This window comes from Kitasatospora sp. NPDC048545, from assembly GCF_040651155.1.
GTDB lineage: Bacteria > Actinomycetota > Actinomycetes > Streptomycetales > Streptomycetaceae > Kitasatospora.
In genome coordinates this window covers 1-57,381 of sequence record NZ_JBEZIQ010000060.1, presented here as the reverse complement: position 1 = coordinate 57,381, position 57,381 = coordinate 1, and the positions used below count along the sequence as shown (strand labels likewise).

Here is a 57,381-nt window from a genome sequence, read left to right as displayed (position 1 = left end):
CAGCGCGGCAGCCTCCAGGCGCACGGCCTCACGGCGCTGACGTGCCTTCGCTGTCAGCCCGCCCCCATCCGCATATCGCATGCCAGACGGTCTACGCCGACAGGTGACCGTCCGTCAGTAAAACGGCAGATCCATCACCCCAAAGAGCAGATGTCAGTAAAGGGCTCTTACCTGCGCTTTTGCGGTCAGGCTTGCATTTGATGCATGATCGCGCGCCCAGTGAACCAGGGAGGGCGGGTCGCGTGAGAGGTCTGAGCGAGGGGTCCGCGCGGCTCGTGCTGCTCGACGGCGTCGCGCTGCTGCACCCCGAGGACGCCGTGTTCGACGGCATGCTGGACGGCTGGGCACATCAGCAGCTCGGCGGTCGGCGGTCGGCGCCTGCAGCCGGACACGGTCCGGGGCCGCCAGCAGCTCGTGCGCCGGTTCAGCAAGTTCACCAACGCCTACCCCTGGCAGTGGTCCGCCGCCGACGTTGACGAGTGGATGACCTATCTGATCAGCGAGCTGAGGCGGGCCGAGTCGACGATCCGCGGCTACCAGACCACGCTGCGGCTGTTCTGCGACTACATCACCTCGCCGCACTACCAGCGGCCGCAGGAGTGCGAGACCCGCTTCGGCACCCACCCCGTTCAGATCTGCCACGAGTGGAACACCGCGGCCCACCTCGTCGACTACGAGGGCGACCCGGAGCGCCGGCCGATGACGCGCGAGGAGATCCAGCTCTTCCTCTACTACGCCGACGACCAGGTCGACCGTGCAATCCGGCTCGGCCGCAAGGGCGCCCTGGCGGCCTACCGAGTTCAGGCCCCGCCGGGCCCGCATCGTCTCCGAGTAGGCGGATTCCGTGGCCGACCACCTGCCGCGGTTCGCGGCCGAGCCCGAGCGCGTCATCGTCGAAGCCGTCCTGACGGCCGATCCCCGACTGCCGGCCGCCGACGTCGAGGCCGTCCTGGTCGCCGCCGTGCGGCGCCGACCCGACCGGCGCCAGCTCGCCGAGGCACTGGACGCCGACCCCGAGCTGCTGACCGGCTGGCAGGCCGTCCCGAAGACGCTCGTCTGGGACAACGAGCCGGGTGTCGGCCGGGGCAGGCCGACCAGCGAGTTCGCCGCCCTGGCCGGCCTGCTCGCCACCCGGCTGCTGTTCTGCCGGCCCCGCGATCCGGAGGCGAAAGGCCTGGTGGAGCGGGCCAACGGCTACCTGGAGACCAGCTTCCTGCCCGGGCGCACGTTCACCGGGCCCGGCGACTTCAACGCCCAGCTGGCCGCCTGGCTGCAGATCGCCAACCGGCGCCGGCACCGCACCATCGACGCCAGACCCGTCGACCGGTGGGAGACGGACCGGGCAGCCATGCTTGCGATCCCGCCCGTTGACCCGCCGGCCGCTTCGCACACGTCTGGGCCGTGACCACGACATCCGCGTAGACACCAACGACTACTCCGTCCACCCCCGTGCGATCGGCCATCTCGTCACGGTCCGGGCGGACACCGAGCAGATCACCGTAACCTGCGGCGAGAACGTGGTCGCCCGCCATGCCCGTTGCTGGGCCCGCCACCAGTCGATCACCGACCCGAGCACGCTGCCGCGGCCGGGCACCTGCGCCAGGAGGTCCACCGGCACCACGCCGCCCGCGCACGCACCGCGGCCCAGGCTCAGCTTCTGGTGCCCGCCGGCATCGAGGTCGAGCAGCGCGAGCTGGCCACCTACGACCGCATCTTCACCCTCATCGAGGGCGGAGCCGGAAAAGAGGACCCCTGATGACCCCGACCCCTGCCCCCGCCGACCAGAGCACCACCACCGCCACGAGCGACCGTCCGAGGGCCGGAAGGCCCGCACCGGGCGGCAGACCGCCGCCGACCTGGCCTTCCTTGCCCGAGCGATGAAGGCCCCCGCCCTGCTGGACGCCGCCGAGCGCCTGGCCGAACGCGCCCTGGCCGAGTCCTGGACCCACCTCGAATACCTCGTCGCCTGTCTGCAGCGCGAGGTCGCCGCCCGCGACAGCCATGGCGGCGAGGGCCGCATCCGCGCCGCCCGCTTCCCCGCGATCAAGACCCTCGAGGAACTCGATCTCGCCCACCTGCGCGGCCTGACGCGCCAACAACTCGCCCATCTGGGCACACTGGACTTCATAGCCGCCCGCGAGAACGCGATCTTCCTCGGGCCTCCGGGCACGGGCAAGACCCACCTGGCCACCGGGCCACGACTGGCCCAAAACTGAACCGCTGGAACCGGCCCGTTTTGAGCCGTCGCCGACAGTCCCACACCCCGCGTCCGCAGAGCAAGTAGTCGGCGCTGTCGGTGAGGGCCCGGGAGCAGGTGGAGAGCTCCGGGGTTCCCCGGACGTCTTCTGAGGAGAGCGCCCACTCCCGATCGGTGACGGCGCGGTGGGCTCGCGCTGCTCGGAGAGGCGGTGTCCGGCCGGTGCCCTGAACCCGCGCCGGTGCCCGGTTGACGTACGACCAGCCGGCTTCCCGCCGAATGGCGAGGTTCTGCCGCCTGTGCGGCATGGGACGGCGGTCAGTTCGCCGGAAATCTCGGGAGTGGCGGCAGGCTCTTGGTGAGTCCGGCCCCGCCACCGAACGTGTGGGCGGGGCCGGCTCGCCGCTGGGTGGGTCAGCAACCGCTAGAGCAGCCAGCCGAGGAAGGCCACGATGTTACCGAGCAGAGTGAGGAGCATGAGTGTCGTTCCTTTCGATTCCGTCGGAGCATGGTTACCGGCCATACGAGTTCAGCGCCGGGGCGTGGCTACGGTCTGCAGCCCTTAGCACGCACTCCGTAGCTACCCGCGCCCAAACGTGAGATCACCCGAAAGGGGGAAGATTCACCCTATTGGGCCAACCTGATGTGACCCGCCTCGTCACACCAGGTTGGCTGCCGTTACCCAGGGGCAGCCACGTGGGCGGGGTGGAGAGCGCAGCGATCGCCACCGACCCGTGAGTCCCGCGTGGGAATCGGATCGGCGGCAGCTTGATGCGAGAACCCACTCGGTGGGCCTGGGGTGTGAAGCGTGGTCGCTGTCGGGCCGAGAATCGGGAACGGCACAGCCGCCGCAGTGCTCGGCCCGAAGCCACAGTCGGACGCCGCCCCACCGACCCGCGTGTCGACGCGGAGCAGTGCGGCGGCGCATGGCTTCCTGGCAGAGAAGGGGCGTGTCAGCGCGCATCAATCCCCTGCGGTCGGACTACCGGTCAAAACGGGGATGCCGACGGTCCCGGACCGGTCATGGTTGCCGCACCAGAGCCATCGGCCTCGGTGTCGCGCTCGGCATCAAGGTCTACGCTTTCCGGCACGGAAATGGCGATGCACGGGACGCTACTCCTGTGGCAATGGCTCCGACGGGCGGCGTATTTCACCGGTCATCGCCATGCGCGCGATGATCACCTCGAGCGCAGATCTCGGGCTCTCGTGCGGGCGGGCGGGCGGGCGGAGAATTTCAGTACATTGTGACGACGTTCGCAGGCCTGCGCACTGCGCACCGTCATCCCAGGCTTATCATCCTGGGAATCAAATGTCGAATTGGCCGGGCCTCGCAGCGATTGGGAATTTGCCAATCCACCACCCCTGAGGCGATGGCAGGACGCCCTCAGTCGAATGTCGGAGACATCGGACAACCCCTCCCGGTGATTCCCCCGTGTTGTTCACGTGCTACCGAGATGCCCGATGCGAAGGTTTCTGCCGGCGCTCCTCCTGGGGCAATTGCCGGGTTGCGATCAGCTGGCGCACCATCTGCTGCAAGGACACCACAGCCGTCACCGGCGGAAGGCCCGCGACCACGGCCTCAGGCATGGTGCAGGGCGTGTTGACGATGCACAGGAGACTGGCGATCCCAGCGAATACCAGGATTACCGTCCAGGAATTCCCCACCTTACGTCCTCCCAGAGCGGCGCGCAGTACGGAGAGGGATGCAACCATCCACGGTCCGTAGACGACGACCGGCCAATACTGGGACAGACCCCTCGGCAGCTGGGAGAGAGCCACGTCCTGCAGAGGATGATAGGAGATCATCCAGCCGAGGATGCACACCACAGTGACGATCGTTGCCGTCAGGAATCCGATGACGGATCCCACGATGTCGGGCTGGCGGCGTGCCGGGCGGGGGCGATGCTCCCGGCGGTCGGCGATTAGATGGGGCCGGAACCCCATGGCCGACGGGCCGACTTCTTCTTTGACCGCTTCCGCAATCGAAGGATGCGGCTGCAGCCCTGGATCGACCCAGCCATTGACGACCGGATAAGACAGGTCGGCGGACAGCTGTTCCGAGTGCGGCCAATGGGGCTGGTTGTGTATGACCCCGTCATCGGGGATGAATCCAGTTGCGTAGTAGGAGTTGTAATCGATGTCTGTTGACTCGTACACAGCAGAGCTCCTGTTCGCGTGGTCGTGAGGGTCGCGGTCAACAGTCTCAATTAGTCCTCCCATTCCTCTGATCGGCAAAGTCGCGTCGAGAATTCAAACTCAAGTCGACGCAGGATGCGGAAGAGTTCGGCCAGCTGGCGTGAGCAATGCGCCAGGACCACGCGTTCGCCATTCTTCACGAGGTAGCCGATTTCCATATCTCCAGCGGCATTCCTCCGGTCCGGAACGAATAGCCAGTTGTCGCCGGCACTGCAGATCCTGTCCCGCTCCAGCAGCAATGGAAGAGGAGGCTTGACTGTTGGACTCATGCCCCGACAACGATGGGCTAATCAGCGAGAAATGTACGGCATCCGGGTGTCCTGAAATATGCTCAGGCTGTCGGCGCTCAAAGATTTTACCCAGGTCGCCGAGCTCCTCGTTCGAGCGTGCAGCGGTCCTGTGGCTGGCCTCGGATGGGAGCGGTAGAGGCAAGCGCGACCACCGCCGCTCGCTCAGCTTCCCCTCTTTCCCGGCGGGATGGCCTCGAGCGGCGCCAGATACTCTGCAATTCTCCCCAGCGAGGCGCGGCTGCGCGCGGAGGCCGTCGGCGGGTCGGCCCTCGGGCGGACGCAGGGCCACCGTTGCACCCCTTCCGGTTCGGTTATCTGATTGATGGAAGCTCAGATTGCTTGAGATGATGGCTGGTTGCGTGTTTCCCGTGTGGGTGCGCTGGTGACAGGACTGCTTGATGCCGCATCATGGCCGTCGGCACGAGCTTTGGTGGCGACCGACGCGGCTGCGTCCCGCAACGTGATCAACCGGCGGTCTGCCAGGCCGACTCGTGGCTGGCCGGCGGTGACGTCCTGTCGCAGCCGCGGCATCTTCGGTTGACCGTGGGGTCTGATCGTGGCCCCCGAAGCCTTCCGCGCGACGGCTGGGAAACGGGCGTGTTTGAGCTGTCCGTGGTGCCGACTCGAACGAACTGCTGCCCTCGTGGACAGATGTAGGGGGCTCCGACGATGAGTCGTGCACGAGAGGTATTCACACTCTGTGACGAAGGGGGTACTCTTGGTCAAGGCTTGGCTCAGTCATGGATCAGCCGTCCGGACTCTGGTGAGTCCGGACGGCCGTGGGGCGCAGTCGGTGCGACATCGCTGTTCCAGATCACCCCTCAGGCGCCTGGACCCGAAACCGCGTCAGGCAGAAGCGACCAGTCGTGATCACTTCTCTTCTGTTCGTTCGACCCTCTTCAATCACGTCGCCCCCCTGTGGGGAGGTTTTGACATGACCTAGCAGCATCGAGACGGTTTGGTCCGCACCACCGGACCTTCACCGTCTGTGCACCAGGCACATGCTTCGGTGTCTGAACGCCCTGCATCCGTCGTCGCTGACCACATGCCTAGGCCGACGACGGAATCCACCGCTGCCTCGGCCCGTCTGCACACTCGGGACACGGCGAGAACCTGTGTCCTGACGGGCCGTTGCCTCCTCACACGTCCGTAAGTAGGCACTGCCATTTTGCATCACCGAATCAAAAACTACCAGGCAGCCCGCGCCCACGTCGCGAGTCGTCGCTCCGTCCGTCCAAGGGGAGGGCACAGAGTCCTGAATGAGAGAACCCTCCAAGGACCTCCCCGAGCGGGCTGTCGCGCGCCAGTGACCACCGCTCAAATGGAGGCGACCGGGGAAAGAATCGCCTCGGCCACTTTGGGACCGTCGTCGATCAATCCGGGTGTCGATGGGCGGTCGGACCGGCCGGGCCGGGAAGTGAGCGAGCGTCGGGCTTTCGGCGGTGCTCCGTGATTCCGCGATACTCGGGCACCGTGTGCACGGAACCGGCCGGCAGCCCCGCGCCTGCTCGCGGAAAGGCGCGTGCGCCCGGGCAGAGCGGCCTGCCCGCCACCCGGTTCCCAGCGGCGTGGCTCAGTGACAGGGACTTGACCGGCGACCTGATCCGGGTCGTGACGCTGGTGCAGGACTACGGCTGGAAGTCAGGACTCTGCTTCGCCGCCGACGAGACCATCGGGCGACAGCTAGGGTTGTCACGGGGTGGTGTTAACCGCCTAATCGCCAAGGCAAAGGCCAAGAGCCTGGTTCGGGCGTCTCGAAATCCTGTCACCGGAACCATGAACCGACGTGTTCGTCCACTGGCCGACGACGAGCTGGCCGTGTGCGTGAGTTCATATGCCCGGGCGTATCTGGCCGGCACTCGGTTCAAGGTCTATGCCCTGCTTGCCCTGCGGCAGCACTTCCCCGAATCGACTCCTGTCGTGCGAATCGCACGCGAGTGCCGGATAAAGGAGGCTACGGCCCGCGAAGCGGTGGCCGAACTCCTGGCCCAGGGCTGGGTGAGCAGAGGAGCCGGCGAGAAGAGGGCGTACAGATACGTCGTCCATCCCATGCCCGTCCGCGTACCGAACGGGCAGCCCGAGTCTCGCCCGAGCGGATCCGTCCCCACGCTGCGATCCGTGAACGGGTCGGCAGGCCATGGTGTCGAGGTCGTCGACTCCGGACCGTATGCCCATCAGGGCGCCTCGCTCGACATGTGCCGGGAGAGCGCCGGTTCGGTGACAGCCGATTCCCCCGGTCCGGTGACACCGACCACCCCCGATCCGGTGGCAGAAACACGATCCTTCCAACATGACTTGCTGAACATGTCGGCGGTGGTGGGCGGTTGCCTGTCCCCAGAACCGGAAACTGTGCGCGCCCGCACGCGAGGGCACGCGGCGGGTGCCGGGGAAGACGGAGCAGGCCCGGAGGGACGCGACAGGTGGCAAACCGACCGGAAGATGATCCAGTCGATGACCGACGACCAGAGGCGATGGGGACGGCAAGCCGCGTCGTCGGCTCTGAGCCGCCTGCCGGGGCAACTGGCTGACCGGCTGACCGAGCGACAGCTCAACCTCTTCGCTCAGCACATTGTCGCAACATTCGCCGACTACGGCACATGCCCCGATGTCCACGGCGCGGTGATTCTCAAAGCTCTCGAGTCGGCCTGGGAGTTCGCGCGGCGCAGGGAGCCAGTCGGCGCTGTGCCGTGGTCTTCGGTGGTCTCCCCGCTTCTCTGGCTGACCGGGGTCGTCGACCGGGCAAGCGAGACGGTCACGGCGACCAAACCGGTCCGAAGCCCCGAGTGCGTACTGTGCCGCGGGCCCCTGATCGTCCGCGACGCGGACGATCCGAAAGCCTGCCGTTCCTGTGGTCCCGCCGCCGCCGCTGAAGCCTGCCGCCGGCTTCGGGAGCAGTGGGAGCTGTCCGGTCACCAGCCGGACGCGCAACCCCCGAGCGACCCGCTCACGGTGCGGATCGCGCCCGCTCCGAGCGAACTGTCCGGTCGGTCGGCGGCAGAGGGCGACGACTCGGAGGGAACCATCCTTCGTCGGCGGCTTGCCGCTCGCCGGCTCGAGCGGGAACGAACCTGCGCCAGGTTCGGCGAGGCTTTGCCGGCGGCCCACACCGCCGCTGCCGGTCAGCGGCGCCAGGGCGCCACCGAAGCCGACCATCAGGCGGGCACCGATCGAGGAAGCGCCGACGGGGCGCGTGAGCACGGGACCGGGCTCCGTGACGTGCCCCCGGAAGCCGTAGCGGCGTCTGATCCTGCTGTGCGGGGGGACGGCCGACCCGATGCGGGGAAGACCGGCATGGCCGCCACGACACGACCGGGGCCCGCGAGACGCCACCGTGGAACGTCCCGCCATGTCTACCCTTCCGATGGCCGGCCAGTTGCTCCCCGGCGCTCGAGGCCGACTGGGGCGTGGGGACCTGCTCGTGCGTCCCCGCGGCCGGACCGGAGGTCGGAGACTGCCTGCGGAGTCCGCCGTGGTCATCGCCGATTGCAGGCGTTGTGTGGACTGTGTCCGGGTGTGCCACCGGCGGTAGAGCGCCTACGTTTTGTCCGGACGTCAGTACGTGCACTTTGGACACGAGGGAGGCCAATCGTTTCGTGATCTTGGGATCCTGAAGAGCTGCATGCAGGTCGGCTGATCCCGGGACGCAACCCCACAGAAGCACGCGGCAGCAGCCTCGTCACGGCATCCGGAGTCGCCAGGCCCGCGACCGCACTCCAGCCGTCAATCTGCCTGACACGCGGCCATGGCCCGACGTGGATGTTTCCAGCGTCAGCGATGCCGGGAACCAGCCCGTCGAGATCCTCACCCCGAATCCGGCAATTGCTATGCCGTACGTCAGAAGTCGGCTCGGGGACCGTGGGCGGTGGTGTGGACAGGACCTGCGAGGCTGATCGGGGTCGTGCGAGCCATCGGACCACGGTGCCGATCAGCGCCCATCGGCAACATTCGTCTCGCTGCGAGGTCGCGATCAGTGCGTCCGGATCACTGTCGCGGATCCCGATCGGCTCCCGCATACGGTATTCCGTGATCATCGGGCACTCGCCTTCAGATATGCTGTCCAGTTTCCCGAGCAAACAGTACTGAATGTGAAAATTTCCTGACCGAACGGCTTCCGGTCCGTTCACACAGGCGATTTGCATTTTCGGCACACTCGGCCATACGGGTGAATCGACCGGTCGGGGGATTGCGATTATTTCGGCTCGATGAGTAACTGGTTACATCCGAACCGGGTGGGTCACCCATCCTCTTCGGGGGAAGTCGCTGCCGTGTCCGCCAGCGCTTCCGGCTTGCGCCTGATCGTTGAGGAGGCGCGTCGCCGTACCCCCGGTGGAGGAATTTGGATCCGCGGGCCGGTGCGAATTTCGTCGCACCGGTCCGCGTCGGCTCACAGGGGCTTCTCCGCAAGGGCCGACAAATGCAGTCTCTCCAGACGGGCATACAGGTGTGCGCAGTCCGCCGGCCGGTCTTCTGCCCTCGGCGGTCGCTCTACTTCCGGCCTGTCAGGCACCCGGCCGGCGCGAGCGCGGCGCCGCGCAAGTCGTCGGGATCAGACTGACGATCAGCGACCGGACAGCGGAGGCGTGTCGGCCGTCCGGCCGAGGTCGGATGGGCCTGGCCGTATTCCCACCGGGGTGCTGTGCTGGCAGCGGCTCCTGCCGGGACTGACTGCCGGCCCGACGGAACGGCTGATTTCGGCCAGGTCGGTGTGGAATTTCGTGAGCGAGTCGGCCGCTGGTGTGCGCCCGAAGGGAAACCTGCCCAAAAGGTCCGCCGAAGACCAGGACCAATGGCCCTGACTGTCCGCCATTCGCCGTGAAGCCTGGACTTGACGGGGCGAAACGAGCCAAGTTCATTCCGCCCGGTCATCGGTAGCAAGAACTCTTCTTACCGTCACACTAGGCGCTGCATCGCGCAAAACACGCCCCCCTTTTCTTGCGGCGGAACACTTCCCCGCGGATAATCTATTTCTGATTGATTTCCACCAGTCCGGCGCCCGCTCGGTTGACTGTTCCGGCCTTCCGATGGGGGGAGGTGCCCTGGACGGACCGAGTCGCGCCGGCAGCCGCTCTCGGCTCGTGAGCCGGGAAGCGACCACGCCGTTCACCGAGGAGGAGATTTCACTGACCACCGCAGAGATCAATGGACGACCGAGAAGAGCTCGTGCCGAGGGCGTCCTGAGTCACTGGGCCAGGGGCCGGCCGCTGTCCTTCAGGCTGTCTCCCTCGGTCGCGCAGTACCGATCTCGCGGCGGTTGGCAGGGCTGTGGCTGGACGCCGAGGACGTTCGGGCCGACCGTGCCCGGGCCCCCTTACTGGTGATTTCCGAACTCGTCGCCGATGCCCTCGAGCACTCCGACAGCACGCACCCCCACCGTTTGGTTGCGCGTCGGACCGCAGACTGGATCCTGCTGGAGGTCCGTGATCGGGGGAAGACCTCCGCCGTGCCGCGGCTGCACCGCGGAACGCCGGACGATGACCACGGCAGAGGCCTGGCACTCGTTGCGGATTGCGCGCAGCAGTGGGGACGCGGCTCGGCACGGACAGCCACCGCTCGGTGTGAGCCGCCGTCCCGCTGTCCGGTGGGAGCACCGCCGCGTGCTGACCGTTCAGGGCCAGTCGCGATCCGACGGGGTCGGGCGGCGCACTGAGCTCAAGCCCCGATCCTCCATTGCGCACATCGTTAGTAGGAGAACCCATGCCCAACAGCATCGAGAGCCGTGAGATCGTCAACAGCGTGATCAACTCGGTGGCCCGGCTCGACCGCGACGCCCTGCGTCGCCTCGATCCCGAAAGGCTCAGCGCGCAGTTCAACGCACGTCTGGAGCTCGAGGACTACTTCCACGCACTGTGGGAGCATCTGAAGGACTGTGGTGAGCGCCCAGCCGTCCGCACGGAATACCAGCCGCTTGCCGCTGTCCTCGACCTGCTCGCGGGCTTGAGCGAGAACGCCATGTTGGCCGACGGCGTCATGCAGCAGGACCTGTTCCGTCAGCCCCAGCAGTGACAGGCTCCTCCGGAGGCAGGTGCCGGGGGCTGGCCGGAGGATGCTGCCGTCGATCGCTTGTCGTCTACCAGTATCCGGTACCTGCCGGTCCCGGCCACCAGCCTGCCGGGCAAGCCGAGGTCGGGTTGAAGGCCATCGGGCTGCACGAGGTCGGGTTGAAGGCCATCGGACTGCAGGATCGTACGCCCGCACTTCGATGGCGTTGAGCCTGTACGAGCCAGCCGTCCAAGGTGCCCCAGGCACGCCGATGAGGGCAGATAGCGGCGGTCAAGGGTACGGGGAGGATTCCCGTGTTCGGAATGCCGAAGCCACGGCGGCTCGGCGGACCCGGGGATCTGGGAGGACACCGTGCGGGTCAGCGCGGTCTTGCCGCGTAGGCCGGTTCCCGGGTGTATGACGCTCTCCCCGATGCGCTCCATGCCTGACAGGGATCGGGGAGGAGCACCTCACCCTCGACCAGGACGTGACAACGCTGGTCCGGGCCCGGGTCGAGCACGTCCTCTCACGGATAAGGAACTGGATCATCCCGCGAGACCGCTGCCTGCGCGGAGCTGGCACGCACCAGGCCATGCCCGAAGGTGCGCGGCTTGACAACCTCGCACCCAGTGGATGAAGCCGGCCCCGCTTCACCGTGAACTCCTCACGCCCGCACAGTGTGATGAGGCTGCACGGCGAGGTGGAGACGGCAACCACCTCGCCGGTCGTCGGCAGCCTTCGCGGACGACGTAGACAACGGTGACCTCCACCGGGCAGGCCGAGCTCGTCCGTCGCCTCAAAGACAGGGGCTTTGTCGACCAGCGACCAGCGACCAGCGTGGTCGTGCCTCGTCCGCGAACTTGAACCCCCACCCGGGGAAGGGCTCATCGTCCACCTGACGGACGGCTTCACCACGCAGCTCGGTCACCAAGGCCCCCACACCCGGGCGGGTCAACAACGGCTACCCGTATGCCGCGAGACCTCACACTTCGGAATACGAGACGATCTCCAAGGCGTCCGTCAACGCGGCCGCCACGGCGTCCTCGCTGGTCAGCGCAGCGACGGAATCGCCGATCGAGTTGGACACCGCCGCGCGGATGCTGTCGGTCCTCGCGGCGATGATGTCCGTGTGGACCTGGTCCGGCTGGCAGATGCAGTCGTGCCTCGCTCGGGCAAGGATGACGAGGGTGCGGATGTTGTAGGCGCGGGCGTCGGCAGTGTTGCCGGCGATGTCGGCGTCGATGGCGGCCGCGTTGCTGTCGAGAGCGGCCGTGAGGTCGGCGGCGCACGCCGACACCTGGAGCGCGGTGGCTTCCGCGGCCTGGGCTGCGGGGGCGATGGCGAGGGCGGTGCCGAATGCGATGGCGACGGCAACGACACTGGCGGAAAGACGAGAACGGATCATACGAATCCCCTCCGAAAAGAAGCGTTCAGGCCGACGCGGCGTCGGCCTGAACGGAACGTAATGCACCGCCAAGGGCGAGCGGCAGGGCGTGCAGACCGGCAGGATGGTGCGAAGAATTGACCTTCCGGCAATCGGAGACGAATTCGGTAGTCTTCGTACAAATTGGCGCTACTCCATCCGAGTTACTACAGGGAAGAGTGCCCGGCGCCGGAAAGGATGGGATGGGGAATTCGGTCAGCAATTCCCGAAGTCTCACTTGCCGCCGGTCTGTGAAATTACCCGGCTCCGGTCGGCCGCTGCCGACCACACGCAGGACGGGGGCGCGACCCGAACGCCTTCGGGACCGACCGGCCGGCCCTGTTCTGGACGTGCTCATGTCCAGTGCTGGGGCGCAGATCGCCCGTCAAGCGCGCTGTCTCCCTCGGAGGGGTCTTGTTGGTTCCGTGCTGTCCGGTTCGAGTGCCTCGCCGGGTTGGTGTGGCTTCGCCGATGCGGCGTCGGGTCGTGTTGCCGATGCGTGGCGAGGCGGATCACTGCCTCGGAACGGGCGAACTCATCGCCCTCGGTCGGCTCCTTCCGGATCCGACCGAGAACGCCCGTCCACCGCCAGGATCGGCTGGGCCACCCCGGCGAACCGCCGGCCTGTCGACCAGGCTCTAATCCGTCCTCCTGACGGGCGTCCTGTCGAAGTGCTTCGGCCGCCGCGATCGCTTCGGCGGACGGCGGACTGTACATCTTGCTGTGGCAGGCCGGCCTCGCTGCCGGGAGGGGGCGTTCGAGGCCGATCCCGTGCCGGTGACCGATGACCGACAGGCCGGCACCGTCGGGTGCCAGTGAATGTTGAGCGATCACCCTTCCGCGAGGAGTCGCAATCGCCAGAAGGGCATCACCGAGCCTTCGGCGCACTTCCACGGCGTGGCCTTGTAGATGCCGTGGAACCGCGTAGAGGTTGCCCCGGTAGGACACCATGCTGTTGGCCGAGACCGTTCGAGCCACGCTGATCCTGGCAGGGTAAGGGTTGTGGGGAATGTCGAGCAGGACCGGCGCAGGGGGCACGGGGTACCCGTCGTGGCCGCCCCTTGTCGAAGCCCGGCGAGTGTCCATGAGCCTGGCCAGCCTGTCGAGGCTCTCCTGCGCCTCCAGCGGGCCGGTGTCCATACCACTGGTCTGCCACCACCGGACGAGCGCTTGCCTGATCGCCTCGTCGTCGGCGCCGTGCCGTGCCAGACCGAGATCCGCGACAGCGCCGTAGTGCCTCGCGACCTTGCCCAGCGCTGTGGTCAATTCGCCACCTCCCGGGCAGTGGATCGGCTGTGTCCGGTCGAAGCGCCAGCGCCAGCCGGTACAGCCGAACTGACGCAGGATCCGGTCGACGGAGCCGACCAGGTGACCGAGATCGATCTGCTCTGCGAGCGCCGCGCTCCACCGCTGGGAGTGGGTCAGGCGTCCCACCAGGATGCAGGCATGGGTGCTGCCCCAGTCAGCAGGGGGGTCGGAGAAGACGTACCAGCGGAAGTGCACTTCCTCCACGTTGTCCTGCAGACCGGGCCGGGAACGGGGGGGACGCTGGCACAGCGGGCACCTGGGACGCAGCTGATGGGTCCTCAGGGCTCGGGTGAAGGTCGAGTATCCGCCGTTGTAGCCGAGATCGACGAGTTCGGCGAACAGCGCCGATGCCTCGAAGTGGGCATCGTCGTGCAACCGCTGGCGACAGTAGGGGATGAACCGCTCGAACTCGTCCCTACCGGAGCTGCGGACTCCGACTGTTCGCTTCCCGCTGAGATAGGAACTCACCGTCTTGCGGTCGCGGCCGAGGAGGCGAGCGATTGCGGCGATCGACAATCCTCGGGATCGCAGGGCACAGATGTTGATGTATTCCTCTCTGGTCAACATTTTGCTCCTATCAGGCTCCGATGCGACTTACGGCCCCTCATGGGGATCCATGGGAAGCCAGGAAATATACACGAAACCCAGGGGTGGGAGCAGAAAGGTTTCTGCGAGGTTTCACCGATTGCTGCACAATTTTAGTGAGCAAATTGCCTGGCGATCAATTAGAAAAAGCCCCGTGTGTGCCGTGTCAAGTCGTGCACGGAGACCGGCCAAAGAGTGGCCGGATCTCGCCTGTTGGGCGCTGCAAATTTTCACAAGTGCACAATAGGAGTCGACTGGAATAGACCTCTGCGGGTGCCAAGGTGCTCGCGTTTCTCCCCGGATTCCAGGCCATCCACGCACCCGGCCGCCCGTCGCACGACTGTGCTCAGCGTGCGAGCACGCATGGGTACGGTCTCCGGGCGGTCGCCCTGCCGGCACCGCTGCTCAGTGAAGCGGTCACTGGCATATGCCGGTGTAGATGCTCACCCGCGCGCCCCCCGTTCGCTCCCATGCCCGCGCGTCGACCGGGTTCAGCGTCAGCAACGGTTGACACTTCGCGGGCTCCCGCGCTGCACGGCCGAGGTGCGTGTGGCCGCCGAGGGCGGTCAACTCTGCGACAGCCCTTCCGGTGTGGCCGAGAGGGGCCACACCTACGGCGCCGGTGCCACGGCCTCGGCATCGCTCCGGCACCACCGACACCACACCGGGAAATCGAAGGCGCCCCAGGCAAGAGGAGCACACCTTGCGGTCCGGGTGGAGCATCGCGTGCTCAGGCAGGCACCGGTGCCGGTCGCCGGCTACGTATCGCCCGCGTACGGATCGACCACACCCTCGCGCAGACGTGCCCGCAATCGGCGGGTGCGGCCCGTCGCTCGCCCAACTGGTCGGTGCCGGCCATCGCCTGTGCGGGGGGCGGTGACGTACGGGCGGCGGGCGGCCGGGACCTGGTCGTCGTCGTGGCGGCGGCCAGGGCCTTGCCCGCGGAGCCGGTGGTGCGGTGGGCCTCACTGGGGACGACCGGGGTCCCAGACCACCGCATGACGGAGCCGACCCTTTCCGACGAGACCGGCGGCTGCCCGGCATCCGCACCGGAGGGTGGACGGGCCCCGCTCCCCGCGCCGCACGTGCCGCCAATCGGGTGATGTAGCGTCAAGTTCCTTGCCTGCTTGTCACCTCAATGGGTTACTGGAAGCTCCAATCCGGTGGGTCGCCCATCCTCTCCGGGGGAGTGGGGCGTCGGCTTGCCGTATGGCCGGTCACTACCGTGGCGCCGTGGGCTCTCCTGGCAGAGGCGTGAATGATCCGCCCGCCACCGCGACCGGCGACAGTCATTCAGGACCGTCTCGTCCTCACGCCCGGAAAGCGGCCCGGCCACATCCGTGGACGGCCCGTCGGCGCCCGGTACACCGCCTCGGCCGTCCGTTTCGTCCTGGCCGGGGCCTGGTCCGACCCGCACCGTGCTCGGCCTGTGACTCTTCCTGGCACTCCGCCACGCGGTTCACCTCGTCTCGTTCAAGGAGGCAGTCATGCCCATCTCCCCCAACCAGGGATCGACCGGCGGCGGACAGAGCGTCGTCATCACCGGCAGCAACCTCGGTGGGGCCACGGCCGTGCGCTTCGGCTCCAAGCTGGCCGCCATCACCGCCAACACCCCCACCTCGGTCACCGTCACCGACCCGGCCGGCAGCGGGGTGGTCCAGGTGACCGTGACCACCCCGGGCGGTACCAGCAACCCGCTGAACTTCTACTACGTCGGCGCGCCGTTCAAGGCCGCGCTCAGCGACACCTCCGGGCCGCTGGCGGGCGGCAACGTCATCACCATCACCGGCTCGGGGCTGTCGACCGCCACTGCCGTGCACTTCGGGGCCAACAGCGCCACGCCGACCGTTGTCAGCGACGGCGCGATCACCGTCGTCGTGCCCGCGGGCGCGGCGGTCGGATCGGTCGGGGTGAGCGTGACCACTCTGGGCGGAACCAACAACGGTTTCAGCTACACCTATGTGGACGTGCCCACCGTGGCTTCCTTTACCCCCGGATCGGGCCCGGCCTCCGGCGGCACCGCGGTGACCATCACCGGCACCTCCCTGAGCAGCACCCAGTCGGTCACCTTCGGCGGCCAGGCGGCCCCGTTCGTCGTCATCAGCGACACCACCATCTCCGCCGTCGCACCGCCCACCCTCGACGGTGCCCCCGGGCCCGCCGACATCACGGTCACCAACGCGGCCGGCAGCGCGACCGCCGCGACCCCGTACGAGTACCTCGCCGGCCCGGGGATCTGATCCACCGACCACCTGGACCGCACGGCCGACGAGGCCGTCTGCCCGGGCGGGACCGTCATCGGCCCCGCCCGGGCACGTCCTGTCCCGCCGCACCCACCGCCCGAGTCCGACCGGTTCGCAGGCCTGTGACCCGGGTGCCTCAAGCACCCCGACTCCGTCCTGTAGTTCTGTCCACTCCTCTTCCGGTCCGTCCCCAGGACAGCCGGCGATGAGGAAGCGGAAGAAGACCGGCATGTAAGGAGAGTCGGCAGCCGCCTCGCATCGGCCCGCCGGGCCCGCGAGGGCACGGCCGATCCGAGAGCCCTGCCCCGACGGTCGGTCCGCAGACAGCAGCGACAACGCCGCCGAGGACGTCCAGGTGCAGCGGATCGTCACGACCCGGACCCAACGTGCGCGAGGCCGCAGGCTTCGGACCGCACCGCCGGGCGAGGCGCTGCGCGACTTCACCGCGGCAGCGACCACGCCGGTGCGGCAGGGCCGGTCGGTGAACAGGATGATGGCGGTCGTGACCCGGACGGGAACCGAGCAGCCGTCCTGGGTCGGCCTGGGCGAGGCCACCGAAGCAGTACGCCGAAGTTCCCCCGCAGGGCCTCCCGGCCGGGCGGTGCGTCCCGGGCAGCATGCTGCTGTCCACGAACGCTGTCAACAACGTGACGGGCACGGCTCTGAGACCCGAGCACTACTACCGTCGCGCGCACGCCATGATCCACCAGGCGATCCTCGACCTGTATGCGGCCGGCCAGCCGACCGGCCGACCCGATCACCCTGGCGCACGAGCGAGAGCCGAACTGCGTCCGGTCGGGCCGGGGCAACGGCCGTACCCAGCCGCCGAACCCGGGCCGGAGGCTGCGTGCAATGCGTCTCGGCCGGGATGGGTAATTCCGAACGACAGAAGACGGGGAATTCTTCCATGCGCGGCCGCTCCGTCGTTCGGGCCCGTTCCCGGCATAGTTGGGGAAATCGTCGGTGAGGTGTCCGTTTGCGCGCACGAAGCCGGGCTGACGACGGCGAAGCGCTCCCGCGCAGGTCACCGCCCCGGGCCGATCCACGGTGCAACCTCGGGCGGGGAAGTCGCGATCGTGCCGGTGGGGAATCAGCACGCAAACCTGCACGGGCCGGTCCGTTTTCGTTGAGCGGCGTCGGTTGCGCGCGGCGGGATCGGCCGTTTTCCGAATCGCGGGGATGGCCGGGCACTGCGCCAAGCGGGTGAATGTGGGCCGGAAGGCTTGTCACCGATTTCACCACTCTGGATTACTTTTCCGTATCCAACCGGCGGGCCGCCCATCCCTCCCCGGGGGAACGTGAAGTCGGCGCCCGCTGTGCTTGAGGCGGCGGTGACGTGCGGCTCGCGATGGGCACCCCCGGGGAGGACGTGGATCCATCTGCCGGCGCCGTCTCGGCGGTGCCGGCAGGTGCGGCGGCTTACATACGCCAGGAGGCGTCGTGCAAGCGATCCGAAGGTTCCGAAGCGTACTGGCCCATGCGGCGACCACGTGGTCCGTCGACTCCCATTGCTCCAACCACCGAACGACTTCAGCGCTGTGGTGCTGGGGGCCCCTGTTTGGGTGGTACATGCCGACGGTGTTGGTGGGCCGTCAGGGTTCGAGTGAGCCGTCGACGACGGAGAGCGAGAGCGCAGCCACCGACGACCACGTCTTCGAACGGAACTCCTCCGCAACGCGCTCGGCCGAGTCCGTCCGTGGAAAGCACCGGCGGCGCCGAGGGCGGGGCGGCTGAGGACAGCGTTCCGGCGGCCCGGGGAGGCGTCTGACGACAGCGACCGGGCAGGCGGCGGCGAGCTCCTTCACTGGGACGAACCGGACAGTTCCGCGTCCGCCCACGTCGACGGCGCTACCGGTCTACATGACATGGCGTCGGACCACGTCGTACCTCGACTGCCTGGCGCCGGACATCGAGAACGCTGGCCGCCCGAACGCCGCCGTGGCGACTGGTTCGGCCGACCTCGGGGGCACGCCCGGGAGGGTCTGCGAAACGATCCGGCAACCTCGGCCGACTGTGACCGGAGGCACGCCCGCGCTTGACACGGCGGCGCCCGGGAGCCGGTACAAGCCCCGTCCGGGCGGGGGCTGGCCCGGCTGGCGACACACCCCTGACGAGCCCCGGTCGATGTTCCCTCCATCGACCGGGGCTCCCCGCCTCGGCACCCGTCGCCGCGCATCTCGGGCAAGGAGCCGACTCTGTTGCCGACTTGCGCATGTACGACATTGTCAACTCGGAGACTGCACAACCCTATGGGGGTAGGCCATGGTTGATCCCAACATTCCGGTGATCGGTTCGGTCAGTCCGGCGTCGGGGGCGGCGGGTTCGGTGGTGACGCTGACGGGCAGCGGGTTCGCGGGGGCGACGGCGGTGCGGTTCGGTACCGTCAACGCCTCGTCGTTCACGGTGGTGTCGGACACACAGATCACCGCGACGGTGCCGCCGGGCTCGGGCACGGTGCAGGTGACCGTGGTGGCGTGGTGGTGGGGGGCGACCAGCAACGGTGTCGCGTTCACGTACGCGGTCGCTGCTCCGGTGATCGGTTCGGTCGGTCCGGCGTCGGGGGCGGCGGGTTCGGTGGTGACGCTGACGGGCAGCGGGTTCGCGGGGGCGACGGTGGTGCGGTTCGGTGCCGTCAACGCCTCGTCGTTCACGGTGGTGTCGGACACACAGATCACCGCGACGGTGCCGCCGGGCTCGGGCACGGTGCAGGTGACCGTGACCACCCCGGGCGGCACCAGCAACGGTGTCGCGTTCACGTACGCGGTCGCTGCTCCGGTGATCGGTTCGGTCGGTCCGGCGTCGGGGGCGGCGGGTTCGGTGGTGACGCTGACGGGCAGCGGGTTCGCGGGCGCGACGGTGGTGCGGTTCGGTGCCGTCAACGCCTCGTCGTTCACGGTGGTGTCGGCGACACAGATCACCGCGACGGTGCCTGCGGGCTCGGGCACGGTGCAGGTGACGGTGACCACCCCCGGCGGCACCAGCAACGGTGTCGCGTTCACCTACCTTTCCGTTCCCCAGCTGGTGAGTGCGGTTCCCACGGCGGGGCCGACCTCGGGTGGGACCACGGTCACGCTGACGGGCGGCGGGCTGAGCGCCGCCACCGCGGTCACCTTCGGGTCCGCGCCGGCCGCCTTCACAGTCGTGTCGGACAGTCTCCTGGTCGCCACCGCGCCGGCGGGCTCGGGCACGGTGCAGGTGACGGTGACCACCCCCGGCGGCACCAGCAACAGCCTCACCTACACCTACACCGCCCCACCGGTGGTGACCGCGATCGTCCCGACCCAGGGGCCGGCATCCGGAGGCAACACGGTGACGCTGACGGGCAGCGGGTTCGCGGGCGCGACGGCGGTGCGGTTCGGTGCCGTCAACGCCTCGTCGTTCACGGTGGTGTCGGCGACCCAGATCACCGCGACCGTGCCGACCGGAGGGCCCGGGCCGTCCGGTGTCACCGTCACCACGGCAGGTGGCACCAGCCTCCCCGTGCCCTACTACTACCTGAGCAACCCCCAGCTCACCTCCGTGGTCCCCGGCCAAGGGCCTGTTCTCGGCGGAACCACCGCCACCATCACAGGAAACAATCTGCTGGGCGCGACGGTGGTGCGGTTCGGTGCCGTCAACGCCTCGTCGTTCACGGTGGTGTCGGCGACACAGATCACCGCGACGGTGCCGGCGGGCTCGGGCACGGTGCAGGTCACGGTGACCACCCCCGGCGGCACCAGCAACGGTGTCGCGTTCACCTACCTTTCCGTTCCCCAGCTGGTGAGTGCGGTTCCCACGGCGGGGCCGACCTCGGGTGGGACCACGGTCACGCTGACGGGCGGCGGGCTGAGCGCCGCCACCGCGGTCACCTTCGGGTCCGCGCCGGCCGCCTTCACAGTCGTGTCGGACAGTCTCCTGGTCGCCACCGCGCCGGCGGGCTCGGGCACGGTGCAGGTGACGGTGACCACCCCCGGCGGCACCAGCAACAGCCTCACCTACACCTACACCGCCCCACCGACGATCTAGGGTCGTCACCACGTCCGGGACCGGCGCGGACTCGCAATCCCGTCCCCGACCGGGCGTCCGACGAACAGTGAGCTCCGACAGCAGGCGCTGTCGGAGCTCACTGTTCTCATCCCGCCGGATCATGTCGCGCACGGCCCGGCGGCCGGCCGGTGTCCTACAGGTAGGTGTAGGAGGCGCCGCCGCTGGTGCCGGCGGGCGTGGTCACCGTGACGGAGACGGTACCGCTTCCGGCCGGCGAGACCGCCAGGATGGCCCCGTCGCCCAGCACGGTGAAGTTCGAGGCAGGGGTGGAGCCGAACAGCACCGACGTCGCGCCGGACAGGCCGTGGCCCACGATGAGGACGGGCAGGCCACCCGTGGCCAGGCCCACCGGCGGCACGAGCGCGAGGATCGTCGGCGGGACCGGCTCCTGGTAGGCGTAGCTGAGGTTGTTGCTGGTGCCGGACGCCGTGACCACCGTGACCTGGACCGTCCCGGTTCCGGGCGGGGCGACGGCCGTGATGGCCCCGTCGAACTGGACGGTGAAGCTGAGCGCGGGGGTGGTGCCGAACAGGACGGCCGTGGTCCCGGTCAGCCCGGTGCCGACCAGGAGCACGGGGTTACCCCCGGTCGCGGGGCCCTGCGAGGGGACGAGTGCGAGGAGAATCGGGGACATAGGATTCCTCTTTTCCGACTCCGAACGCCGGACAAGGCCATTGTGACCAGGTCGACGAGGCGTTTTCCTCACGGTAGTTTCGGGCGTCATCGAGTGGCAATAGGGCATTCGATAATAGTGGGGGCATAAGCCGAATCGGGGGCGCACAATTTTTTCGACGCCTCTCCGAGTGGAGCCGATCGCGACCGGAAGACTTGCCCCTGGGCATTTTAAGTGAGCGCGAACGAGTGTTTTCCCGGGCACCCCTCGAAATGTTCTCGACGATCCGGGTGGGAGTCGGGGTGGGAGCGCCCGAAGCTGGGGAGATCGCCTGCGGGATCCGACCCTACTGGCTCTCTGACCTGCTGCTATGTAAATGTTGTGGCGTGGCTTGGAGAGCATGGCGAAGTCTTCGTACTTATCCTTGTCTGGTGATTCTTGATCGGGGCTTTATTCGGATAACATCACGGCTTCCGAGGTGTCCCTGTGATCTGCGTGCTGCGATGCGGGTGCGCCCCCTGGCGCACTTCATGCGCTGTTGGGCTTCCTGGGTTAATCCGTCTTCACGGGGGTATTCAGGGTGTGCGCCACCAGTCGGCCGCTTGATCCTCTTCGAAGAATTCTTCGGCGTTTTGAATGGGAAGGTGAGTGCCATGCCCCACGGTCTGCTCGTCTTCCTCAAGGGCGGCCCGAGCGACATTCCTGAGATTCAGGAAGTGAAATCCGGGAGCATCGAGAGCCGGTTGAAGATCCCCCGCGGGAACGGCTACGAGCACTTCGAGATCACGCAGGACTTCAAGGACGTCGCGGGCGTACTGATGCCCGTGTACCAGTGGTCGTACCGGACCGCCATCGCCGAGTAGGCGCGCCCGTCACCGTCTCCCCGGCATCTGACGCCGGCGCCGGCCGTCGGGAGCCGCACACCGACGCGGCTCCGTCTCGCATCACCCCACCCCACACCCCGAGGTGAGCAATGACCAGCGACCTTCCCACGCGAGGACGAACAGGGCGTTTGCCCCGTACCCTTTGGCACGCGTCGTGAGCGGGCTCTCCAGCGCGCGCCCACGGGGCGCCAACGGCGAGCGGGACACCATGGTCACCGGCATGGGGTTCTGCCTGCCGGGCGACGACCAGCCGCTGTTCACCGCGGGCGAGGTCTGGGACGTGGCCTCCAACGGACGCTCGTGCCTGAAGCACCACGGCGTCTACTACGGTTCCGTCGATCTGCCGGACACGGCGTTCGCGGAGCGTCTGCCCGAACTGCCGGGCATCTTCTCCAAGCACTACACCAACGCGCACCGCTACGGGCTGGTGTCCCTCGTGGAAGCCTGCAAGGACGCCCAACTGAGCATCCGAGACGGTGACCTCACCGACGCCGCCGTCCTGGTCGGGCGCGGGGGCATCGACGCCAACGTCTCCAGCTACCTCGAAGTCCTGCACGCCGACGCGCGCACCGTCACCCCGCAGCAAGCGATGGAGCTGTTTGTCAGGGCCCAACAGGGACTCACCCCTTCTGACGTGGCACTGGTCCAAGGGGCGTTGATGCGCACGACCGGCCCCTGCTTCACCGTCTCGTGCGGCTGTGCATCCTCCGCCGTCCAGATCGGCAACGCCCGCCGCATGATCGCGGACGGTGACACCGACCTCGCCGTCGTTACCGGCGTCGACGTGTTCGGTGTGGACGTGATCCAGAACGTCCAGCGTCTGCTGCACGGCGCCCAGCGTGCCTACGACTCCATCCGCGTCGACGGCATGCCCGATCTCCTCCCGGCCTTCGACCGGATCATGAGGCCCTACGACCGGCGGGCCGACTGCGTGAACCACGGTGAGGGATCGGTGACCCTGGTGCTGGAGAGCCGCGATCACGCCCAGCAACGCGGGGCGTACACCTATGGCCGGGTCCTGTCGCACGGCATGACCCGCGACGGCCTGTCCAATCCCCTCGCAAGCGACGAGAACGGCGCCTCGCTGGTCGCCGCCATCCGCAAGTGCCTCGGCGACCGGTGGGACATCGGCCAGATCCCCTACATCCACGGCGGAAGCGACGGCGACGTCGTCGTGACCGCGTTCGAGGCGAACGCGGCCAGGCAGCTCTACGGCGACGCTGTCGAAGACCTCCTGATGACCTCTCAGGAAGCCTGCTTCGGCCACAACGGCGCCCCGGCGGGAGCCCTGGGCGTCGCCCTGACCCTCCTGATGCTGGAACAGGGGCAGGTGTGCCCCACCGCGAACTGCGAGGAGCCGGCCGACAACATCTGCTTCGACCCCGTCCCCGGCCTCCGCACCCGGCACCTGGAGTTCGACTACGCACTGACCTGCAACTACCAGATCGGAGGGGTCAAGAGCGCGATCCTGCTGGGCAGCTCGGACGTCGACTGACCCCGGCGCCCGCCGACCGCGTCGTCGGACGGCGAGCGCCCCCCACCCCCGTTCGTGCAAGCGCGTAGGAGACCATGTGATGGGCCACGCAGAGAACCCGAGAGCCGCTGATGCGCACATCGCCATCGTCGGCATGGGATGCCGGCTTCCCCGCGACATCGAGTCGCCCGCCGGGCTGTGGCGGCTGCTCGAAGCCGGCCAGGACGCGGTCGGCGAACCGCCGATCAGCCGCGCGGGGCACATGGCGGCGGCCCCCGCCCACGCCGCCGGGCCGATACCGCCGTGGGGTGGCTACCTTCGCGACGTCGCCGGTTTCGACGCTGACTTCTTCGGGGTCTCGGGCAAGGAGGCCGACGTCTTGGACCCCCAGCACCGGCTGCTCCTGGAGGTGACGTGGGAGGCACTCGAACACGCCGGACTCCCCCCGGAGCGACTGGCGGGAACCTCCACGGGACTGTTCTCGGGACTGAGCTACACCGACTACATGGAGTCCCTCGCCGGCCATCCCCGTGAACTCGAGGGCGCGATCCTGACCAACGGGCACTGCGTCGCGCCTGGGCGCATCTCCTACCTGCTGGGCCTCCAGGGCCCGTGCGTGGCACTGGACACCGCGTGCTCGTCCTCGCTCGTGGCGGTCCACCTGGCCTGTCAGGCCCTGCGTAACGACGAGTGCGATCTCGCGCTGGCCGGCGGCGTCACCCTCACGCTCGGCGCCAGGACGACGATGTCCTTCGCCCGCATGGGGATGCTCTCGCCCACCGGCCGCTGCCGGACCTTCGACGCGGCTGCGGACGGCTTCGTACGCGGCGAAGGCTGCGGCGTCGTCGTCCTCAAGCGCATCGAGGACGCGCTACGGGACGACGACCGCATCCTGGCCCTGGTCCGCGGCTCGGCCGTCAACCAGGACGGCCGCTCCGACGTCCTGGCCTCGCCCTCCGCCGAGGCCCAGCAGGCCCTCTACCACCAGGCCCTCGTCCGCGCCGGAACCGACCCGCGCGACGTGGGCCTGGTGGAGACGCACGGCACCGGCACACCCGTCGGCGACCCCGTCGAGTTCTCCAGCCTGGCCGCGGTCTACGGCGTGGGGCAGGGGCGCTGCGCGCTGGGTTCGGTCAAGACGAACGTGGGCCACCTGGAACCGGCGGCCGGCGTCATCGGCCTGATCAAGGCAGTGCTCTGCCTCCAGCGCGGGCTCGTCCCGCCCAACCTGCACTTCACCCGGTGGAACCCGGCCATCAGTGCCGAAGGCACCCGCCTGTTCGTCCCCACCAACCTGTCCGCCTGGCCCACCCGGACGGCCTCGCGACTGGCCGCGGTATCCTCCTTCGGCTTCTCCGGGACCAACGCCCACATAATCCTCGAACAGGCATCCGCCCGCCGCGGCACCGTCATCCTCTCCGGTGCTCCCACCGCCGGCAGCGCCACCCACGCGGCCGTCGGCACTGCCGACACCCCGCCATCGCGGGCACAGGCGCAGGCCACCTCGCCCCACGTCTTCCTCCTCGCCGCCGGCTCCTCGGACGCGCTGCCCACCGCCGCCGCGCGCCTGGCCCACTGGCTGGAGACGGAGGGAGCCGCCACCCCTCTGCACGACATCGCCCACACCCTCGCCCTGCGTCGCTCCCCGGGGCACGGCCGGCTCGGCGTGGTGGCCGACTCCCACCGCGACCTGACGCACGCCCTGCGTTCCTTCGAAGCCGGTCGAGCCCACCCGGGCGTCGTACGCGGTCACGTGGGCGCGGGCGTCAGCCGCCGTCCCGTCTGGGTGTTTTCCGGTCAGGGCTCGCAGTGGCAGGGCATGGGGCACGGCCTGCTCCACCACGAGCCGGCGTTCGCCGAGACCCTGGCCGAAGCCGATGCGCTGATCACCGCCGAAACCGGATTCTCCGTTCTGCAAGCCGTTCGCGACCGCGAACACATCAGCGGCTGCGGCCACGTGCAACCCGCGTTGTTCGCCCTGCAGGTCGCCCTGGCCGCCGTCTGGCGCGACCACGGGGTCGAACCGGCCGCGGTCATCGGCCATTCCATGGGCGAAGTCGCGGCCGCCGTCACCGCTGGCGCACTCACCCTGGCGGATGGCGTCCGCGTCATCTGCCGGCGATCCGCTCTCCTCACCCGCATCGCCGGAGCCGGCGCCATGGCGAGCGTCGGCCTCGACCGCGCGACCGTCGAGAACGACCTTGCCGTCATCGGTGACGACACGGTGTCCGTGGCCGTCGTGGCCGCGCCCGACTCGACTGTCGTCGCCGGCACGGTGGCCGCCATCCGGCACCTGACCACCACCTGGCAGGCCCGCGGAGTCGTGACACACATGATCGACGTCGACGTCGCCTCGCACTGCCCCCAGGTCGACCCGCTTCTCGCGGACCTCGCCGCCGAGCTCGCCGAGCTCACCCCCAGCCGACCGACCGTCCCCTTCTACACCACCGTCCTGGACGACCCCCGCGACACCCCGGTCTTCGACGCCGCCTACTGGTGCGCCAACCTGCGCCGACCCGTACGTTTCAGCGCCGCCGTGGCCGCAGCCGCCGCCGACCGGCACCAGGTGTACCTCGAGATCTCACCCCACGCCGTCGTCACCCGCCCCCTCGCCCAGAGCCTGACCGGCCTGCTCCACGAGCCGGTGATCCTGCCGACACTGCGCAAGGGGGAAGACGAACGCACCACCTTTCGCACCCAGCTCGCCGCCCTGCACTGCGCGGGAGTCGGCGTCGACTGGTCGCACCTCTATGCCGGCGGCCGCCTGACCGACGTACCAGCGCTGACCTTCGACCGCCGACCCCACTGGACCGACATCGCCGTACCCCGAGCGGCCTCCCAGCACGCCGAAAGCGCACCCGCCGCCCTGCCGGGAACGCACACGGAGGTGCCCGGCGACCAACCCCGCCACACCTGGCACGCCGACGCCGGCACCGACGTCCTGCCCTGGATGGCCGACCACCGCGTCCACGGCCAACCGGTCCTGCCCGGCGCCGCCTATTGCGCCCTGGCCCTGACCGCGGCGAGCGAGGTCTTCCACGGCGCCGCGCACGACGTCGAAGCGACTGACATCCATTTCCGCGAGTTGCTGCACCTCGACGCCCACACGTCCCTCGGCACGACCGTCGCCCTGACCAGCGCCGACCGTGCCGACTGCGAAGTCTTCGGTCAGGACAAGGACGGAACCTGGGTGCGGCAGGCCACCGCGGTCCTGCGCCGCGTCGACGGCTCTCCCCGGACACCGGCGCTCTCCGTGGCCGGACTGGCCGCAGACCACCCCGTCGTCCTGGATCCGCACGCCCTCTACGCGAGCCTGCGCGCACGAGGCCTGGAACACGGCCCGGCCTTCAGCGGCATCACCGAGCTGCACACTTCCGCGCAGGGCGACAGCTTCTGGGCCCGCGTGACGCTGCCGGACCCGGCACGCACCGCCCGCCACGGACTACGGATCCACCCGGTTCTCCTGGACCTGTGTGCCCAGCTCGTCGTCGCCGGCCTGATCCACGAACCGGGCCACGGCCTGGTGCTGCCCGTCCAGATGCGCGCCATGCGAATCCTCGCAGCCCCCGAGGACGCCCACTACGCGCACGCCCGGCTCACCCACACCGCCGCGGACAGCATCACCGGTGACGTGCGGCTGCTGGACGAGGCGGGAAACCCCCTCGTCGAGATCGACGCGCTGCGCTTCATACGCCACGGCGTGGCGGCCGACGAAACCGTCGACCGGTGGTTCCTCGAAACCCACTGGCAGCCCGTACCGCGCCGGGAGGGCCTCGAACCGGCCGCCCCGGGTCCCTGGCTCGTCATCGGCGAGGCGGACGGATCCGCCCGGACACTGGCGGACGCCCTCGAGCTCGCCGGAGCACGGACCGAAGTCCTCGACGTTCCCGTGGACAGCGCCACCCTTCAGTTGCTCAAGCAGACCATCGCCCGACACCAGGACTCCACACCCGCGCCGTGCGCCGTGGTCCTCCTGTCCGCGCCGTCCGATCCCGAGGACGACGCCGCTGCGATCGCATTGCGCCGTACCCGCCGCCTGCTCGCCGCCGCACAGAGCGCGATCGCGCATAGCACGTCCACACGCCTGTTCGCCGTCACCCGGTCCGCCCACGAGCCGGAGCCAGGGCAACCCGCCGACCCTGCCCAGAGCGCCCTGCGCGGACTCGTGCGCGTCCTGACACACGAACACCCGGAGCTGCGGGCGACCCTCATCGACACCGACTCCTTCGATGTCGACCTACACCGACTCGCGGCCGAACTCCTCACCGACCCTCCCGAGGACGAGATCGCCCTGCGCGGGGACACCCGGCACATCGCCCGGCTGTCCTACACCCCCCTGTCCGAAGCCGAACGCGCCACCGCCGTCACCCGCACCGTGTGCTACGGCGTCGACCGCTTCCAGCTCCACGCGGGGCGGCTCGGCGACCTCGACGCCCTGCGCCTGACCACCACACCACGACGGTCTCCTGGCCCCGGAGAGGTCGAACTGCGCCTTCACGCCGTGGGCGTGAACTTCCGCGACGTGCTCACCGCCATGGGCATGCTGGCGACCGACGACGAAGCGGGCTACCGCATCGGCTTCGAAGCCACCGGCGTGATCACCGCCATCGGACCGGGCGTCAGGCACCTGTGCGCCGGCGACAGCGTCCTCGCCGTCGACGTGCGAGGCGGCCTCTTCACGACCTTCACTACCCTGCCTGCCGCCGCCGTCGCCCCCATTCCGGCGGGCCTGCCCGCCGAGACGGCTGCCGGGCTGCCCATCGCCTACGTCACCGCCTGGTACGCACTGCGCCGCCTCGCCAGGCTCGCCAGTGGCGAGCGTGTCCTGATCCACAGCGCCACCGGCGGGACCGGACTGGCCGCGATCGCGGTCGCGCGGCGCCTGGGCGCCGAAGTGCTCGCCACCGCCGGCAGCGAGGACAAGCGCCGATACCTGCAGGCGATGGGCATCCGGCACGTCATGGACTCCCGCTCGCTGGACTTCGCCGAGCAGACCCGCGCCGCCACCGCTGGAGAGGGTGTCGACGTGGTCCTCAACTCCCTCTCCGGGCCCGCCATCAGGGCCGGACTGGAAACGCTGCGCCCCTTCGGCAGGTTCGTCGAACTGGGTGTACGCGACATCCTCGCCGACACCCCACTGGGTCTCGCACCGCTACGACACAACATCACCATGAGCACGGTCGACCTCGTCGAGCTCCAACACACCCGCCCGGACACCTTCGCCGAGCTCCTGGGCGAGGTCCTTGCCGAATTCAACCGAGGCACCCTCGCCCCGCTGCCGTGCCGGACCTATCCGCTCGCGCAGGCCGCCGACGCCTTTCGCCTCATGGCCGGCGCCGGGCACACCGGCAAACTGGTCCTGACGGTACCCGGCAAAGGCCACACCACCGCCGTACTGCGCGACCCGCCCTCGCCGGTGCGAGCAGACGGCGCCTACATCATCACCGGAGGCCTGCGCGGCGTCGGCCTCGCCACGGCTCGCTGGCTGGCAGGCCAAGGCGCCGCCCACCTCGTTCTCAACGGACGCACACCACCCTCGGCCGACACCGAACGGGTCCTCGCCGGACTGCGCGAACAGGGGACCCGCATCAGCGTCGTGCTCGGAGACATTGCGCAGCCCGGCACCGCCGAGCAGCTGGTGGCCGAAGCCACCGCGAGCGGCGGGACACTGCGTGGCGCCATCCACGCCGCGATGGTCCTCGACGACGCCGCGGTGTCCAACATCACCGACGACCAGCTCGAACGCGTCTGGCATCCCAAAGTCACCGGCGCCTGGCGTCTCCACCAGGCCACAAAGGGACTGCCACTCGACTGGTTTGTCCTGTACTCCTCCATGGCCTCCCTGCTCGGCAATCCGGGCCAGGGCGCCTACTCGGCCGCCAACTCATGGCTTGACGCGTTCGCCACCTGGCGCACCGCCCTGGACCTGCCCACGTTGGCCGTGAACTGGGGGCCCTGGGGCGAGACCGGGGCCGCCACCGGCTTCGCGGCCCGCGGCTACCAGACCATTCCCACCACGGAAGGACTCGAGGCCCTGGCGGCGCTCCTGACCCACAGCCGCGTACGCACCGGCGTCATCCCCGGTCCCCCGGACACCTGGATCCCCTCGGCCGGCCGAGCGTCCTCGCTGTTCGCCCTCCTCACGCCCGAGGCGCCCGACACCCCCGTGGAGACGGCCGGCCGGGATGCGGCGCGCGACATCCGACGCGAGCTGCGGGCCGCGCAACCCGGCCTCGCCCGCCGCACGGTCCTCGAGGACTACCTGGCCGAACACATCCGAACCGTGCTCCGGCTGGGGCCCAGAACCCTGGATCCGCAGACGCCGCTAAACGCCCTCGGGTTCGATTCCTTGCTCCGCATCGAACTGCGCACCCGCCTGGAGGCCTCGCTCGGCGTCAGGCTCGCCGGCGACTTCGTCGCGGGCCACCCCACTCTGGCCGCTCTCGCCGACGGCCTCGCACAGCACATCGGCATCAACCTGACCACCGACGCCCCGCCGGACTCACCCGGTGACGCGATGCCCCGAGCCGTGGACCTCATCGGTCCCCGCTCGCCGCAGTCGGCCCAGCCGCCGGACGCCACAGCCAGCACCCGGCCGCTGAGGAAGAACCCATGAGTTCGCTCCGGGCCGCCGGCGCCAAGCCACTGCCGGACCTCGAAGCACGGGATTCCGGCTTTGCCGGGGGAGGGGACCAGGGGACCGCCATGACCTCCACAGACCCGCCGCACCTGGACGCGCAGGACGCGCAGGACGCGCAGGGACGGCGCATCACCATGTTCGTGTTGCCGAAGCCCCATTACGTGCGGCCCGTACGTCGTGCCGTGAACACTATTCTCAGGCGCTGGGAGATGGCACACCTCGCCGAGGACGCCGAACTCCTGACCACTGAGCTTCTGACGAACGCGATCCGGCACACCGATAACGAGCAGCCGATCAGGGTGACCATCGCGCTCGACCAACGGTGGCTGTCAATCGGGATTCGAGATCGCTCCGCGAGCGCTCCCCAGGCGCACCGGGCAACCGCTTCTCAGGAAGGCGGTCGCGGGCTGCTTCTGGTGGAGAGCATTGCCGGCTCATGGGGGTACCGTTTCCATCTCGATGGAACCAAGACGGTTTCCTGCCGACTGCCGCTGTGAGGCCGCGCACCGTCTCTCACGCCTGCCGCCGGCCGTTGCACGGTATCCCGTGCAGCCCGGCGGTAGGTGTCCCAGGGTTCCGGCGTACCACCGAGCCCGCTGCATGAACGATTCGGCGCCAATCCTCACGTGCGCGTGATTCAAGTGTCCTTCAATATGCAATTCTCTCGCTGCTCGGCAGAATTCCCCAATGATTGCCTGGGGGTGCGGAGCCTGCCTGGCCTCCAATTCTCGCGCGAGGCGGCGCGCCCTCGCTCTCTGAAATTGTCCACGAAATTATACAAAAAGAAACGTTTCTTCCTCTTGAGTGATTCTGTCGCGTGCTATATTTTTCGACCATGCCTGGCGGGTCGCCATTAATTCAAGAAGCTTTGTGGCGGCGAAGTCCGATAGCTAGGGGTCTGGATGCTCAGCGCAGAGGAATACCGAGAGATTTGCGACATGCGTCACCAGGGCTGGTCCATCTCGACGATCGCCCGGTGCATGGGCCGTGACCGCAAGACGGTCAGGGCCTACCTCAACGGAGAGCGGACCGTAGGGGGCCGAGCAGTGACCCGTGACGAGTTCCTGCAGTTCGTCCCGTACTGTCGGCACCGCCTCGACGAAGATCCGAACCTGCGGGCGAACGTTCTCCACAGCGAGGTTGTCGAGCTGGGCTACAACCGCGCCTACTCGACCTTCACCCGCGCCCTGCGCAGGCATCTGATGTGGCCGCGCCGCGGACCGCGCCACCGCGAGAGGGCCGGCTGCGGCCTCTCCGACGACGTGCAGTTCGACTGGGTGCAGCTCCCTGCCCCACCGGCCGAATGGGACTGCGGGCGCGAGATGTACCTGCTGATTGGCTCGCTCACCCAATCTGGCCACTGGCGGGCTGCCCTGACCGGCACCCATGACCTCCCGCACTACGTGGAAGCCCTGGACCAGGTGCTGCGTCGCCTCGGCGGCACCGGCGAACGCTGGTTATTCGACCGGACTCCGCCGGTCTGCTCCACGGCCGGCAAGGTGACCGCCGTTTTTCACGAGATCGCGGTCCATTACGGTGCCTCCATCGCGATTCGGCCACAGACGGGAGCGTCCAGCCCCGTCATCCGCGCCCACCGCTCCGTGGTCCTTCACTGGTGGGACACCGCGGCCGACGAACTCGGCGTGCAGGCGGCCCAGGACAGCCTCGACCATCTGACCGAGCGCTCGGACAGTCGGCACCGACGGGCAGGTTGCCACGCCCGGGCTCTGCTGCCCCTGCCCTCAAGGCCATTCCCGGCCCGCATCTGCGTTGAACGCAGGGTCGATCCTCACGGACGGGTGTCGTTCGAGGGCAACCTCTACCTGCTCCCCGCAGGTCTGGTCGGTAATGAGGTGCGGATCCGCCGACGGCTGGACGAACCCCACCTGTCGATCACCACCACCCGCGGTGCGGTCATCGCCTGCTTCCGGAGGGCACCGGCGGGGGCGGGCCGAACGGTCGCCGAGCACAGTGGCCCGATCACTCTGGAACGGCCCGACCGGGCATCCGGCACCGCGACGCGAGCCTGGGCGGCAGACAGAATCCTTCGCCCGCGGTCTCCGGCCGCCTCGGCCGAGGACCAAGTCCTGCCCCAGTCCGACGGCGGGCAGCCTGCCGAGCCGCCCGCTCACGCGGCAGGACACGAGACATATCCGCCTGCCCCGCGCGGAGCCGGTTCCGGTGCCACGCACCCGCACCGTGCAGAGCGAACAGACGGCCGCAGAGCGCACCGGCACCGTCTTGTGGCTGCGGAGGAGATCGGCCGGATATGACGTCGACTGCTGTTCCCGCAGCCACCCACAGCGGTGCGCCCCGGATGTCCGTCACCGAGCGAGCTCTCGAAAGCCCGAACACCCCACGGTGGGCCTCGACTCGACCAGCCGCCGTGGCCGGGTGCGCGCCGCCCCGCATAGGCCCGGCCGGATCCGGGACAGCGCCTGGAGCTGTCGCGGACAGAACTCCTTGTCCATCGACTTCGTACCCGAGGACTGCTCCGTGAGCATCGGACCGAGCACCAGCGCGCTGCTCAAGACCACCAGCCACGCCCGCAGGCAGGACGTCACAGCCTCCTATGCGGCCCTGACCCGGGCCTGCGCGGCCACCGGCGACGACGCCCGGCATGCCGAGTTGGTCAGCGACCACCCCCTCGACGTCTGGTCGCTGCCCGCGTCGCGTGCGATTGCCCTGGTGCACCTGGGTCTGGAGGAGGCACGGGCGCTGGTGCGGAGCGCGGAGCTGCTGGAACAGCACCGCGTGGCCGTCGTCGCCCCGTACTACAGCGCCGTGCGCGCGGCTGCCGGCCGAGCCGTCACTTTCTGGCACGACCCCGGGAAACGGCGTCGGGACGAGTCGCTGAGCGCGTGGGTGACCGCCGCTGTGCACCGGATCGGTCCCGAGGCCGCGCTGTGGCTGGAGGACCACGACCCGTTCGCCGGTCTGTTGGACGGCCTGGACGAGACCCCGCTGAGCGAGTCCGCCCGCTGGTTTTTGTGCGAGTGCACCGCCTGGTTACGCGCGGAGTGGGCAGACATCGACTGGCCGACTCCGCCCACCGTCATCCTCGGGGCCCGACAACTGGCTCGCTGCCACGACGGCGGGATGCACCCGCGGCTCGTGCTGCGCCGACCGCTGTGGCGCGGCCACCGGGAGTGGGACCTGGTCGCCGCGCGCTGGAGCAACGAGCTGCTGCGCGGCCGCCCCGACGACCTGCAGGCCTACCACGACACCTACACAGAGCACAGCCGGGCCGACGTCGCAGCACCCTACGGCCACATCGGCGCGTGGTCGGGCTACCAGGTCGTCCGAGACGTCGTCGTGCTCACCGCGGTGATGGACACCGTGCGCCGCGCCCACCTTGATTCCCGGACCCGTGAGTTGGCGGTCCACCAAGTGGCGTGCCTACGTGGCGCTCAGTCGGCCCCGTGGGACTGGGGGAAGCGGTGACGATGGCGCCCAGACCTTGGGTGCCGCCAATGCGATGTGGAGCGGAGTGATCGTCTGTCGTGACCCAGGGCCCCTGAACGAGACAGCTACCATGACTTCGGCCATCGGCCATCGGCCAGACGAGGGGCGGGGTCTGGTTTGCGCCTGCGGCAGCCGATGTCCCCCCGTTACCTTCTTCGTGGCCCTGAAACGGGGCTCCTGGCCTCCGGGTCCGGCATGACTGTTGCCACCTGTCGATCGCATGACAATCCCGTTGCTTTACCCGGGCAACAGATTCCGGGCCAACTGCTGGTTGTGCCAGCCTTCCAGCATCGCCTCGAACACCTGCTGCCGGCGGTCCGGATCGGAGAAGGTCAGGCCGCCGGACGAGAGGCGGCGGCGGGCCGGAGCGGGCACGGAGGCGGTCCCGCCGGGCGGCTGGCGGAAGTCGGCGCCCTGCTCGACCGGCAGCTGACGCACACCCGGATGAGCGGGCACGGGCGCGCTGGCGGTGTCGGAGGAGAAGGCCGGCATCGCGAGAGGACGGCGGTCAGTCATGATCACCATCCCTCGCAGCCCGAACGAAGCCGGGTAGGCCAGACCGCTATCACCGGTGGTAGCGGTCTGGCTCCGGCCACCCGGGCCAAGAGCCCGCATCGCCGTCGTCGCCAACGACGGCCTCGTCGAGCGAACCGCCCTGTCCACTGGGCCGCAGGCGACCAGCCCCGTCAGAACGTCTCCACACCCACCGTCACCTGATCCGAGCACACCGTAAGCGAGCGGTGATCCGCGCGGGCCCGGTCAGGGTTCCGAGACCTACCGCTGCCGTACGGACAACAACCGAGCCTTGTCGTCCACGGTGATGGGCGGCGCATTCACTCGGCGACACGCTGCCGCCTGAGTCACGACGCTGCCTTCCCAGAACCGGCGGGGGTTGAGCTGGTAGGCGCCGCTTCGCGGGCCCGTCTTCAGCAGGATCCTGAGCCTGACCAGGCGAGCGAGGGCCATCTTGACGGTCGTCGTGCTCGCGAGGATGTCGGGCGCCACGTCCTCGGGGGCAACCCGAATCGGAGACTGCGCTCCACCGTGTTCACGGATCCAGTCGATCACCGCCCACTCCGCACCGGTGAGAGCCAGCGTGTGCAACGGCGGCCCTGGGTTCCGGAACCGCTGCGCCCGATCCACATGCCCCGGTTCGGGTTCGTAGGACTCAACCGCTGCGGCGACCTCGGCAACCGGATCCTGGTCACCAAAGTCGAACCACTCCCCGTGAATTCTGTAGCTGTCGAACTCCTTGTGGAGATGGCGCTCCAACCGTGGCCCGCCAGGAAACGACGCCGCCAGCCGCAGCTTCACGGGTGACCCTGCCTGGAGAGCCGCCAACCGACTCACCGGATCGGTGCTGCGCCCGATCTTCGCTGTCCGGCTGTTCGCGGCGGTGATCAGCTAGACGAACTCCTCTGCTGGCTGCGCCATCGTCCCTACTTGTCCTACGGCTTTGGGTATCTGCCGTGCACGCTAGCGCCGGGGTCCGACAAACCCGTGGGGTCAGCCGACCGCGCGCAGCCGGGTGCGGCCGGCCTTGGGCGGGGCGGCCTGGTAGTCGGGAATCAGGATGGGCGGGACGCCTTCGCGGGCGGCGCGGGCCATGGCGGCCTGCATCTCGAGTTCGGAGCTGTAGCCGGCGATGGCGGGGTGGAGGCGGTAGCGATAGCCCTTGCGCAGGACAAGGCCGCGATCGACGAGGAGGGCCATCCCGCGGCTGACAACCGACGGGAGGATCTGCAGCTCTGCGGCGATGTCCTGCTGGGCGAGCGGAACGACCCCGCCGGGGTCCTGGTGCTCGACCATCACGGACAGGACGTTCGTCGCGGTGGGGGTGAGTTCGAGGCGCCGCAGGAGCCCGAACAGGTCGGTGACCATCAGCATGTCGACTCCTTGTCCCCGGTCGTGGCGGCTGCCAGCCCGATGATGTCAGGGAATCCGTTCTCGAGCGCGAGTTCGCGGAGTTCGGCGAGGAACGCCTGCTGCTCGTCCCCGTTGCCTTTGTACGCGATGAGGGGGTTGAGCTGCCACACCCCCCGGCCGACGCTGCGGATGTAGTTGCGGGCGGCGAGGTGCTTGAGGGCGGGGCTGACGCTGGAACGGCTGGTACCGATCTCGTCGGCGATCTCGCGCTGGATGGCGTGGCAGACGCCGCGCTCAGCCCGGCCGACGATGTTGGAGAGGACCGCGCACTGCAGTTTGGTCATCTCTCCTGACATGAGCGCCTGGGGGAGGACGTAGCGGGCGAAGTAGCGGCTGAGGAGGGCGTAGCCGTCAGAGCCGAGGACCTCGTGGGGTGCGCGTCGGTAGAACTTCGTGCGGGCTTCGTAGATGCCGTTAGGGAGGTGGCCGGCGTAGCCGCGGACGATTTCGGCGGCGAGGTCGCGCTGATGCTGGGGACCGGCGGGCTGGAGTCTCGGCTGGCGGGTGCGCTGGGGCGCTTGCCTGCGGGTGCTGTCGCGCTCTGCCTGTGCCAAGGCCGTGATCCTTTGCTCGTGTCGACAGTACGCTACACGTTCTTCGCAGCAGTGCGAAGAATGCTGCGCGCGAGTGCGAAACACGTGTCGCGGCGGCCGTTCGGCCTTGACCATGCCAGATCATCCGGCCAGGTTGGATGATCATGTGGGCACTGCGGGGATGTCGCGCCACGTCGGCCCAATGTTTCGCAACTCTGCGAAACATTGGGCCTGAATGTCGGCGCCCAGTGACCCTGGGGAGCCTCAAGTGTCGGCCCAGCCATACCTTTGATTTTCCAAGTTTGCAGGTCAAAGCCCCAACTACCCGACGGCCCTCTTATATATAAAGGCCTCCCCGGCTCCTTCCGAGCGTTGCCTCTGGAGGGCTGGTAACCCCCGTACCGCTGCCGCATCCCGGGCTGGACACACCAGCCCCGGGCGCAGGTCAACGTCACCTAGGGTCACTGCGTTAGTCACAGAAGTCTGGTTGCCGCCGGACCCGAACCTCGACGGCACTCTCCGTGGCTACAGGGTGTAATGGCTGGTGTTCGTGCACCTGCTGGCTCCGCAGGCCCGTTGGGCTGAAGGAGCGCCGGACTGCGGTTCCAGGTAGTGGGGGCTTCCTGTGTCGGCAGGTGGTGACATCAACAACCACACGGGAAGGACAGGCCAGGACACCCAGTCCAGGTCCGGCGGAAGGTGGCCTCGGCCTCCGGGGACACCAACACACTCTTCCGGGCGGCAACTGCCCAGGCCGGACCGTCCACGGTCCGGCCGGTGCGGTGACGGGCCGACGGCTGGGCCGGCCACGGCCCTGACGGCGGGACGGCGGCGCAGGGCAGGCGGCAGCAAGGGCGGGTCCAGCGCCGCCTGGGCGCTGGCCACGGGTGCGGGGGCGGAGCACGCCGCGCCCAGCCATCTATGGCGCAGCAGTCCGCGTAGGTCCGCAGTTGCCGCCCGGTCCCGGCTCCAGGCACAGGACCTGACGTGGGGTGTACGTGGAAGAGGAGCGGCACGCAGAAGCGGTCATCGAGATCGCGCCGGGCCGCGCGCACGCCTTCCTCACCGACACAGCCGTGTGGCGCCGGGCCGGGTACCGGATCGAGCTGCTGTGGTGCTGGACGTGCGCGCGGCCGACAGCCGCCAGGGCACCGCCCTGCGCTGCGCCAAGGTCAGCCGGGGCGGGTACCAATCCGGCCGGCTCACCACCGCCGCAGGGCATGACCGGTGCCTGGCCACCGTGCTGAAGTGCGTCCAGGCCGTCGAGGAGCAGCACCTGGTCGACCATGTCAACGTGGTGCGGCGCGACGGCACCGCCGTCTTCGCCAACACCCTCGGCCCCAACGGCCGGTGGGCCGGACCGGCCGGTGCCGAGCCCGTCGTCCGGACGGGGCAGCTGCGGCCCTACACCGACCAGGAGGCCCACCGGTTCCTCGCCTACCAGCGCAAGCTGCGTACGGCGATGCCACAGTACCGGCGGGAGGTCGACGTGATCACCCGGCTGGCCTGGCCGCTGCTGCAGCCCGCGCCCCAGCCGGGCTGGATCGCCATCGCCCTGTCCACCACGCCGTCCTCGACGACGGCGATGCTCTCGACACCGCAATCCGTGACCTTGACCAGCTCACCCGTGACTGCGACTACGTCTACTACACCGAGATCGCCCAGTAGATGGCCGGCCGCGACCTGCAGCACCCCTCCCCCGCGCGCTGGTTCAACGGCCACGACCAGGTCCGCGCCTGCTGGCGCACCCTCGTTACCATCCGGCAGACCCACCTCGCACGGCCATAAACGAAGAGACCCGCCCCCCCTGGCGGGCGGGCCAGCCGCTCAGCCCGCCCGCAGGATCCGCGAGACGTAGATCTCGGGCGAGTCCAAGGCCTCGTTCACCGCGTACTCCACCAGCCCAAGATCCCGGCGCAGCGGTGCCGAGTGCATCCCGGGTCGGCCCGGCACTGGCATGCTCAGGTGCGGGAAGGGGTTCTCGCGCAGGTCGACGAGGAAGGCGACGAGGGCGGAGAACACGTCGGCTGGCGTGCCCGGGTCGCCGAGGAATTCTTCGACGGCCGGGGAGAGGGTGAGCGGGTCGTGCTCGTCGTCCGGGACGTCGCCGTGGTCGCTCACAGGGCCCCGAGCCGGCGCAAGACCGCGGACGCGGAGGTACCGGGGGCGGTGCCGGCCTGGACGGCGGCGTGGATCCGGTCGCCTTCCGGGTCGCGGTACAGCTCCGCCCGCAGCCACCACCGCTTCAGCACGCCGCCGATCGTTTCGACGTCGGCCTCGCCCATCTCCCGGTAGAACTCCATCCGCTGTGCCGGCGGCAGAGCGGCGGCGACGGCGTCCTGGGTACGCGGGATGGGCTGTTGGCCGTCGTGGTGGCCGTGCAGGGGCGCTGCGCTCACCGTGTCCTCCGGGCGTCTCGTAGGGGCGGCACCGGTACCAGTGTCCCCCGTCGAAGGTTCCTGGCGGTACCCGGGTCCTTCGATCACCTGGTGAGCTGCTGGCCGATCTCCTCAGAGATGGAGCGCGGCATGCTGGTGCGCGTGCTGGCAGCACCGCAAGCCACCTACCAGAGCTGGTAGGAGGTGCTTCCCACACACCCGGGCCTCCAGGCCCGACCGTTCCTGGGATCCATGGGCAAATGACCGCTCCCGTATGTCGGCTGCTCGGTGCCGCCCCGCTGTACGGGTACTACGGCCACGGCCTGGTAGGCCGGCTTTCGGATGGGAAGGACCGGCCAGGGGTACTGCCCGCCGATACGGTGCGGGTCGGGCGTCCCGAGCGTCCAGCCGCTGACGGCGGTGATCGGGCCGCGCTACAGCGGCAGCACGTGGACGGCGCGTCCGGTGCGGTAGGTGACGTCCCGCAGGTGCAGGAAGCGCCGGTCCACCTCGCGGCGGCGCCGGCCGTCCTCGGCGGTCTCGTCCAGGTGCCCGATCGCTTCCTTCACCATCCGGCGCAGGTCCCAGTCGTGATCCCGGAGCTGGTCCAGGTGTAGGTGCTCCCACGTCTCGGTCGACACCAGGGTCCCCGTGACGAGAGCGACGTCCATGACCAGGGTGATCGTGACGTCCTTGGCGTCGATCTCGGGGCTCTCCGCGCCCAGGCGCAGCAGTGCCAGATGCGGATCGGCGTGTTCGTCCTGCTGGAGCAGTACCCGCAGCCCGGCCTGGACCGCCTTCTTCCACGACACCGCGCTGCTCCCCTCGGCCTGGGTGGGTTCGGGTTGAACTATGCCCTGCCGGGGTAGCGGCAGTCTTTGGCGAAAACGTGTGCGACGCCCGGCGGGGGCCGGGCGTCGCACACGGGTGTCGGGTGGGTGCGTCAGTGCTCACCGTGCTTGGGCTCGGCCTCGCGCTTCAGGATCTCCAGCAGCTCGGCTGCCACCTGGACGGCTTGGCGGTGGTCCATCGCGTCGACGAGGAGCTGTGCGGTTGCCCGGGGATTGGACGGGACCAGCCGGACTGTGACTGCGGAGGAGTCGGCGGTGTGGGCTTCCCGCTGGTCCGGCAGCGTCGGGGTGGAAACGGCGTTTCCACCCTCTTCCGTTGCCGGTGACGCAGGGTCGGCGGCTCGGGGGGTGGAAACGGCGTTTCCACGTGTGGCACTGCGCGACCGCTTGGGGGCCGCCCGTTCCTCGATCGCCTTTTCGACTGCAGCTTGCTGCTGGTCCTGGGGGAGCCTGCCTGCCGAGCGGGCGATCTCGACCGGCAGCTGCTTGGCCTCGACGGCTTCCTTGAGTTCTGCGGTCAGGTTGAGGAGGGAAAGCCGTTGGGAAACCCAGACGTGGCTCTTGCCGAGGCGCTTGGCGACCTCGCGCATGGAACCATGGACGGCGACGAGCCGCTCCAGCGCCTTGGCCTGGTCGAGCGGCTCGATCTCGACGTGTTGGACTGCGGCGACGAGCGCGGACTCCAGCATGTCGTCCGCGGTGTGCGCCAGGTTGTCGTCGACGTGGACGGGGAGCTCGTCCAGCCCGGCGAGTCGGGCGCCGGCAAGGCGGCGGTTGCCGTCGAGGACGACGTAGTCGGCGGCGCCGATCTTTTCTTCGTGCCCGGGATGCGCGGCCGCGAACGCGCCGCGGGTCACCACTGTCAGCACCTGGACGATGCCTCGGGTTTCGAGGCTGTCGGCCATCTCCTTGATCTCGGTGAGGGTCTCGCGCGGGTTGAACGGGTTGTGCGCGAGCCGGTCGAGGCTGACCACGTTTCGCGGGGTGGTGGCGGTGGCTGCCGATTCCGGGGCGGCGGGCTTGCCGTCGAGCGCGGCGAGCGCCCGGCCGCGGGCGCTGATGGGCTGCGGTGCGACGGCGTCGAAAGTGGTGGAGCCGCTGAGCATGGCGGCCTTGCTACGACTGCTCACGAGGCGAGCTCCCTGATGATCTGGCGCATGGTGTGGGCCTGCTCGCTGTCGGGGGCGTAGGCGAGCAGGGGCTGGGTGACGCGGACCGCCTCGCGCTGTTCGCGGAGGTCCTTGTTGACGGCCAGGACCCGCGGGGTTCCGAGGCTCCGCCACTTTTCGAGCGAGGAGGTGGCGATGAAGCCGCGGCGGGAGTCGTACTTGCTGACGACGAGCCCGAGCTGCTCGAGGTGCAGGTCGTAGTCGGCCATGAGGGCGTTGATCTGCTTGACGAGCATCCCGTAGGCCTTTGCGGAGCTGTCCTCCGCCTCCACGGGGATCACGACGCCTGAGCGGCCTTCCTGCTCCCCGTCACGCTGCCGGCCGTAGAAGAGGGCCGCGTCCATGGCGAGGCCGAGGCTCGGCGGGGAGTCGATGACGATGACGTCGTAGTCCGCTTCCGCGGCGCTGAGGGCGCGCTCCAGCACGGCGTGCCGGGGTCCGCGGAACATGGCGAGGCCCGCGTCGAGGAGGAAGGCGTCGAAGGCGGCCGGAAGGACGTGGAGCCTGCCTCCGAACCGCTCGCCGGGGATGACGGCCGCCAGGTCCTGAATGGTCTTGCGGGCCTTCTCGCGCTCCAGCATGTGGGTGACGAGACTCTCTTCGCCTGCGTCGATGGCGGGGATGTTCAGCTGGTGGCTGAGGTGTCCCTGCGGGTCGTAGTCGATGAGGAGTACCCGCTGCCCGTCCTCCGCGTAGGCCTGCGCGACGCCCGCGGAGAGAGCGGTCTTGCCGACGCCGCCCTTCTGGTTGGCCATGACGATCCGTCGGACCGGCTGCTGCACGGGCTGCACCTCGCCGGTCGCGTGCTGGTCGAGCCACAGCCGGACCGCCTGGGCGAGCCCTTGGATGTAGGACACCCCACGGGGGGCGCAGTCCTCCTTGAACGCGTCGTAGAGGCCTACGGGGAGCCAGGTGCCGAATGAATCGGCCCCGGATGTGTCGATCAGCGGCAGGGGGGTGGTGTGAGCCCGCCAGGCGATCACGCCGTCGGTGACGGCGTCCTGGAGGTCGATGCCCAGCTGGGCCGCGCGCACCTTGATGCTTTGGCGGAGGGACGCGGGCAGCTTGGACGTCAGCTTTTCCCGGTCGACTCCCGAATTGGGGGATGCCATGGCGTCAGCATACTGACGCGATGGAGCTGGTCACGACCTGAGGCAGCGTGTCGGTAGGTCAGGACCCCGCTTGGGGTACGGGGGGTGGAAACGCCGTTTCCACCTCTCACGGCCTCGCTGACCGTTTGAAGGCGAACGGACTTCCCTGCCGTAGGACCTTCCAGCAATGAGCCAGCGCGGAACGCGGCAGGCTCGGTCAGGCGGCGGTGAGGAGGGCAGCTGCGGCCAGAGCCACCAAGGCGGCGATCGTGAGGTCCGCCGCCCAGCGGAGCAGGAGCATCTTGCGGTGACAAAAAGGCAGACAGGACCTGCAGTCGGTCCAGCCGACGGTCGGGGATGAGTTCGGCACGCAGTTGGCTGGGGGTGCGGGTGGCCCAGTGGGCGTAGGAGCTGCGGTCGTCCGGGGTGATGCGGGGGCGGACGACGAGCACGGCGAGGACGGTAGCGGCGAGCAGGACGGCCGCCACGGGGGCGATGACGGGCAGGCTGCCTCCCTTCGCCTGGGCGAGGATGGCGACGGCGGCCGCGAGGACCCCGTCGAGGCCGAGGAGTAAGCCGGCCTTCTGGTCGGTCCTGGCTACCTCCCCGATCACGTGGGCCAGCGCCTCGGCGGTGTTCTCTTCGGTGCGGTCGGCTGCCGGAGCGGGGGCGGGGTTCTGGGTGGTGGTCACAGGTCGGGTTCTCCTCAGGGGTGGGTGGCCGGTCCCGGCCGGGCTGGGCGCGCGACCGGGACGGTCGGGACAGTGGTGGGCGAGGGCGGTTGCGGCGGCCTGGTGGCGGTGGAGCAGTGCATGCTGGCCGGGGTCGAGGCGCCAGAGGCCGAGGCGGCCAGCGGCGGGGATGGGGTCGGCGAGGGCTTGGACGTCGGTGAGGGTCCAGTGCCATTGGCCGGGCAGGCCCCAGGGGCGGCAGCAGCCGGTGTCGCGGTGGCAGTCGGTGATGCGGGCGGTGGCGACGAGGGCCCCGGTGGTCAGGGCCGGGGCGCCGGGGCGGGCGAGGGCGGCGCGGACGAGCGGGTCGGCCTGGCCGTCGCGGGCCAGAGCGCGGGCGGCGTGCAGGACGACCGGGCCGCGGTGTCGTGTCGGCCAGCTGCGGTTCTCCACGCGCTTGTCTCCGGCGAGGATCGCGGCCAGCCAGGGCTGGCGGATCGTCAGCGCGGGGACGTCGACGGCGGGCTGCGCCACCGGTCCGGGCAGCTCGCCGATGCGGCGCAGCGCCTCGGGAAGGGCGGTGTCCCAGTCGCCCTCGAAGCACAGGCCGCGGTCGTCGATGTAGATCGCCCCGCCGAGTTTCTTGTTCGTCACCAGCACGGTGTCGCCGAGCCGGTAGGCGCGGTCCGGGTCCTCGTCAACGATGGCGTCGAAGCCGTGGGTCCTCAGCCAGGCAGCGATCTGCGGGTGGTAGCGGCGGTGGCGGGCCGTGACAACGAAAACCGACCTGATGGCCTGGAGGGTGTGCAGGGCTTCGAGGGCGCCGGGGATCGGGTCGCTGTAGATGCGCCCGTCCTGCCACCCTCGGTCGTGGCGCACGAGTTCCCTATTGGATGTGCCTGTTGAAGGCGATCCGAAGGGGTACTCGTTGGCAAGCTGGAAGGTGTTCTGGGTACCGGAGGGCTGCGCGCCGGCCAGCGTCCGGCCGGGCTTGTTGCCCGGCGGGGAGGGCCTCGCGGAACGCGAGGCGTCGAGCGGTGTCCGTCCCGGAGACCCGATCTTCCTGTCGCCGGACTGCCAGGTCGACCCCGTGCTGAGCCGCTTCGCGCAGTCGAGGGTGTTCCGCTTCTACGAGGTGGAGACGAAGAGGAACTACACAACCGACATCGCATTGCTGTTGACCTTTCTGTGGGGGCGGGGCAAGTCGTGGCTCCAGGCGACGGGCCAGGACCTGAACGACTACGAGTTCTGGCGTCAGGACGCGCCGGAGAACCCCGGGCAGATCGGTGGGTCCAAGTGCAACCGTGAGCTGGCGGCGTTCACGGCGCTCTATCGCTGGGCAAAGCGGGCCGGGTGGATCGCCTCCAACCCGGTGGAGATGCGGGAGGTCGTGGGCCGGGACGGGACGGTGGCCGAGCTCCCGAAGGCCCGGGCGAAGGACGCCCGGTCGTCGAATGTGCGGTGGTTGACTCCCCGGACGTGGCGGCTGTGGACGGATGTCGGGCTTCGTGGGCTCGACCGGGATGGTCGGCAGCGGTTCGGCTGGGCGGGCCGGTTGGAGGACCGGAACGTGGCGTTCGTCCGGACGGTGACGTCGTCGGGGCTGCGGCGGCAGGAGGCCGGGTCGCTGTTGACCTTCGAAGTCCCGGACGTGCCACCCGCCGGGATCCGGTACGCCCATGGCCGGGTGGCCGCCAGGGTGACGCGCTCGAAGACCTCGCGCACCTTCTACGTCTCGGCCGGAGCGGTCGGCGACGTGGAGAGCTACGTGGAGTCCTCGCGCGCCTGGTCGATCGTCGGTGCTCAGCGGGCCGGCCGGTATGACCGCCTTCCGGGGATGCGGCTGGTCACCAAGGTGGTACCCGGGCTGAAGCCGAGGGTGCGGTGGGTGGAGCGGGACGGGACCTGCGGCGAGCGGGAACTCGGCAAGTTCACCTGGCAGGAGCGGATGCTGCTGTTCACCGAAGGGGCCGACGGTCGGGAGCCGCTGTGGCTGTGGCTGACCGAGGAGGGCCTGCCGCTGCGGCCGCACTCCTGGAACGGGGTGTTCGCCGCGGCCAACGGCGAGCCCAGGACACCCACGACCGTGCTTACGTGTTGCCCGACAAGCAGGTGCAGAACGCCGCCGTGCCCGTCATCGCGGCCGGCGCCCACGACGCTCTCGCCCGGGCCCGCCAAAGCGTGGAGCTGGCAGCCGAGCTGCGCGAGTCCCACGACCCGGCCGACCGGCACACCGTGCTCGCGGGCTGCCACGAGCCGGAGCGTGGCCCCGCCCCGACTGCGGACGGCGGCTGCAGCGCCTCGTTCCTCCTCTGCCCGGGCTGCCGCAACGCGCGCATCCATCCCGGCCACCATCCGCGGCTGGCCCACCTGCACCAGGCGCTCGACAACGCCTGCCCCGTGCTGCCGGCCGCGGTCTGGGCCGAAGGGTGGGGTGACGCCCACGCCCGTCTCGAAGACCTCCCCCGCCAGGTCGGCGGCTCGGCCTGGCGCCACGCTCTGGCCGGCGTCACCGAAGCCGACCGGACCCTCATCGGCCATCTGCTCTCCGGAGACCTCGACCCGTGACCACTGCCACCGCACCCGACCGCTTCCGCCTCCCCGTGCCCGGCCCGGGGACACCGGTCGTGCCGGCCCACCTGGCCGCGCCCGTTCACGCACACTTCAACTCGGGCTTCTCGGACCCGGTGTGGTCACTCGCACCGCTCGTCGCCAACCCGGGCGAGAGCCTGCGCTCGATCCCCTGGCGGCAGTTCCCGGCCACGCTGCGCGAGGAGATTCGCCTCGTGGCGTGGACACTGATCAACGGCGAGCTCCGGCCGACCTTCGTGAAGCAACGCGGCGTCAAGATGCGCACCCGTCTGTCGCCCGCACTCGTCCGCGAGACCATCGACCACTGGAAGTACTTCGCCCTCTGGCTCGCCAACCGGGAAGTCCGCTCGCTGGCCGCGTGCGACCAGCAGGTGCTTCACGACTACGGGCTCCAGATCCGCGACACCAGCTCCTCGCGCAAGACTGCGGTCCGTCCCTTCACCGCGCTGATCCGCTTGTGGGCGTTCGACGGCCTCAGCGGGTGCCCGGCCGGGATCGCCCGACCCCCGTGGGACGAGTTCGGCGTCGATGACTATCTGCCTGCCGCCACCACGTTGGGTGGGGAGAACGCGCGCGAGCCGCTGGCCGAGGAGACCATGGGCCCGCTGCTCGTCTGGGCCGTCCGCGTGGTCGAGGACCTCTCCGACGACATCCTGGCGGCCTGGCGGGAGAGCGGGCGCCTGCGAGGGATCGCCCGGGCCAACAGGTCCACCCCGCAGGGCAAGGCCGCGTTGCACGCCTTCTTCGAGCCCCTGCTGACCGACGCGCTGCCTCTGCCCTCCAACGAGGAGAACGGGGCGATCCGGCTGGCGCGCGACTACCTGCTCGCCCACACCGGCGCCTCCGTCAAGCAGCTCGACGCGATGAACAAGACCCACGACCTCACCGGCGCCGCATCCCGCCGCCCAGGCCCGTTCCCGCTGCAGGCGCCCGTCACCGGCCTCGTCGCCGGGCGGCCCTGGCGCGAGCACCTGGACTACACCGAGACCATCACGCTGATGAGGCATCTGGGAACCGCGGCGTTCATCGTCTGCGCCTACCTGACCGGCATGCGCCCCCAGGAAGTCCTCGCGCTGCGCTCCGGGTGCTGCCCCGATCCGGACGAGCGCCCCGACGGCGCCCCCGCACGGCACCTGATTCGCGTGGCGGACCCGGCGGACACCTCCGACGTCGGCCCCGGCGGCTCCGAGACGGCCGGGTCTGACGCTCACCTCATCACCAGCACGCACTTCAAGTCCGTCGTCGACGAGGACGGCAACCATGTGGCCGCCGGCCTGGAGCGCACCGTGCCCTGGGTCGCGATCCCGCCCGTCGTCCGCGCCATCCGTGTGCTGGAGCAGATCACACCCGCCGCAGCGCTCCTCTTCGACCGCAACGTCCACGACTTCGCGTGCAAACGCTCCGGAACCGGTGCCCTCAAACAGCACAGCATGCGCGTGCGCGTCGAAGACTTCATCACCTGGTGCAACACCGAAGCCGCCCGGCACAGCCTTCCGCAACAGACCATCCCGCCCGACCCGGCTGGCAAAGTCGGGCTCGCCCGCTTCCGCCGCACCCTCGCCTGGCACATCGCCCGCCGCCCCGGCGGCCTGGTCGCCCTGGCCATCCAGTACGGGCACCTGCGCACCGCACTCGACACCGAGACCTCCGGCCGGTACGGCAACCGCGCCCGGGGCGGAATCCACGGCGTCATCGACATCGAGACCGCCCTCAGCGTCGCCGAGACAGCCGCCGACCTTTGCGAGTACTTCGCCGCCGGCGGAGGCGTGTCCGGTCCTGCCGCCCGCCGGGCCCTCCTACAGGCCGCCAACACCCCCCGCTTCGAAGGCCGCCGGATCACCCCTCGCTTCGCCCGTACCTTCCTCGGACGCGGCGGAACCGTCCTCTACGACAACCGCACGCCCTGCTCCTGTGCCTCTACCGGAGCGACACGGCCTTGTGCGCCCGAGAAGGCGTCCGGGACGTCCCGTCCCTCAACCGGTGCGTACCCGGCTGCGGGAACACCGTGCGCACCGACCACCACGCCGACCAACTGCGCGCCCGCGCCGACCAGCTCCACCAGCAGGCCCACCACACACCCGAGCCCATCGCCGATCGCCTGCGGTCCAACGCCGCCCGGCTACAGTCCTGGGCCGACGAACACGACCGCACCCGCGTCACCGAGCCGAGAACCACACTGCAATGACCCCGCCCCCGACGAGCGCGACCGCATCCGCGCCGCCATGCAACGTATCCTGACCGGCATCCCACGGAACTCGAACGGCGCGCTGACGATCGTGGTCCTCGCCCAGGAAGCCGGGGTCCCCCGCAACGCGCTGACCCAACGCCACCCCGACCTGCGCAACGAATTCTACGAGCACGTCCAGCAGCGCGGTGCAGTCCCCGATACCGAATCCCAATGTCGTCTCGTTCAAGCGGAGACCACCTCAATAGCGGTCATCCACGCCTTCCCCCGAGTCAGCCCAGCCGCGGCAAGCTACGCAGTTCACCAACTCGCAGAAGCCGTGCGAGGAGAATGAACAGCAACGCCATCGCAATGCCGCCTGCGGCCAGCGAGGCAACCGACGTCAGGTTGTGACTGCACAAGCGGGCGATCAGCCAGCCGGTGGCCCCGGCGCAGGTGGAGGATGCGGTCAACTTGGCGTAGGTACGACAAATCCGTCGGCCATCGAGCAGGCCTTCGGTGCGCTTCCTCAGCCGCAGAGCCGTCAGAAGAAGGCCGACCGCGTAGGACAGAGCGTAGGCGGCGGCCATCCCGGTGACCGCCCACCGAGGGGGCAGCAGAAGGTGGCAGACCACAGCCAGAACGATGTTCATGCCGCTGATCCACAGCGCCATGCGGAACGGCGTGCAGGTGTCCTCGAAAGCGTAGAAGCCGCGCAGCAGAAGGTACTGGGCGGAGAACGGGACCAATCCAAGGCCGAAGGCCTGAAGCATGTGGCCCAGGGGAACGGTTGCCGCAGCGTCGGCGGCACCATGGGCGAACAGCAGCTGGGCGATCTGCGGGCCGAAGGCGACGAAGAAGAACGCTGCCGGGACGATGACGACGCCGCTGACCCGAAGCGCGCGAGACAGGTCGGCGCGTAGGTCGTCGAGACGGCGCTCGGCCGCTGCCCGGCTCATGCGTGGGAGGAGAGCAGTGACGAGGGACACGGTGACGATCGACTGGGGCAGCATCCAGATCTGCTGGGCGTAGCTGTAGGCGGTGTAGCCGACGCCGTCGTTGGGCAGGGCGGCGTCGGCGGCGGAGGCCAGGCGGGTGACCACGGTGCTCGCCACGAGGTTGGCCAGGACGAACAGCAGGGTCCAGCGGGCCGCGTTCATGCTCTTGCGCAGGCCAGCGCCCCGCCAGTGGAAGCTCGGTCGCAGCCGGAATCCGGATGCGTGAGCGTACGGAATCAACGCGATCGCTTGGAGGGCCAGGGCCAGGGTGGTTCCGATTCCGAGCAGCCTGACCTGGGCACTGGTGATGTCCGAGACGTTCTCCGGAGTGGTCATCATGCCGAGATAGAGGCCGAACATCGTGATCAGGACTACGTTGTTCAGGACCGGCGTCCACATCATTGCCCCGAACCGGTTCCGGGCGTTGAGGACCTGTCCGAAGATGCTGAACACGCCGTAGAAGAAGATCTGAGGAAGCAGGAAGCGGGCGAAGACCACGGTCAGCTCGAACGCGTCGTGTGTGGTCGGCGTGTCCTGCTGGTAGATGCTGATGATCTCAGGAGCAGCCCAGGTCGCCAGCACGGCGCCGAGTCCGAGTACGCACAGCACGAGGGTCACCAGACGCTGCTCGAAGGCCATCCCGCCGTCGGAGTCCTCTGTCCGGGCCCGGACCAGTTGCGGGACAAGAACGGAGTTCAGCGCGCCGCCGATTAACAGGAAGTACAAGCTGGTGGGCACCGTGTTGGCCTGGTTGTAGGTGGTGGCCAGCAGCCCGGTGCCCAATGCCGCAGCTTGCAGCACTTGCCGGATCAGTCCGGTGACGCGCGAGACCACCGTCCCGGCGGCCATCAGCACGGACGACCGCAACACCTCGTCGGCCTCAACTCGCTTGGGCGCAGCATGTTTTCTGCGTTTCGTGCTTGATCGTTCCATCTGCTCGGACGACGCCTGTTCGATCATGAACACAATCTACGGCTCGGACCTCGTCGGCAAGTAAGAACCTGGAACTTACGGGACCGGCCGCAGACTTGCACCAAAGCGGTGGCATGGTTCAGGTGGTGGTCTCGGTCAACACGCGGACTTGACAGGGAAACCTGGGACATCACCAAAGCGGCCGGCCCCACGAAGGGCATCTGGTACCACGCCCACGTCATCACCGACATCTTCAGCCGCTACATCGTCGGCCACACCGTCGAACTGGCCGAATCGGCAGAACGGGCCGAGGAGCTGATCCGCGAGACCATCGCGCGCAACGGCATCGTCCCCGAGACCGTGCACGCCGACCGAGGCACCTCGATGACCTCCAAGAAGGTCTCCCGACTGTTGATCGATCTCGGCGTCACCAGAAGTCACTCGCGCCCGGAAGGTCTCCAACGACAACCCCTACAGCGAGGCCCAGTTCAAGACCACCAAGTACATGTCCGACCATCCCAGCGGTTCGACTCCCTGGCCCACGCCCGTGAATGGTTCGACGCCTTCATCTCGTACTACAACCACGAGCACAGGCACTCGGGCATCGGACTCCACACGCCCGCCAGCGTCCACTTCGGCACCGCCGAGGAGATCCGCGACCAGCGGGCCGTCACCCTCGCCGAGGCCTACGCACGGCACCCCGAACGCTTCGGCCGCCGCCCCGGACCACCCGAGATCCCGAAGACAGCGTGGATCAACGACCCCGCCAAGCACAGGGAACCCACACCACAAACCTCATAGCGTCACGACCGTCTCACTGGACTTGAAATCTTCCGGAACGGCGCCTACGCCGACCGGATCGTCCAGGCTGGCGAGAGCACCGCACTCACCGATCCCTTCCCGCTTGACCTCAACCCCGCAGTGCTGCGTCGGTAGTCCAGGGTGACCGCAGGCGTGCATGTGACGTGATCCTGGGATCACGTCACATGCATGTGAAGTCGGGCCGTCCCGTCCCAGTGAGGGATGGACTCATGGTCCATTTTGGGGGACACCACAATCACCAAAATGAACCATGAGTCCATCCCGGATTCCGCCCCTCCCTCTCCCCGCCCGGCCGGTGGCAGCACGTGCCCTGCCGGGAAGCCAGGACCGGGCGGCAACCCGGTGATCCACGCGGACCTGACCATGCAAATAGCTGGGCGCGGCGCGCTCCGCTACCGCACCCTGGCCAGCGCCAAGGGCTGCGCTGGACCAGCCCCTGCCGCCTGCCCTGCGGCGACGGATCCGCCGTCAGGGCCGTGGCCGGCCCCGCCGTCGGCCCGTCGCCGAACCGGTCACGCCGAAGACGGCGTGACACTGGGCAGTTGGCCCTCGCCAGCTGGCTGATGCTCGTGCCTGGCCGGGGTACGTGCCGCACCAGCCTGCCCCGCTGCCACTGACTTGCCCATCACCGAGCGCTTTCCCAGGTCACCACCCACCTGCACGAGACCGCTGCACCACTGGCCGACCGGCACCCGACTGCCGCCCGGCCGCGGGGACCGGTGGATCGCCAGCGACCGGGTACTGCTGCGCCAACTCGGCACGGGTGCCCACCTGGTGATGGATGAGCGCGGAAAGGGCCGTCAAGGCCCGGTCGCGGCGGCAGCCGCGATTTCGTGATCGGCGCCGTACAGCCCGGCCGACCGGGTGGTGCTGTCGGCGACGGTGCCCAGGCCGGGTGGCGGTAGCGGCACGGGTCCGCCTCCTGCCGGAGGCGTCGTCGCCGACCACTGCGGAGGACGACACGCCGGACTTGGGGTAGCCATGCGGGTGAACGTCACGGACGGCCATCCGCAGGAGGTGCCCGTTCCGCATGTCAATGACCACACAAGAGGTGCGCGCCCACCCAAGTCACTGACCTGCGGAAACGTCGATTCTTCGGTGATCCTGGGATCACCTGAGGTGATCCAGCGATCCCCAAGTGGTGATCTCAGGATCACCGAAATGACCTTTGAGTGCATGTACTTAAAGGTCATATTGGTGGTGTCCCCAGCAACCTAAATGCACCATGAGTGCATGCACTGTTAGTATATTTACCGGTGGTGCTGCTGAGCTGTTCTGCACCGTCACGCCCGCAAGCACCCCGATTTGAGCTGGAGTGAGGAGCAGAGCCCATGGCGCGAGCAGCCGGGTCGCCCAAGCGCTACGACGCCGAGGGCAACGTCGTCCCGACGACGAACTTCGGGTACGCCGGTAGCTACAGCACCGTGGACAACTCCCGGATGAACGGGATCGCGGAGGCCGTCGAGACGATCACCGACCGCGAGGCCCGGGTGCTGATCTGGTGGCTGGCCAACACTCCGGGCCCGGACATGCACGTCGAGCTGACGATCACCGAGATCGCAGCTCGGCTCAAGATGGACCCGAAGGCCCTCAGCCGGAACGTCGCTAAGCTCAACAAGTTGCGCCTGCTGCTGCACGTGAAGACGATCGGCCGCAACCGCTTCTTCCGGGTCACCCCCTACCTGACCCACCAGGGCAGCGCGTTCGAGCAGCGCACGGCCATCAGGGACTGGAACCCGCCGGAGATCCCCGCGTACGTTCCGCCGCAGAAGGACAAGCCGAAGCGGACCCGCAAGGCCGCCGCTGGAGAGGAAGAGTGACCATGGCACAGATTAGGTCCGCCGAGGACGTGAAGGCCATGCTCAAGCGCACGGCTGACCTGCCGCCCAACCAGCGCGTCGTGGTCATCCTCTACGCCAGCTCCGAGCAGAACGAGCGCACCGGCGCTGTCATGGCGACCGGCCAAGACCTCGCGGCCGAGATCGACATGAACCCCAGCCTCTTCTCCCGTCTTCGCCTCGCGCTCACCCGCTCCGGCTGGCTGGAGAAGGTCAGTGACAGCAGCCCGTACTACCGCCTCACTGCGAAGGCCGGCGGGGGAGACAACGTCCTTCCCCTGCGCCGCACTGGCGGCGACGGCGAACATCAGGCCCGCCGCGCCTGAGTCGGTAGTACGGAATACGAAGGAGAGGGCCTGGGCACCTGCCCGGGCCCTTCCTCTTTGGCCCTGTGGGTGGGGCCAAGGCACTACCGCCGGTGATAGTGGGCGGTCGGCCTACCCCGACTCCTCCGGTCTGCGAGACTGGTGATCATGACTGACCGCCGCAGGCTCTCCCTGCGCTTCTCCGAGTCCGCCACCGACGCTCCCGTGCCCGCTCAGTCCGGCGGGCGCCGGCTGCTGCCGGTCGAGCAGGGCGCCGACTTCCGCCAGCCGCCCGGCGAGACCGTGGCCGTACCCGCCCCGGCCCGGCGCCGCCTCTCGCCCGGCGGGCTGACCTTTTCCGACCCGGACCGGCAGATCTGAGCGGCTCTGGCCGTCCCGCCGCAGGCCCCTGACCTGCGGCGGTTTTATAAATCGTCCCCCGGTTGAGGTCCTCCGGAACGGGCGTAGTGGTTCGCCTGCGCTCGGTGACCGCCGGGGGCTAGCGTGGGGCCGTTGGACGGGCAAAAGGTCGTGGTGGGAGGGGATCAGGGGTGGATTTCCCGAGCAGAGAGAGCTTGTCGGGTCTCAGCGCGGTGGAGTACGAGGTCATCGCCGTGTTCGACGACACGGTCGGGAGCCTGGTGCAACGTGCCGAGAACGCCCTCGTCGAACGGGTGGTGTGGGGCCGGCAGGGCGCCGATGCGGTTTTCGACTGCGCGCGGGGCCTGTCGGCCTGCGATCTGACGTGCGATTCCCTCGACCGGTTCCTGGCGGACACGGCAGCAGCGCTCAACGGCCTCAGCGCCGTTCCCGCGACCGCCGCCGGCGGAGTCTGTCGTCTGAGAGACCTGGGCTGGCTCACCCCGCAACAGGCGGGCTCCCTCCTCGCCGCCACGGATCCCGCGAGCCTGCTGGCCGAGAACCACGCACCCGCGGTCACGGCCACCGCCCTGGCTCAGTACGCCGACGAGGATCCGGGTCGTCTCGGCCACGACACCTCGGTCTGGTATCCAGTCGCAGAGCACTTCGCAGCTGCCCTGCCGACCGCCTGCCAGAGCTACAGGCTCGAAGAAGTCGCCGCGCTCCTCAAGGGCCTGGCGATCCTCGGTTGGGCCGATCACCGGATCACCCGTGACGGGATCGACTTCCTTCTCTGCCAGCAACACCCCACCGGTGCCTTCGGCTACCCGGCGCGCGACGACCACCGCGAGCGGGCGACAGCGCAACGCATCTGGACTCAGAGTTGCGTCGTCGCCTTGTCACGCCTGTACGCCTGCAAGGCGGGGGGAATAACGGAGGCGTAACGCGACAGCGGGGGGAACCGCAGGCTGACCCAGATCGCCACGGTCGTCGAACGCTCCACCCGCTTCACCGTGCTTGTCCAGCTCGACGGGCAGGTCGAGCGTCGTGGCGGACAGTCTCGCGGTGACGGTGGCCATGTCCCGCACCCCGAGCAAGACCACGCGAGATCGACTCCCGCTCAGGAAGCGTCAGTTGGCCCGACCTTCGTTGCCGGATCGGTGGAACGTAGCCGCCGTTGGACTGATGATCGTGAAGATCGAGCCAGGCGGCCTGCCCAGCGCCCGCGAGATCTCGCTGATCGACTCACCGGCCTTCCAACGGCCCCACAACTCACGCTTGTGTGTGTCCGACATGTCCGGACGACCCAACCTCGCCATGCGCGGCGTGCTCCGCCCCCGCACCCGTGGCCAGCGCCCGGCGGCGCTGGACCCGCCATCCTGCCGCCTGCCCTGGGCAGTTGGCCCCGGGAGAAGTGGCCGATGCCCGTGCTGGGCGGAGCCACCTGCCGATCCGGCTGCACCGAGTACCGCGTGCTGCGCGCCACCGCGCCGGTGCCGACGTCACCACCTGCCGACGAAAACCTTGTTGCCCACCTTCACGACCTGGGAGCTGACCGGTACCGCCTGGTGCCCGCACCCGCCGCCGAGCCGCAGCGCCAGCAGCGGTAGGGCACGGGCACCAGCCGCCTGAACTCGTAGGCATGGAAAGGGCCGTCAGTAGTGGGGATTCCCGCGGTCTGGATGAGAGCCCTGTATGCGCCCGTCGGTCCGGGGGTGGCTGGCGGTTGGCTGGTGTGCGGGTTTAGTGGGTGTGGTGGCGGTCCAGGTGGTGAGGAGGTCACCGGCCAGGGGTGTGAGGCGGGGTAGGTCGAGCGCGCGGGCGGTGTGGTCGAGGAAGGTGTGGACGGTCCACCGTAGGCGTGAAAGGCCGCCCCGGTGAGGCGGTGGCGGTGCAGGTGGCGTACACCTCGCCGAGGTGGGCGACGGCGGGGGCGTCGGCGGCCTGGATGCTCCGGTCGACGAGGGCGAAGAACGCCTCCTCGCCCTTGGCCTGCACGCCGTGCCCGGCCAGGCAGCCTCGAGCTGCCGGTAGGCCGCGTCGACCTCCTGGTGGTGCCGGAGGGAGGCCGCCGCGGTGAACCACTGGACCTGCAGCGGGCCGTACAGGTCCTTCAGCTCCCGCATGGCCTTCGCGCCGTCCTCGAAGCACTGCTGCTGCTCGGGCCCGGGGGTGGAGCGGCCCGCGGCCGCGCCGCCGGCGGCGGTTCGGACGGCGGCGGCAGGCGGCGGCTGGGAAAATTCGCTTTCGGCCGCCGGAGGGCGGTGATAGACAGCCGTAGTGCAGAAGAATCTTGAACTCCCTGACCTGCTGCGACTGATCGACGAGCGGGCGACGGCCTTCCGGGCCGCGATCGCCGCCGCGCCCAGCCTGGACGTGCAGGTGCCGACCTGTCCCGAGTGGACGCTGTTCGACCTGGCGCGGCACCTGGGCTCGGGCCGCCCGTTCTGGGCCGCCGTCGTCGAGGCCGGTCCGGCCGACGCCCCGCCGGCCGAGGCTGTGGCGGCGCGCGCCGAGGCGCAGGCGCCCCGGGAGCGCGAGGCGTTGGTGGCCTGGCTGGCCGCATCGACGCAGGAGCTGCTGGACACCCTGCGGGAGGTCGGCCCGGACGCCGAGTGCTGGACGTGGTGGGGCGCCTCGCAGTCGCCGCGGACCAGCGGTGCCGTCGCCCGGCACCAGCTTCAGGAGATCGCGATGCACACCTATGACGCCCAGCTCACCGTGGGCGCCGCGCAGCCGCTGCCGGCGGAGGTGGCGCTGGACGGCGTCGAGGACTTCCTGTTCACCTGCTGCGCGTGGTCGGGCGTCTGGCCGCACGAGCCGGCCGTCGTCGACTACCACGCCACCGAGGGCCGCTCCTGGCGCTTCACGGTCGAGGCGGATGGCGCCCGCGCCGTCCGCCTCCCGGCTGCCGGCGAGGGCGAGGCCCAGGCCCCGGCCGACGCCTCCGCCCGGGGCACGGCCGGTGAGCTGGTCCTGTGGTTCTACGGACGCACCCCGCTGGACTCGGTGAAGATCGACGGCGACCGGGTCATCTTCGAGCGGCTCTTCGCCTGGGACCCGAACGCGTAAGGCGTGGTCGACGACGCGGTCACCCGTTCGCTGAGACAGTCTCAAACCGTAGGGAGAAGAGCTGGCCGAGCATGCGGTTGAACAGGTTGCGTTGGGAGGCGGCGTGCCAGTCACCGTGGACGTCGCGACGGCGTCGGTAGTGGGCCTTGGCGCCGGAGGAGGCGGGGATGGCGGAGAACGCCCAGAGGTAGCCGACGTGGTTGAGCCGGTCGTTCTTGACCCACCTCCGGGTGATGCTCGACTTCTTGCCGGAGGCCCGGGTGACGGGTGAGGCGCCAGCGTAGGCCTTGAGCCCTCGGGCGTCGGCGAACCGCTGCCGGTCGTCGCCGAGCTCGGCGAGCACCCGGGCGCCGAGCTGAACACCCAGGCCAGGGAAGCTGAGGATGATCTCGGCGTCCGGGTGCTGGGGAAACGATTCCTCAACCGCTTGGGCGAGGTCGTCGAAGGCAGAGGGGCGGTCGCCTCATGTCCGGGGCGGTGTCGGTGCCGGGTTCTAGTACTGCAACGGTGCTTACCGTGACGGTTGTCGGGTTCGCTCGTTGGGCTGTTCATGGGTGGGGACATATCCGAGGTCGATGCTCGTCGCTGGTCGGGTTGCACGAGTGGTTTGGGCACCGGTTCGCGCGGAGCGAGTCGCGGGAGTCGGCGTTGGCCTACATGCGGGGCCTGCTGGCGCCGCTGGAGCGCAAGAACGGGTGGACGGTGGCCGAGGAGGCCGGTCACAGCGGTCCGGACCGGATCCAGCGGCTGCTGAACCGGATCGACTGGGACGCGGACGAGGTGCTCGACGACGTGCGCGCCTACGTCGTCGAGCACCTGTCGGATCCCGGTGGCGTGCTGATCGTGGACGACACCGGCTTCCTGAAGAAGGGCGTGCGGTCGGCCGGTGTCCAGCGGCAATACTCGGGCACCGCGGGCCGTACCGAGAATTGCCAGGTCGGGGTCTTCCTCGCCTACTCGAGCGGGCTGGGCCGGACGTTGATCGACCGGGCGCTCTACCTGCCGAGGTCCTGGACGGACGACCGCGAACGCTGTCGGGCGGCGGGGATCGGTGACAAGGTCGAGTTCGCCACCAAGGTCGAGCTCGCGAGGGCAATGGTCCGCCGTGCGATCGACGACCGGATCCCGTTCCGGTGGGTGACCGCGGATGCCGGCTACGGCTACAGCAAGGGCTGGCGCTACGAGTCAGAGCAGGCCGACGTCTTCCACGTCGTCGCCACCACCCGCCACGACACCGTGGTCACCTGGCGGGCCATGGACCATCGGCTGCACGACCTGGTCGCAGACCTGCCCCGGCAGAAGTGGAAGCGTCGGTCCTGCGGCGACGGCGCCCACGGCCTGCGGATCTACGACCGGGCCCGCATCGAGGTCCGGCCCTGGCACCGCCCCGACCGCAGGCACTGGGTCCTGGCCCGCCGCAGCATCACCGACCCCGCAAAGATCGCCTACTACATCGCCTACGCACCTGCCGATGCCACACTCAATGACCTGATCGCCGTCGCAGGCGCCCGCTGGGCGATCGAGGAGTGCTCCAGAGCGCGAAGGGTCAGTGCGGCCTGGACGACTACCAGGTCCGCCGCCACCAGGGCTGGTACCGGCACATCACTCTCGCCATGGCCGCCCACGCCTACCTCACTGTCATGCGGGCCCAGCAGCTCGAAAGGGGGCCGGACCTACTCGAACGCCAGACCTGATACCCCTCACCGTCCCCGAGATCCGCCGGCTGATCACGTATCTCACCCAGCCTGTCCGCCGCAGCATCGACCACGTCCTGCACTGGTCCCGATGGCGCCGCCGACGCCAACATCAGGCCCGGACCAGCCACTACAAGAGACGAGGCCACAGCCCAAGAGCTGAAGCCTCGTCATGGTAAGCACCGTTGCAGTACTAGGGCTGGGGCTCGGGCTTTGCGAGGGCCCGATCGGCGGCGAGGAGGGCGGTGGTGGCGGCTCCGACGAGCAGGACTTTGCCGCTGAGGGGATGCCGCCGCCGATCAGGAGAAAGATTACACCGGTAATGACCCCGGCTGCCACGGTGTGCCCGAAGCCCTGCGACTGCGACATCCTGCGGTTCCGTTCTGTGCCGTGGAGGCCAGCGGCCATGCGACGGCCGATGACTTCGGTGGCCGCCTGACCAGAGTGCGGGTTCGGACCGGCGCTCGCAGCTCGGCCAGCAGGTGATCCTCTTGATGTGAACGGCCTATTGGTGGTGCGGGCGGTTTCTTCGCGAGCCCGGGGGTTGCCCGGGCCGGCACATCGTCAGTCCTCGCCTTGCCTTTCCTTTACTGACTTCGGCTTGTCAGGGTGACGTTGGGGTGTCGAGGGTCAGGCCGGTGCCGGCTATGAAGCCGTCGAGGGTTTCGGGGCGGTACTGCAG

General features: G+C 69.1%; 36 protein-coding genes and 6 pseudogenes. 25 read left to right on the top strand and 17 right to left on the bottom strand.

Going from position 1 to position 57,381, the window contains the following annotated elements; genetic code table 11:
• Positions 1 to 844 precede the first annotated feature (844 nt).
• Positions 845 to 1,405, top strand: a complete 561-nt coding sequence (locus AB0D10_RS37785) for a hypothetical protein (protein WP_360264792.1) — start codon at positions 845 to 847, stop codon at positions 1,403 to 1,405.
• A gap of 472 nt (positions 1,406 to 1,877) precedes the next feature.
• Positions 1,878 to 2,216: an ATP-binding protein gene (locus tag AB0D10_RS37780; RefSeq protein WP_360264789.1), complete on the top strand. Its 339-nt coding sequence runs from the start codon at positions 1,878 to 1,880 to the stop codon at positions 2,214 to 2,216.
• Positions 2,217 to 3,643: 1,427 nt separating this feature from the next.
• Here the strand turns inward: AB0D10_RS37780 and AB0D10_RS37775 are convergent.
• A complete protein-coding gene (locus AB0D10_RS37775; RefSeq protein WP_360264787.1) occupies positions 3,644 to 4,354 on the bottom strand; it encodes a DUF2637 domain-containing protein in 711 nt (236 codons plus the stop codon).
• 5,580 nt (positions 4,355 to 9,934) lie between these two features.
• Between AB0D10_RS37775 and AB0D10_RS37770 the strand changes: the two genes are divergently transcribed.
• The 3 genes and pseudogenes from AB0D10_RS37770 to AB0D10_RS37760 all read left to right on the top strand — a co-directional run.
• Positions 9,935 to 10,330 carry an ATP-binding protein gene (locus AB0D10_RS37770; protein ID WP_360264784.1) on the top strand — a complete coding sequence of 132 codons (396 nt, stop codon included), beginning with the start codon at positions 9,935 to 9,937 and terminating at the stop codon, positions 10,328 to 10,330.
• Positions 10,331 to 10,377: 47 nt separating this feature from the next.
• Positions 10,378 to 10,686, top strand: coding sequence for a hypothetical protein (locus AB0D10_RS37765; RefSeq protein ID WP_360264781.1), 309 nt, complete (start codon positions 10,378 to 10,380; stop codon positions 10,684 to 10,686).
• A gap of 478 nt (positions 10,687 to 11,164) precedes the next feature.
• A pseudogene (locus AB0D10_RS37760) lies at positions 11,165 to 11,299 on the top strand (IS5/IS1182 family transposase); the annotation flags it as partial.
• Between the two features lie 345 nt (positions 11,300 to 11,644).
• Here AB0D10_RS37760 and AB0D10_RS37755 read toward each other — a convergent pair.
• Positions 11,645 to 12,067 (bottom strand): hypothetical protein, encoded by a 423-nt coding sequence (locus AB0D10_RS37755; protein ID WP_360264779.1) that lies wholly within the window; start codon positions 12,065 to 12,067, stop codon positions 11,645 to 11,647.
• A 372-nt stretch (positions 12,068 to 12,439) separates the two neighbouring features.
• Positions 12,440 to 13,960, bottom strand: coding sequence for an IS21 family transposase (locus AB0D10_RS37750; protein WP_360264777.1), 1,521 nt, complete (start codon positions 13,958 to 13,960; stop codon positions 12,440 to 12,442).
• A gap of 1,505 nt (positions 13,961 to 15,465) precedes the next feature.
• Here AB0D10_RS37750 and AB0D10_RS37745 point away from each other — a divergent pair.
• The 4 genes and pseudogenes from AB0D10_RS37745 to AB0D10_RS37730 all read left to right on the top strand — a co-directional run bounded on the left by AB0D10_RS37745 (position 15,466) and on the right by AB0D10_RS37730 (position 20,226).
• Complete coding sequence (locus tag AB0D10_RS37745) at positions 15,466 to 16,218, top strand: IPT/TIG domain-containing protein (protein WP_360264775.1); 753 nt, start codon at positions 15,466 to 15,468, stop codon at positions 16,216 to 16,218.
• Positions 16,219 to 16,808: 590 nt separating this feature from the next.
• A pseudogene (locus tag AB0D10_RS37740) lies at positions 16,809 to 17,351 on the top strand (DnaB-like helicase N-terminal domain-containing protein); the annotation flags it as partial.
• Between the two features lie 1,132 nt (positions 17,352 to 18,483).
• A pseudogene (locus AB0D10_RS37735) lies at positions 18,484 to 19,164 on the top strand (IPT/TIG domain-containing protein); the annotation flags it as partial.
• Between the two features lie 3 nt (positions 19,165 to 19,167).
• A complete protein-coding gene (locus AB0D10_RS37730; protein WP_360264803.1) occupies positions 19,168 to 20,226 on the top strand; it encodes an IPT/TIG domain-containing protein in 1,059 nt (352 codons plus the stop codon).
• A gap of 154 nt (positions 20,227 to 20,380) precedes the next feature.
• On the opposite strand, the gene AB0D10_RS37725 is transcribed toward AB0D10_RS37730, so the two are convergent.
• The gene (locus tag AB0D10_RS37725) at positions 20,381 to 20,881 is read right to left on the bottom strand and encodes an IPT/TIG domain-containing protein (RefSeq protein ID WP_360264772.1); all 501 of its coding nucleotides are present in this window, start codon (positions 20,879 to 20,881) and stop codon (positions 20,381 to 20,383) included.
• Positions 20,882 to 21,513: 632 nt separating this feature from the next.
• On the opposite strand from AB0D10_RS37725, the gene AB0D10_RS37720 reads away from it, so the two are divergent.
• From AB0D10_RS37720 to AB0D10_RS37695, 6 genes are all read left to right on the top strand, one after another.
• Positions 21,514 to 21,723, top strand: a complete 210-nt coding sequence (locus tag AB0D10_RS37720; protein ID WP_360264769.1) for a DUF5988 family protein — start codon at positions 21,514 to 21,516, stop codon at positions 21,721 to 21,723.
• A 229-nt stretch (positions 21,724 to 21,952) separates the two neighbouring features.
• Positions 21,953 to 23,239 (top strand): beta-ketoacyl synthase N-terminal-like domain-containing protein, encoded by a 1,287-nt coding sequence (locus AB0D10_RS37715; RefSeq protein WP_360264800.1) that lies wholly within the window; start codon positions 21,953 to 21,955, stop codon positions 23,237 to 23,239.
• Positions 23,240 to 23,318: 79 nt separating this feature from the next.
• Entirely contained in the window at positions 23,319 to 29,834 is a 6,516-nt protein-coding gene (locus AB0D10_RS37710; protein ID WP_360264767.1) for a type I polyketide synthase, read from the top strand.
• Positions 29,831 to 30,355 carry an ATP-binding protein gene (locus AB0D10_RS37705; RefSeq protein ID WP_360264764.1) on the top strand — a complete coding sequence of 175 codons (525 nt, stop codon included), beginning with the start codon at positions 29,831 to 29,833 and terminating at the stop codon, positions 30,353 to 30,355. Before AB0D10_RS37710 ends, AB0D10_RS37705 begins: the two co-directional genes overlap by 4 nt.
• A gap of 405 nt (positions 30,356 to 30,760) precedes the next feature.
• Positions 30,761 to 32,131, top strand: a complete 1,371-nt coding sequence (locus tag AB0D10_RS37700; RefSeq protein ID WP_360264761.1) for an IS21 family transposase — start codon at positions 30,761 to 30,763, stop codon at positions 32,129 to 32,131.
• A 223-nt stretch (positions 32,132 to 32,354) separates the two neighbouring features.
• A complete protein-coding gene (locus tag AB0D10_RS37695) occupies positions 32,355 to 33,302 on the top strand; it encodes a hypothetical protein (protein ID WP_360264758.1) in 948 nt (315 codons plus the stop codon).
• A 258-nt stretch (positions 33,303 to 33,560) separates the two neighbouring features.
• On the opposite strand, the gene AB0D10_RS37690 is transcribed toward AB0D10_RS37695, so the two are convergent.
• From AB0D10_RS37690 to AB0D10_RS37640, 11 genes are all read right to left on the bottom strand, one after another.
• Positions 33,561 to 33,839 carry a hypothetical protein gene (locus tag AB0D10_RS37690; protein ID WP_360264756.1) on the bottom strand — a complete coding sequence of 93 codons (279 nt, stop codon included), beginning with the start codon at positions 33,837 to 33,839 and terminating at the stop codon, positions 33,561 to 33,563.
• Between the two features lie 258 nt (positions 33,840 to 34,097).
• Positions 34,098 to 34,694 carry a GIY-YIG nuclease family protein gene (locus AB0D10_RS37685; RefSeq protein ID WP_360264797.1) on the bottom strand — a complete coding sequence of 199 codons (597 nt, stop codon included), beginning with the start codon at positions 34,692 to 34,694 and terminating at the stop codon, positions 34,098 to 34,100.
• A gap of 135 nt (positions 34,695 to 34,829) precedes the next feature.
• Complete coding sequence (locus AB0D10_RS37680) at positions 34,830 to 35,210, bottom strand: hypothetical protein (protein WP_360264753.1); 381 nt, start codon at positions 35,208 to 35,210, stop codon at positions 34,830 to 34,832.
• On the bottom strand, positions 35,204 to 35,803 hold the full coding sequence (locus AB0D10_RS37675; protein WP_360264750.1) for a replication/maintenance protein RepL: 600 nt from the start codon (positions 35,801 to 35,803) through the stop codon (positions 35,204 to 35,206). Before AB0D10_RS37675 ends, AB0D10_RS37680 begins: the two co-directional genes overlap by 7 nt.
• 1,416 nt (positions 35,804 to 37,219) lie before the next feature.
• Entirely contained in the window at positions 37,220 to 37,474 is a 255-nt protein-coding gene (locus AB0D10_RS37670) for a hypothetical protein (protein ID WP_360264747.1), read from the bottom strand.
• Between the two features lie 135 nt (positions 37,475 to 37,609).
• The gene (locus AB0D10_RS37665) at positions 37,610 to 37,903 is read right to left on the bottom strand and encodes a hypothetical protein (RefSeq protein ID WP_360264745.1); all 294 of its coding nucleotides are present in this window, start codon (positions 37,901 to 37,903) and stop codon (positions 37,610 to 37,612) included.
• On the bottom strand, positions 37,900 to 38,181 hold the full coding sequence (locus tag AB0D10_RS37660) for a hypothetical protein (RefSeq protein ID WP_360264742.1): 282 nt from the start codon (positions 38,179 to 38,181) through the stop codon (positions 37,900 to 37,902). The genes AB0D10_RS37665 and AB0D10_RS37660 overlap by 4 nt, the downstream gene beginning before the upstream one ends.
• Before the next feature lie 413 nt (positions 38,182 to 38,594).
• Positions 38,595 to 38,972 (bottom strand): hypothetical protein, encoded by a 378-nt coding sequence (locus tag AB0D10_RS37655; RefSeq protein ID WP_360264739.1) that lies wholly within the window; start codon positions 38,970 to 38,972, stop codon positions 38,595 to 38,597.
• A gap of 131 nt (positions 38,973 to 39,103) precedes the next feature.
• Complete coding sequence (locus tag AB0D10_RS37650) at positions 39,104 to 40,117, bottom strand: ParB/RepB/Spo0J family partition protein (RefSeq protein WP_360264736.1); 1,014 nt, start codon at positions 40,115 to 40,117, stop codon at positions 39,104 to 39,106.
• A gap of 20 nt (positions 40,118 to 40,137) precedes the next feature.
• Entirely contained in the window at positions 40,138 to 41,292 is a 1,155-nt protein-coding gene (locus AB0D10_RS37645) for a ParA family protein (RefSeq protein WP_360264733.1), read from the bottom strand.
• A complete protein-coding gene (locus AB0D10_RS37640) occupies positions 41,253 to 42,821 on the bottom strand; it encodes an ASCH domain-containing protein (protein ID WP_360264730.1) in 1,569 nt (522 codons plus the stop codon). The genes AB0D10_RS37645 and AB0D10_RS37640 overlap by 40 nt, the downstream gene beginning before the upstream one ends.
• A 1,215-nt stretch (positions 42,822 to 44,036) precedes the next feature.
• Here AB0D10_RS37640 and AB0D10_RS37635 point away from each other — a divergent pair.
• Both AB0D10_RS37635 and AB0D10_RS37630 read left to right on the top strand, forming a co-directional pair.
• Entirely contained in the window at positions 44,037 to 44,510 is a 474-nt protein-coding gene (locus AB0D10_RS37635) for a hypothetical protein (RefSeq protein ID WP_360264727.1), read from the top strand.
• Positions 44,507 to 47,053, top strand: coding sequence for an integrase (locus tag AB0D10_RS37630; RefSeq protein ID WP_360264724.1), 2,547 nt, complete (start codon positions 44,507 to 44,509; stop codon positions 47,051 to 47,053). The genes AB0D10_RS37635 and AB0D10_RS37630 overlap by 4 nt, the downstream gene beginning before the upstream one ends.
• Here the strand turns inward: AB0D10_RS37630 and murJ are convergent.
• Positions 46,992 to 48,545, bottom strand: a complete 1,554-nt coding sequence (gene murJ, locus AB0D10_RS37625; RefSeq protein ID WP_360264795.1) for a murein biosynthesis integral membrane protein MurJ — start codon at positions 48,543 to 48,545, stop codon at positions 46,992 to 46,994. The genes AB0D10_RS37630 and murJ overlap by 62 nt on opposite strands.
• 246 nt (positions 48,546 to 48,791) lie before the next feature.
• Between murJ and AB0D10_RS37620 the strand changes: the two are divergent.
• The 7 genes and pseudogenes from AB0D10_RS37620 to AB0D10_RS37590 all read left to right on the top strand — a co-directional run.
• Positions 48,792 to 49,409 (top strand): annotated as a pseudogene (locus AB0D10_RS37620) (DDE-type integrase/transposase/recombinase); the annotation flags it as partial.
• Between the two features lie 1,352 nt (positions 49,410 to 50,761).
• Positions 50,762 to 51,250 (top strand): helix-turn-helix domain-containing protein, encoded by a 489-nt coding sequence (locus AB0D10_RS37615; RefSeq protein ID WP_360264721.1) that lies wholly within the window; start codon positions 50,762 to 50,764, stop codon positions 51,248 to 51,250.
• Positions 51,251 to 51,252: 2 nt separating this feature from the next.
• Positions 51,253 to 51,594, top strand: coding sequence for a replication initiation protein, RepL2 (locus AB0D10_RS37610; RefSeq protein WP_360264718.1), 342 nt, complete (start codon positions 51,253 to 51,255; stop codon positions 51,592 to 51,594).
• A 147-nt stretch (positions 51,595 to 51,741) separates the two neighbouring features.
• Positions 51,742 to 51,954 (top strand): hypothetical protein, encoded by a 213-nt coding sequence (locus AB0D10_RS37605; RefSeq protein WP_360264715.1) that lies wholly within the window; start codon positions 51,742 to 51,744, stop codon positions 51,952 to 51,954.
• Between the two features lie 212 nt (positions 51,955 to 52,166).
• The gene (locus tag AB0D10_RS37600; RefSeq protein WP_360264712.1) at positions 52,167 to 52,877 is read left to right on the top strand and encodes a hypothetical protein; all 711 of its coding nucleotides are present in this window, start codon (positions 52,167 to 52,169) and stop codon (positions 52,875 to 52,877) included.
• A gap of 477 nt (positions 52,878 to 53,354) precedes the next feature.
• The gene (locus tag AB0D10_RS37595; RefSeq protein ID WP_360264709.1) at positions 53,355 to 53,543 is read left to right on the top strand and encodes a hypothetical protein; all 189 of its coding nucleotides are present in this window, start codon (positions 53,355 to 53,357) and stop codon (positions 53,541 to 53,543) included.
• Between the two features lie 670 nt (positions 53,544 to 54,213).
• Positions 54,214 to 55,005, top strand: a complete 792-nt coding sequence (locus AB0D10_RS37590; RefSeq protein ID WP_360264706.1) for a maleylpyruvate isomerase family mycothiol-dependent enzyme — start codon at positions 54,214 to 54,216, stop codon at positions 55,003 to 55,005.
• 58 nt (positions 55,006 to 55,063) lie between these two features.
• On the opposite strand, the pseudogene AB0D10_RS37585 reads toward AB0D10_RS37590, so the two are convergent.
• Positions 55,064 to 55,447, bottom strand: a pseudogene (locus tag AB0D10_RS37585) (IS110 family transposase); the annotation flags it as partial.
• A 108-nt stretch (positions 55,448 to 55,555) separates the two neighbouring features.
• Between AB0D10_RS37585 and AB0D10_RS37580 the strand changes: the two are divergent.
• Positions 55,556 to 56,699: pseudogene (locus AB0D10_RS37580) on the top strand (IS701 family transposase).
• Positions 56,700 to 57,381 lie beyond the last annotated feature (682 nt).

Excerpts from the sequence above, each read along its gene's own strand:
- AB0D10_RS37595 (WP_360264709.1), top strand. The coding sequence starts at position 53,355 with ATGCCCGTGCTGGGCGGAGCCACCTGCCGATCCGGCTGCACCGAGTAC.
- AB0D10_RS37610 (WP_360264718.1), top strand. The coding sequence starts at position 51,253 with ATGGCACAGATTAGGTCCGCCGAGGACGTGAAGGCCATGCTCAAGCGC.
- AB0D10_RS37780 (WP_360264789.1), top strand. The coding sequence starts at position 1,878 with ATGAAGGCCCCCGCCCTGCTGGACGCCGCCGAGCGCCTGGCCGAACGC.
- AB0D10_RS37705 (WP_360264764.1), top strand. The coding sequence starts at position 29,831 with ATGAGTTCGCTCCGGGCCGCCGGCGCCAAGCCACTGCCGGACCTCGAA.
- AB0D10_RS37720 (WP_360264769.1), top strand. The coding sequence starts at position 21,514 with ATGCCCCACGGTCTGCTCGTCTTCCTCAAGGGCGGCCCGAGCGACATT.
- AB0D10_RS37680 (WP_360264753.1), bottom strand. The coding sequence starts at position 35,210 with ATGCTGATGGTCACCGACCTGTTCGGGCTCCTGCGGCGCCTCGAACTC.
- AB0D10_RS37615 (WP_360264721.1), top strand. The coding sequence starts at position 50,762 with ATGGCGCGAGCAGCCGGGTCGCCCAAGCGCTACGACGCCGAGGGCAAC.
- AB0D10_RS37755 (WP_360264779.1), bottom strand. The coding sequence starts at position 12,067 with ATGATCCGTTCTCGTCTTTCCGCCAGTGTCGTTGCCGTCGCCATCGCA.
- AB0D10_RS37710 (WP_360264767.1), top strand. The coding sequence starts at position 23,319 with ATGGGCCACGCAGAGAACCCGAGAGCCGCTGATGCGCACATCGCCATC.
- AB0D10_RS37700 (WP_360264761.1), top strand. The coding sequence starts at position 30,761 with ATGCTCAGCGCAGAGGAATACCGAGAGATTTGCGACATGCGTCACCAG.
- AB0D10_RS37690 (WP_360264756.1), bottom strand. The coding sequence starts at position 33,839 with ATGACTGACCGCCGTCCTCTCGCGATGCCGGCCTTCTCCTCCGACACC.
- AB0D10_RS37750 (WP_360264777.1), bottom strand. The coding sequence starts at position 13,960 with ATGTTGACCAGAGAGGAATACATCAACATCTGTGCCCTGCGATCCCGA.
- AB0D10_RS37745 (WP_360264775.1), top strand. The coding sequence starts at position 15,466 with ATGCCCATCTCCCCCAACCAGGGATCGACCGGCGGCGGACAGAGCGTC.
- AB0D10_RS37765 (WP_360264781.1), top strand. The coding sequence starts at position 10,378 with ATGCCCAACAGCATCGAGAGCCGTGAGATCGTCAACAGCGTGATCAAC.
- AB0D10_RS37715 (WP_360264800.1), top strand. The coding sequence starts at position 21,953 with ATGGTCACCGGCATGGGGTTCTGCCTGCCGGGCGACGACCAGCCGCTG.
- AB0D10_RS37645 (WP_360264733.1), bottom strand. The coding sequence starts at position 41,292 with ATGGCATCCCCCAATTCGGGAGTCGACCGGGAAAAGCTGACGTCCAAG.
- murJ (WP_360264795.1), bottom strand. The coding sequence starts at position 48,545 with ATGGCCGCCGGGACGGTGGTCTCGCGCGTCACCGGACTGATCCGGCAA.
- AB0D10_RS37650 (WP_360264736.1), bottom strand. The coding sequence starts at position 40,117 with ATGCTCAGCGGCTCCACCACTTTCGACGCCGTCGCACCGCAGCCCATC.
- AB0D10_RS37605 (WP_360264715.1), top strand. The coding sequence starts at position 51,742 with ATGACTGACCGCCGCAGGCTCTCCCTGCGCTTCTCCGAGTCCGCCACC.
- AB0D10_RS37725 (WP_360264772.1), bottom strand. The coding sequence starts at position 20,881 with ATGTCCCCGATTCTCCTCGCACTCGTCCCCTCGCAGGGCCCCGCGACC.